52 protein-coding genes (1 of these 52 cut by a window edge) are annotated in these 57671 nt (G+C 46.4%); all 52 read right to left on the reverse strand.

The window, feature by feature from the left end; translation table 11 throughout:
• On the reverse strand, positions 1–1110 hold a 1110-nt coding region (locus tag gpAD87_RS14780; RefSeq protein WP_064640951.1), incomplete at its 3' end, for a nicotinate phosphoribosyltransferase.
• A 205-nt stretch (positions 1111–1315) separates the two neighbouring features.
• Positions 1316–1885 carry a cysteine hydrolase family protein gene (locus gpAD87_RS14785; protein WP_064639032.1) on the reverse strand — a complete coding sequence of 190 codons (570 nt, stop codon included), beginning with the start codon at positions 1883–1885 and terminating at the stop codon, positions 1316–1318.
• Positions 1886–1949: 64 nt separating this feature from the next.
• Positions 1950–2753, reverse strand: a complete 804-nt coding sequence (locus gpAD87_RS14790; protein ID WP_064639033.1) for an NUDIX hydrolase — start codon at positions 2751–2753, stop codon at positions 1950–1952.
• 58 nt (positions 2754–2811) lie between these two features.
• Positions 2812–3237: a PaaI family thioesterase gene (locus gpAD87_RS14795; RefSeq protein WP_063566353.1), complete on the reverse strand. Its 426-nt coding sequence runs from the start codon at positions 3235–3237 to the stop codon at positions 2812–2814.
• A gap of 245 nt (positions 3238–3482) precedes the next feature.
• On the reverse strand, positions 3483–3896 hold the full coding sequence (locus tag gpAD87_RS14800) for a RicAFT regulatory complex protein RicA family protein (protein WP_373561674.1): 414 nt from the start codon (positions 3894–3896) through the stop codon (positions 3483–3485).
• A 304-nt stretch (positions 3897–4200) separates the two neighbouring features.
• The gene (miaB, locus tag gpAD87_RS14805; protein WP_064639035.1) at positions 4201–5757 is read right to left on the reverse strand and encodes a tRNA (N6-isopentenyl adenosine(37)-C2)-methylthiotransferase MiaB; all 1557 of its coding nucleotides are present in this window, start codon (positions 5755–5757) and stop codon (positions 4201–4203) included.
• 308 nt (positions 5758–6065) lie between these two features.
• Complete coding sequence (pduL, locus tag gpAD87_RS14810) at positions 6066–6638, reverse strand: phosphate propanoyltransferase (protein ID WP_053783855.1); 573 nt, start codon at positions 6636–6638, stop codon at positions 6066–6068.
• 213 nt (positions 6639–6851) lie between these two features.
• The gene (locus tag gpAD87_RS14815) at positions 6852–7838 is read right to left on the reverse strand and encodes a dipeptidase (RefSeq protein WP_064639036.1); all 987 of its coding nucleotides are present in this window, start codon (positions 7836–7838) and stop codon (positions 6852–6854) included.
• A gap of 92 nt (positions 7839–7930) precedes the next feature.
• A complete protein-coding gene (locus gpAD87_RS14820) occupies positions 7931–8191 on the reverse strand; it encodes a stage V sporulation protein S (protein WP_019005392.1) in 261 nt (86 codons plus the stop codon).
• Positions 8192–8308: 117 nt separating this feature from the next.
• Positions 8309–9103 carry a TIGR00282 family metallophosphoesterase gene (locus tag gpAD87_RS14825; RefSeq protein WP_024630289.1) on the reverse strand — a complete coding sequence of 265 codons (795 nt, stop codon included), beginning with the start codon at positions 9101–9103 and terminating at the stop codon, positions 8309–8311.
• A gap of 160 nt (positions 9104–9263) precedes the next feature.
• The gene (gene rny, locus gpAD87_RS14830; protein ID WP_062326115.1) at positions 9264–10805 is read right to left on the reverse strand and encodes a ribonuclease Y; all 1542 of its coding nucleotides are present in this window, start codon (positions 10803–10805) and stop codon (positions 9264–9266) included.
• Positions 10806–11115: 310 nt separating this feature from the next.
• Positions 11116–11853, reverse strand: coding sequence for a regulatory protein RecX (locus gpAD87_RS14835; RefSeq protein ID WP_064639037.1), 738 nt, complete (start codon positions 11851–11853; stop codon positions 11116–11118).
• 363 nt (positions 11854–12216) lie between these two features.
• Entirely contained in the window at positions 12217–13281 is a 1065-nt protein-coding gene (gene recA / locus gpAD87_RS14840; RefSeq protein WP_053783851.1) for a recombinase RecA, read from the reverse strand.
• Positions 13282–13520: 239 nt separating this feature from the next.
• Positions 13521–14777, reverse strand: a complete 1257-nt coding sequence (locus tag gpAD87_RS14845; protein WP_064639038.1) for a competence/damage-inducible protein A — start codon at positions 14775–14777, stop codon at positions 13521–13523.
• A gap of 107 nt (positions 14778–14884) precedes the next feature.
• Positions 14885–15472 carry a CDP-diacylglycerol--glycerol-3-phosphate 3-phosphatidyltransferase gene (gene pgsA, locus gpAD87_RS14850; protein WP_063566359.1) on the reverse strand — a complete coding sequence of 196 codons (588 nt, stop codon included), beginning with the start codon at positions 15470–15472 and terminating at the stop codon, positions 14885–14887.
• A gap of 322 nt (positions 15473–15794) precedes the next feature.
• On the reverse strand, positions 15795–16286 hold the full coding sequence (locus gpAD87_RS14855) for a YajQ family cyclic di-GMP-binding protein (protein WP_017689115.1): 492 nt from the start codon (positions 16284–16286) through the stop codon (positions 15795–15797).
• Between the two features lie 153 nt (positions 16287–16439).
• Complete coding sequence (locus gpAD87_RS31825) at positions 16440–16640, reverse strand: hypothetical protein (protein WP_143764708.1); 201 nt, start codon at positions 16638–16640, stop codon at positions 16440–16442.
• 37 nt (positions 16641–16677) lie between these two features.
• Complete coding sequence (locus gpAD87_RS14860; protein WP_064639039.1) at positions 16678–17718, reverse strand: helix-turn-helix domain-containing protein; 1041 nt, start codon at positions 17716–17718, stop codon at positions 16678–16680.
• A gap of 66 nt (positions 17719–17784) precedes the next feature.
• Positions 17785–18552, reverse strand: coding sequence for a DUF3388 domain-containing protein (locus gpAD87_RS14865; RefSeq protein ID WP_024630282.1), 768 nt, complete (start codon positions 18550–18552; stop codon positions 17785–17787).
• 197 nt (positions 18553–18749) lie between these two features.
• Positions 18750–19013 carry a DUF3243 domain-containing protein gene (locus gpAD87_RS14870; RefSeq protein WP_063566361.1) on the reverse strand — a complete coding sequence of 88 codons (264 nt, stop codon included), beginning with the start codon at positions 19011–19013 and terminating at the stop codon, positions 18750–18752.
• A 176-nt stretch (positions 19014–19189) separates the two neighbouring features.
• Positions 19190–19960 (reverse strand): elongation factor P 5-aminopentanone reductase, encoded by a 771-nt coding sequence (gene ymfI, locus gpAD87_RS14875; protein ID WP_063566362.1) that lies wholly within the window; start codon positions 19958–19960, stop codon positions 19190–19192.
• Position 19961: 1 nt separating this feature from the next.
• The gene (gene yfmH, locus gpAD87_RS14880; protein WP_064639040.1) at positions 19962–21242 is read right to left on the reverse strand and encodes an EF-P 5-aminopentanol modification-associated protein YfmH; all 1281 of its coding nucleotides are present in this window, start codon (positions 21240–21242) and stop codon (positions 19962–19964) included.
• Between the two features lie 3 nt (positions 21243–21245).
• Positions 21246–22526: an EF-P 5-aminopentanol modification-associated protein YfmF gene (gene yfmF, locus gpAD87_RS14885; protein ID WP_063566364.1), complete on the reverse strand. Its 1281-nt coding sequence runs from the start codon at positions 22524–22526 to the stop codon at positions 21246–21248.
• A 126-nt stretch (positions 22527–22652) separates the two neighbouring features.
• Positions 22653–23483 (reverse strand): spore cortex-lytic enzyme, encoded by an 831-nt coding sequence (gene sleB, locus gpAD87_RS14890; RefSeq protein WP_063566365.1) that lies wholly within the window; start codon positions 23481–23483, stop codon positions 22653–22655.
• 187 nt (positions 23484–23670) lie between these two features.
• Complete coding sequence (locus gpAD87_RS14895) at positions 23671–26406, reverse strand: FtsK/SpoIIIE family DNA translocase (RefSeq protein WP_064639041.1); 2736 nt, start codon at positions 26404–26406, stop codon at positions 23671–23673.
• A 90-nt stretch (positions 26407–26496) separates the two neighbouring features.
• Complete coding sequence (locus gpAD87_RS14900) at positions 26497–26727, reverse strand: YlzJ-like family protein (protein WP_063566367.1); 231 nt, start codon at positions 26725–26727, stop codon at positions 26497–26499.
• Positions 26724–27497 (reverse strand): ClpP family protease, encoded by a 774-nt coding sequence (locus gpAD87_RS14905; protein WP_442950722.1) that lies wholly within the window; start codon positions 27495–27497, stop codon positions 26724–26726. Before gpAD87_RS14905 ends, gpAD87_RS14900 begins: the two co-directional genes overlap by 4 nt.
• 215 nt (positions 27498–27712) lie before the next feature.
• A complete protein-coding gene (locus gpAD87_RS14910) occupies positions 27713–29392 on the reverse strand; it encodes a ribonuclease J (protein ID WP_063566368.1) in 1680 nt (559 codons plus the stop codon).
• Between the two features lie 150 nt (positions 29393–29542).
• Positions 29543–29680 carry a hypothetical protein gene (locus gpAD87_RS32585; RefSeq protein WP_179132112.1) on the reverse strand — a complete coding sequence of 46 codons (138 nt, stop codon included), beginning with the start codon at positions 29678–29680 and terminating at the stop codon, positions 29543–29545.
• Positions 29681–29869: 189 nt separating this feature from the next.
• Positions 29870–30745 carry a 4-hydroxy-tetrahydrodipicolinate synthase gene (dapA, locus tag gpAD87_RS14915; RefSeq protein WP_072732416.1) on the reverse strand — a complete coding sequence of 292 codons (876 nt, stop codon included), beginning with the start codon at positions 30743–30745 and terminating at the stop codon, positions 29870–29872.
• 47 nt (positions 30746–30792) lie between these two features.
• Entirely contained in the window at positions 30793–32010 is a 1218-nt protein-coding gene (gene dapG, locus gpAD87_RS14920; protein WP_063566369.1) for an aspartate kinase, read from the reverse strand.
• 421 nt (positions 32011–32431) lie between these two features.
• Complete coding sequence (locus gpAD87_RS14925; protein ID WP_024630269.1) at positions 32432–33028, reverse strand: dipicolinate synthase subunit B; 597 nt, start codon at positions 33026–33028, stop codon at positions 32432–32434.
• Positions 33025–33924, reverse strand: a complete 900-nt coding sequence (dpsA, locus tag gpAD87_RS14930; RefSeq protein ID WP_064639042.1) for a dipicolinate synthase subunit DpsA — start codon at positions 33922–33924, stop codon at positions 33025–33027. Before dpsA ends, gpAD87_RS14925 begins: the two co-directional genes overlap by 4 nt.
• A 226-nt stretch (positions 33925–34150) precedes the next feature.
• Positions 34151–34597: a dUTP diphosphatase gene (gene dut, locus gpAD87_RS14935; RefSeq protein WP_170867769.1), complete on the reverse strand. Its 447-nt coding sequence runs from the start codon at positions 34595–34597 to the stop codon at positions 34151–34153.
• On the reverse strand, positions 34557–35840 hold the full coding sequence (locus gpAD87_RS14940; protein WP_064639043.1) for a M16 family metallopeptidase: 1284 nt from the start codon (positions 35838–35840) through the stop codon (positions 34557–34559). Before gpAD87_RS14940 ends, dut begins: the two co-directional genes overlap by 41 nt.
• 98 nt (positions 35841–35938) lie before the next feature.
• Positions 35939–36934, reverse strand: a complete 996-nt coding sequence (locus gpAD87_RS14945) for a polysaccharide deacetylase family protein (RefSeq protein ID WP_064639044.1) — start codon at positions 36932–36934, stop codon at positions 35939–35941.
• Positions 36935–37156: 222 nt separating this feature from the next.
• Positions 37157–39259, reverse strand: coding sequence for a polyribonucleotide nucleotidyltransferase (gene pnp / locus gpAD87_RS14950; RefSeq protein ID WP_063566373.1), 2103 nt, complete (start codon positions 39257–39259; stop codon positions 37157–37159).
• A 252-nt stretch (positions 39260–39511) separates the two neighbouring features.
• On the reverse strand, positions 39512–39781 hold the full coding sequence (gene rpsO, locus gpAD87_RS14955) for a 30S ribosomal protein S15 (protein ID WP_056700672.1): 270 nt from the start codon (positions 39779–39781) through the stop codon (positions 39512–39514).
• A gap of 159 nt (positions 39782–39940) precedes the next feature.
• On the reverse strand, positions 39941–40879 hold the full coding sequence (locus gpAD87_RS14960; RefSeq protein ID WP_064640955.1) for a bifunctional riboflavin kinase/FAD synthetase: 939 nt from the start codon (positions 40877–40879) through the stop codon (positions 39941–39943).
• Between the two features lie 66 nt (positions 40880–40945).
• A complete protein-coding gene (gene truB, locus gpAD87_RS14965) occupies positions 40946–41869 on the reverse strand; it encodes a tRNA pseudouridine(55) synthase TruB (RefSeq protein ID WP_064639045.1) in 924 nt (307 codons plus the stop codon).
• Positions 41863–42840 (reverse strand): DHH family phosphoesterase, encoded by a 978-nt coding sequence (locus gpAD87_RS14970; RefSeq protein ID WP_064639046.1) that lies wholly within the window; start codon positions 42838–42840, stop codon positions 41863–41865. The genes truB and gpAD87_RS14970 overlap by 7 nt, the downstream gene beginning before the upstream one ends.
• A gap of 19 nt (positions 42841–42859) precedes the next feature.
• A complete protein-coding gene (gene rbfA, locus gpAD87_RS14975; protein ID WP_063566376.1) occupies positions 42860–43219 on the reverse strand; it encodes a 30S ribosome-binding factor RbfA in 360 nt (119 codons plus the stop codon).
• Positions 43220–43244: 25 nt separating this feature from the next.
• Positions 43245–45830, reverse strand: coding sequence for a translation initiation factor IF-2 (gene infB, locus gpAD87_RS14980; RefSeq protein WP_064639047.1), 2586 nt, complete (start codon positions 45828–45830; stop codon positions 43245–43247).
• Positions 45823–46152: a YlxQ family RNA-binding protein gene (locus gpAD87_RS14985; RefSeq protein WP_029880929.1), complete on the reverse strand. Its 330-nt coding sequence runs from the start codon at positions 46150–46152 to the stop codon at positions 45823–45825. The genes infB and gpAD87_RS14985 overlap by 8 nt, the downstream gene beginning before the upstream one ends.
• A complete protein-coding gene (gene rnpM / locus gpAD87_RS14990; protein ID WP_053783828.1) occupies positions 46142–46450 on the reverse strand; it encodes an RNase P modulator RnpM in 309 nt (102 codons plus the stop codon). Before rnpM ends, gpAD87_RS14985 begins: the two co-directional genes overlap by 11 nt.
• A gap of 27 nt (positions 46451–46477) precedes the next feature.
• A complete protein-coding gene (nusA, locus tag gpAD87_RS14995; protein WP_063566378.1) occupies positions 46478–47575 on the reverse strand; it encodes a transcription termination factor NusA in 1098 nt (365 codons plus the stop codon).
• A 123-nt stretch (positions 47576–47698) separates the two neighbouring features.
• Positions 47699–48160: a ribosome maturation factor RimP gene (gene rimP / locus gpAD87_RS15000; protein ID WP_062326086.1), complete on the reverse strand. Its 462-nt coding sequence runs from the start codon at positions 48158–48160 to the stop codon at positions 47699–47701.
• A gap of 259 nt (positions 48161–48419) precedes the next feature.
• Complete coding sequence (locus tag gpAD87_RS15005; protein ID WP_064639048.1) at positions 48420–52739, reverse strand: PolC-type DNA polymerase III; 4320 nt, start codon at positions 52737–52739, stop codon at positions 48420–48422.
• Between the two features lie 354 nt (positions 52740–53093).
• Positions 53094–54548, reverse strand: a complete 1455-nt coding sequence (gene proS / locus gpAD87_RS15010; RefSeq protein WP_064639049.1) for a proline--tRNA ligase — start codon at positions 54546–54548, stop codon at positions 53094–53096.
• Between the two features lie 62 nt (positions 54549–54610).
• Positions 54611–55882: an RIP metalloprotease RseP gene (gene rseP / locus gpAD87_RS15015; protein WP_063566381.1), complete on the reverse strand. Its 1272-nt coding sequence runs from the start codon at positions 55880–55882 to the stop codon at positions 54611–54613.
• A gap of 113 nt (positions 55883–55995) precedes the next feature.
• Entirely contained in the window at positions 55996–57135 is a 1140-nt protein-coding gene (locus gpAD87_RS15020; RefSeq protein WP_064639050.1) for a 1-deoxy-D-xylulose-5-phosphate reductoisomerase, read from the reverse strand.
• A gap of 67 nt (positions 57136–57202) precedes the next feature.
• On the reverse strand, positions 57203–57671 hold the 3' portion of the coding sequence (locus gpAD87_RS15025; RefSeq protein WP_063566383.1) for a phosphatidate cytidylyltransferase. It continues 326 nt past the right edge of the window; 469 of the gene's 795 nt are visible here — the last part of the coding sequence; the start codon falls outside the window, past its right edge — the gene reads right to left on this strand; the stop codon is at positions 57203–57205.

Genomic DNA, 57671 nt, shown 5'->3' on the forward strand with positions numbered 1-57671 from the left:
TTTCGGATCAATGATCCGGAAGACTTCTTTTTTACCTGGTGTGGAGACTTTTTCGGGATTGGCCGAAATTTTGATCGTAGGCAGCATGGCACCATCCACTTCACGCTCCACCAATTTGTACACGCCACCCAAAGAGGGTTGGTCGGAAGCGGTAATTAGCTGTGTGCCCACTCCCCATGTATCGATGCGAGCTCCTTGCGCCTTAAGGTTGAAAATTGTATTTTCATCCAAATCGTTGGAAGCTACAATCTTGACGTAATCCAGTCCGGCATCGTCCAGCATTTGCCGAGCTTGAATGGATAGATACGCAAGGTCCCCGCTATCCAGACGAATGGCGTTCATCTTTTTGCCCTGGCTCTCCAGCTTCTTGGCAGTCTTGATTGCATGAGGAACACCACTGTTCAATGTATCAAACGTATCCACCAGCAGTGTCACTTGATCTGGCAGCACTTTGGCATAGACGTCAAACGCCTCCTGCTCACTCATAAAACTCTGCACCCAGGAATGAGCATGTGTCCCTGCTGTCGGAATTCCAAAGCGCTCTCCAGCCAGCATATTAGACGTTGCATGGAATCCTGCCACATACGAGGCACGCGCCCCCCAAATGGCCGCATCCGCTTCCTGTGCACGTCGTGTTCCGAATTCGAGCAATGTGTCCTGACTTGCCACCTGTTTGATCCGGGAAGCCTTCGTTGCAATTAACGTCTGATAATTCATGAAGTTAAGTATCGCCGTCTCCACCAGTTGTGTCTCCATAATGGAGCCTTCTACCCGAATGAGCGGTTCATCAGGGAAAACGAGCGCCCCTTCCTTCATGGAATGAATCGTCCCCTGAAATGAAAACTGGAGCAACTCTTCCAGAAAGACTGGATCGTAATTTTCCTCTTGTTTGGATAAATATTTGATGTCCTCCATCGTAAACCGAAGCTGGCTGATATAATTCACAATACGTTCCAATCCGGCAAATACGGCATATCCGTTGCCAAAAGGAAGCTTGCGGAAATAGGCTTCAAACACCGCTTTCCGTTTGTGAGTTCCATTCACCCAGTGGGCGTACATCATATTGATTTGATATTTATCCGTATGTAAAGCCAGGCTAGTCGTCTGCATTTGTCTCATCCTCTCTGACTTCCGCTTGTGTCGGCAGGTCTAGCCTACAGACACGGGTCAACATGTGGAGACTCATTGCTCATGATTCATGATTCTGGTTACGTACCATTGCATAAGTCTCCGGTTTATTCCTATTCACCATATTCCCCAGCAACATAACACTTGTTCAACCAACAGAACATGATGGATATGATCACAGGTTCATTTACAGGTTCAAGCCTGCGAGAACGGTATCGCTCGCTTTGACCACCTGGGCCCCAAGACTGGAACGAAAATGTCCAAGCGCCCAATCATGTCCCGCTTGATTGAAGCTCGCGACGGCGTCTTCATATACCGTTATGTGAAAACCTTTATTATAAGCATCCACTGCCGTATGCAGTACGCAAATATCCGTACATACACCGATCAGTGCAATGTCTGTTATTCCACGTTCACGCAGGCGCAGCTCCAGATCTGTACCGCAGAATGCGCTGTATCTTGTTTTATCCATCCAACGAATCTGAGATTCCCGTTCTTCCATAACCTGGGCTAGACGACCATATAGCTGTCTTCCCTCCGTACCTCTAATGTTATGGGGCGGAAAAAGGGCCGTTTCCGGATGGTAAGGATCATTCTCTTCATGCAAGTCCACGGCCATAACAACCTCATGCTTGTTATTGCAATAAGCCTCCGTAATTGCTGCAATCGTCTCCTCAATCTCCACAGCAGGCTGGCCTACAGGCAACGAACCTGTCACAAAATCACGTGTAAAATCGATTACAATCAGTGCTTTCATCGTCCACACTCCCTTTTTGAGAATAGGTTGATCCTGATTCAATCCATCATGATTCGCTTGCGAATTAAGTATAGATGGAAAGACGAGGTACAAGCTCCGTAAAACGGTATAGCTGGGCCGGACGCTGTGAATATTGATTGGAGCTTAGCAGGTTGCCCTCCTCATCCCGAACCTCTTCCACAATGCCTTTGCGGCTGCGCGTTGAAGTGATCTTCCGAATGAAATTCGGTTCTTCAAAGTCAGGTACAACACTCTGAATCACTTGGTATAACTCGCTTAGTGTAAAATCACGAGGCAGGAACTGTCGTGCAATCGTCGTTTCCAGCATTTGCTGTTGAATACGCCGGTACGCATCTTCTATAATCGTCCGGTGATCAAAGGCAAGCTCGAGCTCTTCCAAAGCTTCCTGAATCGTAAATAATCCAACATCCTCAGCATCATCTGCCGCCTGACGGTGTTCCAACATCCATTCCTCTACCAGTGCAAAAAACGCATGTGAGATAATCCATCCTCTGGGGTCACGCCCAGGCTGACTATATACGTTCAAATACTCCAGATGTCCGCCGTCCACACCTGTCTCTTCCATCAACTCGCGCTTTGCAGCACCATAGATGGATTCATTTTCCTGACAAAATCCACCGGGCAACGCCCATCTTCCCGCAAAAGGCCAACCTTTGCGTTTGATCAGCATGACCTTCAACTCCCGGATGGGGAGTGTCTTGGTTACCGTCTTGCGTTCCCGCTTGGTCAAGGTAAACATGACGATATCCGCAGGAACGCCATCGGGTGTACGATATTTCTTGGAACTATAGGCACGTGCTGCCTGTTCATCGCTTTCAGCATTGAATTGTTCGTAGTTTTCGCTCATGGGCACCACCGACTATTCTCATTTTGATATTTTCATTATGACATAATAATATCTTTTGTCAACCTTGGGATTCCGTATTTTGCGCTTTTACTCGCGCTATACGGAATGTAGCTGTTGCCATGCACCCCAACGTACCAGATGCATCCCGGACCTCAGATTGTGCCGTCACACTACGCCCCGCTTGATGAAGGATCGTTGATGTCACGATTAATTCCCCTTGTTTCATAGGTGCCAAGAAATGAACATTCAGATTGGTGGTCACACAACTGTCTACTGCCATTGCCGCTGTAGCTACCATGCCCATCGCCTGATCCATCAGGGACGTCAGCACTCCACCATGAATAATCCCCATGGAGTTGGTGTGATGTTCGCCCGCTGTCAGCGCGATCTGTACTTCTTCTCCGTCACCTTTAATAAACCGACAACCGAGAAAGCCCCAAAATCTTCCGTTTCCTTCTGCAACCATTTTGTCCAAAATACCCATATTGATTTCCCCTTTAGTGCACTTTAAGTATAAAGCCCATGATGTATGTTGTTGATGATTTTACCAGCATTGGTTCTTTTCGTAGTTGATCTAAAGTGCTTCGTTATTATATTAAGCCTGCTCTTACGGAACAGGTCTTATCCAGTGAAGTTGTCTTGATCAGGCCACCACACAAAATAACCCCACCACGTGGAGTCAGAGATGATCAAAAAAGGCGCGGACTGCGTCCGCACCCTTCCGTTCACTTACCCGCAGCTGGTCGGAGGTGAATCCGTACCTGCCTCCACGTTCACTTTCTCAGAGACGGTATCCCGGATTACAGAAATAACAAGCTGAAGCAAATAATTGATATCGCTTTGACTTTGCTGGAATTCTGTAACGAGTGGAATGCCGTCTAACTCTGCCTGCAGATCCTCAATTTCCTGTTCAATTTTGCTGACCATGTCTGCATTTTTGAAGCTTTCAAAAGCAACGATTTCCTTTTGTTTCTTCTTGATCGTTGCAATCAATTGCTGGATGCGTTCATGATCACGAATTTTGGACTCAGCCTGTTGGAACTGTTTAACTTCTTCGCTCGTTCCAAGCATATCAGCCAATTCTTTGGCTTTTCCCATAATGTCGTCGCGTATAACCAGATTGCGCGTATCGTAGGTAGGCATTCCATAAGGGTTGTACTGCACTTCTTCCTGCGCCACTCGAAATCGCTCCATTCTATGAGATGATATAAGATGAAATACTCGATGTTGCACTAAGCTTAGTTAACTGCTTGAGTGACCGCTGCGGTTACGGATCGTTCTTTCGATCGCTGTTGTCTCCAAATTTTTCTGATTGTAATAGTCTGTGGATAAAATTTGGAGACAAAGGCGAACGCTTCGCTTCTACAGAATCGATTCCGTCACCTTCGCTACGCTGGGCCGTAACCCGCCAAGTGCAAAAAGACATTCATCTTATTAGGTTTGTGTATTACTGATTGGCGGCTACTGGCTCTGAGAGCAGGTTGCCCCGAATATAGAAAGTCATTGGATCGGTGATTTCTACATGTACAAAAGTACCGATCAATTCTTTAGGTCCTTCAAAGTGCACCAGCTTGTTGCTGCGTGTACGTCCTGCCAGAACATTCGAATTCCGTTTGCTCTCACCTTCGACCAGCACTTCAACAACCTTGCCGCGCTGCTTCTCATTGCTGCTATGGCTGTATGCGTTGATCGTCTCGTTCAAGCGTTTCAAACGTTCCTTCTTCACGTCCATCGGCACGTTATCCTCCATCACTGCAGCAGGTGTACCTTCACGTGGAGAGTAGATGAATGTATAGGCAAAATCGTAGCCAACTTCCTTGACTAGTGACAGCGTATCTTCGAACTGCTCTTCCGTCTCCCCCGGAAAACCAACAATAATATCAGTGGTTAACACGACATCTGGAATTGCAGTTTTAATTTTGTCAGCAAGCTTCAGGTAGTGTTCCCGACTGTACTTGCGGCTCATACGTTTCAGCACTTCCGTGCTGCCAGACTGCACAGGCAGATGGATATGTTCCACCAGGTTCCCGCCCTTCGCAAGCACCTCAATCAGATGATCATCGAAGTCACGTGGATGACTGGTTGTAAACCGAACCCGTGGAATATCGATTTTGCGGATATCATCCATCAGGTCACCGAAGCTGTACTTCAGATCCGTGAAGTCTTTGCCATAAGCATTGACGTTCTGGCCGAGCAGCGTGATTTCCTTGAAGCCTTGTCTTGCCAGTTCACGAACTTCGGCAATAACATCTTCTGGACGTCGACTGCGCTCTTTCCCCCGTGTGAACGGGACGATGCAATATGTACAGAACTTGTCGCAACCATACATAATGTTCACCCAGCCACGCATGCCCTCACGTTTTTTCGGCAGGTTCTCAATGATGTCGCCTTCCTTGGACCATACCTCAACAACCATTTCTTTACTGAACAGTGCTTCCTGAATCAGATGTGGCAGCCGATGCACATTGTGTGTACCAAAAATCATATCCACAAAACCATGCTTCTGCATGATCCGGTTCACGACGCCTTCTTCCTGCGACATACAACCACACACACCCAGTAACAAACCTGGACGTTCGGTTTTCAGGGTTTTCAGATGACCCAGCTCACCAAATACTTTATCTTCCGCATTTTCCCGAATCGCACATGTGTTTAACAGAATGACATCTGCCTCTTTGCGATCCTCGGTAGCCTGATAGCCCATCGATTCAAGCAATCCTTTGATGGTCTCCGAATCATGCTCGTTCATCTGGCATCCATACGTATATACGATATAGTGTTTGCCTTTCCCCACGTTTTTCAGTTCCTCGGGTACGGCTGTTTCGTAAAGCACCTGGACGTCTTCCTTGCCCCGTTGTTTCTCCTGACGATGATTAGGTTCGGATTTGATATTAATCTCCCGGCCCCGGATTCTTATCTTTTTGCTGAATTCATCTTGCGAAATTACTTTGGCATCGGAGAAATCAAAATATTGGGAGTAATCCTTTTTTGAGTCTTTAGCCATTTCCTTCGGTCACTCCTTACAGCCTCTATTAATAAAAAATCGTTATTTCATCTTGTTTCACGTGATTTGCACGCTTTATACATCAAAAGAGCATTACAGCAAATTATAACATGAATTGGGCTGTAGTTCCACATCCAAAGCCGCTGCCCCTTCGCCTATCTCGAAATCTGCGCAGGTCTGCTAAACAGCCCGAAAATACACAAAAACCTGAGCTATCCCCAGGTCGAATGTAGCGACGCTGTGGATATACTCAGGTTTATACGTTCATTCAAACCGCCAAGATCACGGCTGAAGATTGTTCCATGTGATTAGTCGATGATTTCAGCAGTATCGCCGTTACGAGCGCCAGCTGCATTAGCTTCATCCGTATCAATATGCATGTCCAGTGCAAAGGAATCCGATACACGAGCCAGTACATTTTCCAGTACCAGACCACGATCTCCACCCAGACGAACTTTCAGCAATTGTTTGTCCTCAATGCCCCATTTAGCAGCATCAGAAGTATGGAAGTGGATGTGACGAGCAGCAACGATAACACCTTTATCGATTGTAACTTCGCCAGCAGGTCCTTTAATCGTAATACCTGGAGTACCTTCGATGCTTCCGGATTCACGAACTGGTGCCTTTACACCAATAGCGAAAGAGTCTGTCATCGAGATTTCCAGTTGTGTTTCCGGACGAACAGGTCCAAGGATACGCACTTTATCAAACTGTCCTTTCGAACCAATAACCGCTACTGTTTCGTTAGCAGCATATTGTCCTGGTTGGGACAGAGGTTTAAACTCAGTCAATTCGTAGCCTTTACCAAACAAAATTTCAACGTGCTCTTGAGATACATGAATGTGACGGGCAGATACGCCCACAGGTACTGTTTTGCTCATTGTGAATTTCACTCCTTGTTTATCTATGGCCTGTAGCCAGGCTCTTAACAATCCTATGGTATTATACCCCTTTTTGAAGTGAAATGAAAACGAACTGCTGAAAATTCATGAAATACACTTATTTTGCAATCATTAATCCCCTGCATTTGTTAAATCCATCTGAACATGGACGGCTACTCCTTCCAGCTCGTTTTCTTCAGGGGACCAACGGTATCATGATTTACCATGTTCCATCTTCAAATTCTCCCTTGGCAAGTTTTCTCCTAAATAACTCATCGCATTGCCCCACATCCAACCGTGAACTAGTGATTCGTCGTAGTGCTTGAGCAGCGTATTCATCAGCTTTGGATACTGCCCGGTATGTTCAAGGTCATGGATATATGTAGCAATTCCGTCAAAATCAGACCCCATCATCAAATGATGCTCCCCACCCAAAGAACATATCTGCTCAATATGAGGCAATAGATCTTCAATACATACTTCGCCTTCCTGCTTCACAAACCACGGTACAAACGTCAGCCCAATACGCCCTTCCCGGGCAATAATGGCCCGTATCTGATCATCCTTCAGATTACGCACATGCGGGCATATGGCATAACTGTTGGAATGCGAAGCGATAAAAGGACGTTCACTAAGGTCAGCAAGCTCCCAGAAGCCTTTCTCAGTCAGATGTGAAACATCCAGCAGCATTCCGATTTGGTTACACAGTTGAACCAGCTCCCTGCCCTTCTCCGTAAGTCCCGCCCCACGTTTCTCCAATACACCATCAGCTGCCCAATTGGCATAGTTCCAGGTAAGCCCTACGATCCGTACACCCATTTGATAACACAACTCCAGGTAAAAGAGGTTGCTCTCCAGTCCATCGACACCCTCAAGTGTAAGCAGTCCCCATGGTCTGTCCGTCTGCCCGATCTGCGTAAGCTGTTCTCGCCATAACAATGTATGCGTGCCGTCAGTTCGTTCTTTGGTTATCTCCACTCGCTTGCGGTAGATGTCCAACTGCCCCATTACATGTTCAAACTTGCCTCTGCCAAGAACTTCAGGCAAATAGATTGCAAAGGCCTGCAAACCAATGTTACCTTCTCTCATGCGTTCCAGATTCACATCCAGCTGTGAAGCATTTTCAAATGAATGGCTAGGGTTCATCAGCATTTTACTCAAAGCATCACAATGAAAATCGGCTACTCGCCAGTTGTGCATCACAATCTCTCCTTCTAAACGGTTATGTTATGGAATAAAACGCAAAAAAACCTGTCTACTTCGTAAACAGGTTCAATGCATAAACGCATGTATTATCTGGGCTCCACAATCAGCTTAATGGCCGTTCGGTCCTCGCCGTCGATCACAATGTCTGTAAAAGCTGGAATACAAATCAAGTCAACTCCGCTTGGTGCTACAAATCCCCGGGCTATCGCTACCGCTTTAATGGCTTGGTTCAGTGCTCCCGCTCCAATTGCCTGCAGTTCAGCATTTCCACGTTCACGAAGAACACCTGCAAGAGCGCCGGCTACGGAATTGGGATTGGACTTTGCTGAAACTTTTAATACTTCCATGGTAAGTACCTCCCTGGGAATGTTGAATGTTTGTTTCCACTTACTAGATGTTATTCGCGGGAGGCAAAAAAATTCCTTCTTTTTAGACGGGTTTCCCTTCAAATTGGGACAATACCCCTATTCCATGCGCCACTCGTCCTCCATCAGACGAATTTTTTCAATGCGTGTTGCAGCACCTGTGGCTTCATCAATCTCCACAAATACACCGTGGAAATGCCATTTGCCATCATCCACAACAAATCGTACCGGAAGCTGGGTGTAGAACTTGCGAAGCACCGCTTCACGCTCCATGCCTAATATGCCGTCACGCGGCCCTACCATACCCGCATCGGTTAAATAAGCTGTTCCTCCTGGCAAAATACGATCATCGTTGCTCTGCACATGTGTATGTGTACCTACGACCAGCGACGCACGTCCATCCAGATGCCAGCCCATAGCAATCTTCTCAGACGTTGCTTCAGCATGCATATCGACCAAAATGCATTTATGGTCTTGACGCAGTTCATCCACAATTTCATCGGCAACGCGGAATGGACAATCCAGAGCAGGCAGGAATGTCCGGCCTTGCAGGTTGACAATCGCCAGCTCCTTGCCCTCTCCTTTGACTACCGTGTACCCTCTGCCTGGTGTTCCCGGCGGGAAGTTCGCAGGACGAATCATACGTGGCTCATCATCTATAAAATCAAATATGTCCTTATTGTCCCAGGTATGGTTACCAAGGGTGATACCATGCACACCCCAGTTAAAAAATTCATTCGCAATTGCGCCGGTAATGCCCCGGCCTGCCGCTGCATTTTCACCATTTACTATGACTACATGTGGCTTATACTTCGTTTTGAGGTAGGGGAGGTTTTCCTTCAATGCCTTACGCCCCACATTCCCCACAATATCACCAATAAACAAAACTTTCATGTTACTGCCTCCTTAATCCCTACCAAGCGCAGCCTTCTTCAAAGCATCCGAAACTTCGCAGGATCTCTATCTCTTGCTCACCATTTTTTTATTAAATGCCTTTTAACAAGCTATCAAAAGGAAAAGTGGCCCACTACTGCGGCCACTTTTCCGTAATGCTCTATTTTGCGTATTCAACCGCACGGGTTTCCCGGATGACGGTGACTTTGATGTGACCCGGATAATCGAGTTCATTCTCGATCATCTTCGTGATGTCACGCGCGAGGCGGAAGGCTTCAGCATCGTCGATTTTCTCAGGCTGTACCATAACGCGAACTTCGCGTCCGGCCTGGATGGCATACGATTTCTCGACACCTTCGAACGATTCCGAAATCTCTTCCAGCTTCTCCAGTCGTTTGATATACGTTTCCAGCGTTTCGCGGCGTGCGCCTGGTCTTGCTGCGGAGAGCGCATCTGCTGCGCCAACCAACATGGCAATAACCGAAGTCGCTTCGCAATCCCCGTGATGGGACGCGATACTGTTGATTACAACCGGATGTTCTTTGTATTTCTTCGCTAGTTCCACGCCGATTTCGACGTGTGATCCTTCCACTTCGTGATCCAGCGCTTTACCGATGTCATGCAATAGACCTGCACGTCTTGCTAAGGTTACGTCTTCTCCGAGTTCGCCAGCCATCAATCCAGCCAGATAAGCGACTTCCATCGAATGTTTCAAGACGTTTTGACCGTAGCTTGTACGGAACTTCAACCGGCCCAGAATTTTAATCAAGTCCGGATGCAGACCATGCACGCCCACTTCAAAGGTAGCTTGCTCACCGTATTCACGGATACGCTCATCCACTTCTTTGCGGGATTTCTCCACCATCTCTTCAATCCGTGCCGGGTGAATACGTCCATCAGCCACTAGTTTTTCGAGGGCAGTACGGGCGATTTCACGGCGAATCGGGTCAAAGCCCGACAGAATAACAGCTTCTGGCGTATCATCGATAATGAGGTCAATCCCTGTAAGGGTTTCAAGCGCACGGATGTTACGTCCTTCACGACCGATAATCCGGCCTTTCATTTCTTCATTTGGCAAAGTAACAACGGATACCGTTGTCTCCGCTACGTGATCAGCCGCACAACGTTGGATGGCGAGTGTAATAATCTCGCGGGACTTTTTGTCCGCTTCTTCCTTCGCTTGCTGTTCAATGTCCTTGATCATTTGAGCCGTCTCATGACGAACTTCCTGTTCTACGTTGGACAGTATGATACTGCGTGCGTCTTCCATAGTGAGGTTGGATATGCGCTCCAGCTCCGTCACCTGGTTTTTGTAGATCATCTCGATCTGCTGCTGTGTCTCATCAATTCGTTTCTCTTTGTTAGCCACTTGCTCTTCTTTACGTTCGAGTGATTCCAATTTTTTATCCAGCGACTCTTCTTTTTGCAACAATCGTCTTTCTTGTCGTTGAATTTCGTTCCGACGTTCACGAGTGTCTTTTTCAGCTTCGGCGCGAATGCGATGGATTTCGTCCTTCGCTTCCAGCACCGTTTCTTTCTTCAGTGCCTCTGCCTCTTTCTTCGCGTTCTCCACGATTTGCACGGCAGCTTGTTCCGCACTGGAGATTTTAGCCTCTGCAAGAGATTTGCGAATAAAATACCCTACTCCGAACCCAATAACGAGCGCGGCCACAACGAGAACGATCGTGATTACGATGTCCATACTGTTCACCTCCTCGTTGGTTCCTCCAAGGCACTCCTTGGGTCAATTTGTTGTTTTCAAGCCTTACATATTTTTGGGAATAACGAATACTCACGGCGATCCCCCGCCGATTTTCATTTCAAGTGTACATGTCTCCACGTACTATTCACCGTCTCTGGCGAACCCATAATCATGAATGGTATAAATCTTAAAAAACAGAAACCGCTTTTTTGGAAGGAAAAAGGGTTGTCCATTTCTTACAGACTCATGTCCATTTTAGTATTTGACGAAAGAAATTGTCAAGAGAATGCAGTATAGTGAGTCCAGTCTGCTAATCCCATAACAACGCTTCGTCTTCTTCGGGGTCTTTAACCTCGTCTTCTTCAATTAAACAATTCACGACCCGACGCACCATATCCATGGAAAAACCTCGTCGCATCAAGAAGGGAAGCGTTTTACGTTTCTTCTCCTGGATGTCTCCTTTGACCTGATTCCATTTTTTGCGTCCGGCGGTTAGAGCCGTCTCAAATTCCGCATCTGTACTTACACCTTCCAGCGCTTCAGCAATCAGATCATTGGCAATGCCCTTCTGACGCAGCTCTTGCCTTATCCACAGTTTTCCCTTCCGCTGGCCCTCCATACGCTGACGAGTCCATTCCTTCGCAAACAGTTCGTCATCGACCAAATTCTCCCGCTCAAGCCGATCCAGGGCCTCTTCAATCAACGGTGCAGCAAACTCTTTCTGACGAAGCTTCTGACTTAATTCGTGGCGTGTCCGAGGTTTATGCTCCAGATATCGCAAAGACTGCACATACGTCCGCTGTCGCTCGTCAGCTACGATGATATCTTCCAAGTCTTTTTTCAGAAACGTATTTCCCCGGGTCATCCGATATTTAATCATTACATCTTCAAGCACCGTAATTGAATATAAACCAAAGGTAATTCGGTAACGAGCTTCCCTGCTCTTCGTTCGTTCAACTCGTGTAATGATAAGTTCTTCGTTATCCGGGAATTGGGAGATTCCCTCCAGCTCGGCTTCTTCATATAAATCATCTTCATGTTGATCCATTTCGGTCTCCCCTTCCATGTCATTTTGTGTGTCTGAACTGCACGGCCTAACTGACAAGTACATAGCAAAATAAAAGACTTCCTCGAATATGATTAGCACATCTCCGACGGAGATAACACAGCTACACTGAATACGTTTAGCGTAACTTCACAGAGACATCAGACGCTAATACAAAAGGCCGGAAACAATATCCGGCCTCTCCCTAATAGTAAACGTGCCAACAGCCTCTGCCCATTCGGACAGAGGCTGTTGGACAGCGCGAGCGCACACACCATACCCCAAGCTAGATCGAGCAAGCTCAATCAGACAAGCTTTGGGAGTTCAGAGGGCAAGGCCCTCTAGGGCCCTTCCTACAAGGGAGGGTTACTCGTTAATTTCAAATAGTTCTTGTTCTTCTGCTGCTTCTTTTTGTTGCTCTTCGCTAGTTGGCGCAGGAACTGCAGTAGTCAAGTTACTGGCTACACGAATTTTTTGTTCAATGATTTCAGCAATATCTTTATGCTCTTTCATGAACTGCTTCGCGTTCTCACGGCCTTGTCCTAAACGCTCGCCTTCGTATGAGTACCATGCACCACTTTTATTGACGATGTCCAGCTCAGTACCAATGTCAATGATACTGCCTTCTCTCGAAATACCCTCACCGTACATGATATCCACTTCCGCTTGTTTAAACGGAGGTGCTACTTTGTTTTTCACCACTTTAATACGCGTACGGTTACCAATCATGTCATTTCCTGATTTGATACTCTCAATACGGCGTACATCCAGACGTACCGTGGAATAAAATTTCAGGGCACGACCACCAGGTGTTGTTTCTGGGTTACCAAACATAACCCCGACTTTTTCACGAAGTTGGTTGATAAAGATCGCGATCGTTTTGGATTTACTGATTGCACCAGACAGTTTACGCAGTGCCTGAGACATCAGACGCGCTTGCAAACCGACATGGGAATCACCCATTTCGCCTTCGATTTCTGCTTTCGGTACCAATGCAGCCACAGAGTCAATAACGACAATGTCCACAGCACCACTACGTACAAGAGCTTCTGCAATTTCAAGCCCTTGCTCACCCGTATCTGGCTGAGACAGAAGCAATTCGTCAATGTTAACACCCAGTTTGCTGGCGTATTGTGGGTCAAGAGCATGCTCGGCATCGATAAATGCAGCTTGTCCACCCACTCTTTGTACTTCAGCGATAGCATGCAATGCTACGGTTGTTTTACCAGAAGATTCAGGTCCATATATTTCAACAATACGGCCTTTAGGCAAGCCGCCTGTTCCTAATGCAATATCCAAAGCCAAGGAACCGCTGGGTATAATTTCCACATTCATGTGAGTCGACTCACCCAGTTTCATGATGGATCCTTTACCAAATTGCTTCTCTATTTGACGGAGCGCCATATCAAGCGCGGCACGACGGTCTGACAATAAGCTCACACCCTTTACTGTTTATAAGATAATGATACCTTGTTTTAACACGTTTGCCAAGCTTTTTTTCGAACATACATTCGTTTTTTTTGTAAAGGCCGAGGCGCCTCTTCCTCAAGGAAACTTTCCATTAAACAGAAAAAAGAACCGTAAACAAGGCTGTAAAGCCTGATTTTACGGTTCTTCCGTCTTCCTTTATTATACTTGCTTGCCTTGGCAAATGCAATCCGAGCTCTTAACTAGTCCATCTCCACAAGCTTGCGCCACAAACGGTAAAGAATCGCTTTCGCTGAACGAATCCGAACCGTCTCCCGATTGCCATTAATGCGCAGTTCATGAATTTCTGTCTCTTTACCACGCTCTGCCAGAGCGATGAAGACAAGCCCTGGCGGTTTGCGTTCGGAATAACCAGGTCCCGCTACACCTGTCACTGACAGACCGAAGTCGGCATCCCCAATCATGCGAATCTGCTCTGCCAGCACTTTGGCCACTTCCGGACTCACTGCGCCCGGTGCATCTTCACCTTCCAGATAGGAATGCGGCACATGGAGCAGCTTCTCTTTAATTTCATTAGAGTAACATACAATTCCGCCCTTAAGCATCGACGCACTGCCAGGAACTGATGTCAGACTTTGCATGACGAGCCCTCCTGTGCAGCTCTCAGCCGCGCTAAGAGTCAGACCCATATCAGACATCATCGTTACAATTGTGTACTCTATAGGCACATCCTCGTTCGCGTAGAGATGCTCTGGCAATCGTTCCCGAATCTGAACTTCCATTGCATCCAGCTTCAGCTTTGCCTCACTCTCACTTGGAGCCTTTGTAGATACACGTACCGTAACTTCTCCCTCACTTGCATATGGAGCAATGGTAGGATCTGTCTGTGTATCAATCAGATCAAGGAGACGGTCTTCCAATGCCGATTCGCCAATTCCTGCAAACTTCAGCATTTTCGAGTAGATCGGCATTTCTTCTGTCAGTACATGTTGGAACAACCAAGGCTTAACTTCCTGTTCAAACATAGGAATTAGCTCTTTCGGAGGTCCAGGCATCACTACATAATGCTTGCCATTGTCAGAAATCGCATTTCCTGCGGCAAGGCCTGTTTCGTTCGCCAGCGGTGTCCCGCCTTCTATAACGATCGCCTGACGACGATTGTTTTCGGTCATGTCTACATTACGATCTCGGAAGAAGCTCTCGATTTTGTCCATGGCCATTCGATCTATATGCAGCTTGCGGTTCAAGACCGCCGCGATCGCATCCTTGGTCAGGTCATCCTGTGTAGGACCTATACCCCCAGAAAATAAAATGACGTCTGCACGACCCTGAGCGATGCGAATAGCGTCACTAAGTCGATTTAGATTATCACCAACCACCGTTTGGAAATATACATCAATCCCGATTGCAGCCAATTCACGGGATAGATATCGAGCATTGGTATTCACAATTTGTCCAAGCAACAATTCTGTGCCAACTGCAATGATTTCTGCCTTCATTCAGCATCCTCCTGTACACGTGGTGAGTGATCAAAGGGCAATAGGATAATTTCCTATTGCCCTTCGTACAAATGATTTCTTCATACTTACCCATTTAACCTCAAACGTTACGCTTTCGATAAATGAAGCAAATTTTTGTTTTTGATAAAGTAATCAATGCCTGACCAAATCGTAATAATCGCTGCAGCCCAAACGGCAATAACGTCCATGTGAATACCCGTGAATGAGAACGGGAAATTATTCAACAACAGCAGTACAATCGCCACAATTTGCACGACGGTCTTCAGTTTGCCCCAGGCACTTGCCGCGACAACCGAACCATCCAATAACGCAATCTGACGCAAGCCGGTAACCGCAAACTCACGACTAATAATGACCACAGCAATCCAGGAATCCAACTTACCCATTTCCACAAGAGAAATTAGCACCGCAGTAACCAACAACTTGTCAGCCAGCGGATCAAGCAATTTCCCCAGGTTGGTGACCATATTATTTTTCCGCGCCAGATAGCCGTCAATTCCATCCGTGCTTGCTGCAATGATAAAAATGACAGCAGCAATCAACTGATTATACGGGAGCGATAAGCTTCCCAATTGCAACGGCTCTGGATAGAACGGAAAATCTACGAGCAGGAACACCATCAAAAAAGGGATTAAGCAAATTCGTGCAAGCGTAATCCGGTTGGGTAAATTCACAAGACGCCCTCCCTCTTATCCTCCATTACTCCAAACATTCATCTTAATCCCGTATTCATCATCCGGAACATGAAATTTACAGTTTCACTGTCAATCAGCACTAAAGTGCTCTCACTATGTAAAAACGCAAAAAATAAAGTCAACCGTTCAAACGCAAAACCGTTTTAAACGTTCCGGTGACTTTCAGAAGATGTACTGCTTTTCACAAAGTCAGCAAACGATGATGACTGGGCTTTGATGCTTAACTGCCAGCAATGCACACTTAGTATAATATACGCCAATTGCAGTGTCAAAAAACATACCTAGCTACAATGAGGAGATCTTACTTAAAGTTTGTATATTGCAGATCTAGAGGTAGATTGGCACCGTTCAACAACTGCATAACTGCTTGCAAATCATTCTTACTTTTACCTGTTACCCGGAGCTGATCTCCCTGAATCTGACTCTTCACTTTCATCTTGGAGTCACGAATCAGAATATTAATTTTTTTAGCGATATCCTGATCAATCCCCTGCTTGAAATTCAAACGCTGGCGGACTGTACCTGAAGAAGCTGGTTCTACTTTTGCATAATCAATGTTTTTTAAAGGTAAACCCCGCTTAGCCATCTTGGATTGCAGTACATCGATAACAGCCTTGAGTTTGGTCTCATCATCAGATACGATCGTTAACGCATCCTTATCCAGTTTCAGACTGCTCTTGCTGCCCTTGAAGTCATAACGCGTGCCAATTTCTTTTTCCGTTTGTGTAACGGCATTTGTCAATTCCTGCAAGTCCATTTTGGACACGATATCAAATGAATTTTCTGAACTCAAACCAGTCACCCTTTCAGTTAATCATATGTTCTGTAACATTATAGAGGATACGCCAAGCAAAAGTCTAATTTTATGAGGTTTTTCAAAATAAAAAAGCATTTTTGGCTGCCACTTGAGGTGGTTGCCAAAAATGCTTACCGTGCGGCTGCCATTCTAATAACGGCTGCGATTAGGCTGTCTGAACATGTCAAGCACACCCAGAAGTACATGTGCAAGTCCAAAACCCAAAATACCGTAACCCCAGGCAGTTGGGGTCAAGTAATAACCCAGGAGGCTGACAATGATCCCCAAACCTGTTACGATCCAGCTGACTGTCACAGCCATCCACCTCACTTCACCAAAAGTTGACTGCAAGTTAAGACAAGGTTAGTGTCTCCCGCAGAAACTTTGGTTATTCGCCGTTAGTGCCGGTGCTTCCTTCGGTAGTGCTTCCTGTTTCATTCGTCGTAGTGCCTTCAGTACCTGCGGAGGACGTATCCTCACCAAGTCTTAACCGAATGCGGTTTGTCGCTTTCCCGTCTGTCACAACCTGCCCTGCAACCTCAATTGTGGTCGCTGCAGCGTAACCGGACTTAATGTACATTCCTGCACTGTCCAATTCAAAAGTATAACTGTCTCCTTCAGCGGTGTTGCCGTACTCTAACTTTTCTCCACTAGAGTTCTCGCCCTTGTATACTTCCAGCCAACTATGCCCCGTTGCTTTAATTGTAACGGTCACAGGCTGCCCTGCACTGCCGTTTACTTTGAAGTTCGTAATATTGCCTGATTTTCCGTCTTCAGCAACAGTTACAGAAGCTGGCGGATTATCCGTTGGGTTCTCTTCATTTTCACCCGTCGTTTGCCCATCCGTCTGTCCGTCAGTCTGCCCCTCTGCTGTTCCGCCACCGTTACCGCCTGCTTCGCCTTCATTCGTTTCTCCGCTACCTGATTCATTCGCTGGAGGATTAGAAGCTTGGCCATTATCTGTAGGCTCATCCGGTTTATCTTGAGGTTGCTGCTGGCTGTCTGTGATCTTCGTCTGATCCAGCCCTTGTGTATCCGAATCATCCCTGTTCATCACTACATACACGTACAACAACACAAGAATTAATACCGGAAAAGTCCACATCAGCGCAACAGACATCCAGCGGTTACTGCGCTCTACCGGGCGGCTTGAACGCTTTTGAATAACCGGCTCCATGGTTGCTTCCGTTTCTTCTGCAGGTACATCTTTCTTATGTCCCTCCAGCAGCTCATCAGGATTTAGTCCCACCGTTTCCGCATAGGTTTTGATAAATGCACGCACATAGAAGCTACCAGGCAGCACTTTGTAGTCTCCTGCCTCTATTGCCTCCAAATACCTCTTGCGAATTTTAGTCATTTCCTGTACATCGTCAAGACTCATCCCTTTTTGCAGCCGGGCCTCTCTTAACTGCTGACCCAGTTCAGACATGCCATCTCCTCCTTATGTTTATCTCTATGGTTGTTGCTTATCTATTTCATGATCCCGTACGGAGCGTTACAGTTCGTCGGTGTAGCTGGCCGTAAACGTATCATAAATAATTTCTTCATTCGGATTGTTGCGCAGTTCAATAATAATGTCAAAATCATTAAAATCATATTCAGACTCCTGCACAAAAATATCCGGATGTTCAATAACCTTGGTGCTTGGCATCGTCATGATGTCCTGTAACAGATTATAATGCCGTTCGCTTGAACGAATCGTACTGACAATTCCGTCAATGATAAACACATTGTTTGGATTCAATTCGTCCTCGGACATCTGGCTTCTTATGGTCTGACGAAGAAGTGTGGAGGAAACAAACGTCCAGCGCTTCATCGCACATACGCTGCCCGCAATAATGGATTCCGTTTTGCCTACACGCGGCATTCCACGTAAACCAATGACTTGATTGCCTTCCCTCTTAAATACTTCACCCAAAAAGTCCACAAGTAACCCAAGTTCGTCCCGCGTAAAACGAAATGTTTTGCGATCATCCGAATCACGATCAATATAACGACCATGACGCACAGCCAGAATATCTACCAGTTTCGGTTGACGCAAAGCAGACACAGTTATGCTGTTCACTTTGCCAAGCATTTCACCCAGCAGACGGATCTTCTCGTCATCGTCCGATTCCAGCAGCATCCCCCGGGTTTTGCCTTCAACACCGTTGATGGTCAATATATTTACTTCAAGCATCCCCAGCATAGAGGCAATGTCCCCTAAAAGGCCGGGTCTGTTCTTATGTATTTTATACTCCATATACCATTGTTTAGATTCCATTTAAACACCCCGTAAAGCATTATTCCACATTATTCGACAGTAACAGAACGCGTCCATTGGACGACAATCTGAGATATCTTCTAAAAATGGGTCACGTTAATGATATATAAAAAGAAAATGAATTACAAGAACAGGTCTGTAATCAATGTGTAATCATTAGAGAAAAGCCCCCTTGCGGGAGCTCTCCATCTGTAATCTTATGCGTTTTGTTTGGCCAATTTGACCATCAGGCACGCAATCGTACGACGTTCATCCTCGTCGCCGACTTCCCATAGTTCTTTCAATGCCCGGTTGGAAGGGTTCGCCGGATCTACTTTCTCATCCAGGAAGTCACCGATTTCATACGCAAGTTTGTTGATGGTTTCTTCATTCATTCCCATCTTCTCTGCTTGCTGTACGCGGTCACCCAAAAACTTCTTCCAAGTGTCAAAACTCGTGAGCACCGTTTTTTCTGTTGACATGATAAATCCTCCTTTGCTTGACGCATGAGATTTAAAATCAACAGTTGTAATATGTGCTTCCCGGACATTTTATATACGAGCATTTTTGAATTAATCGAAGATCATCTACAAATCATTAATTTCCATCAAGGCAATACCACGAAGTTAAAACAAAATTGAATTCGCGCACCCATATATTACGTGAGCCAGCCACCATTTGGACTTATAATCTGCCCATTAATATATCCGGACTCGGGAAGTGCAAGGAAGTAGACCAGTGAGGAGATTTCATCTGGCTGGGCGAGTCTTCCTGCCGGAATTTCCTCTTCCAGCATTTTTAGTTCATCCTGATCCAGATGGTTCAACATGGATGTTTGAACCGCACCTGGAGCTACAGCATTCACCGTTACGCCAGATGGAGCCAACTCTTTGGCGAGAGCTTTGGTGAATGCATTTACACCACCTTTGGTTGTAGAATACAACACCTCACAAGAGGCACCCGACAGTCCCCAGATAGACGACACGTTAATGATTCGACCGTATCTTTGGGAGATCATGTGAGGCATCATTTCCTGTGTACACAAGAACGTGCCTTTCAGGTTGATCGCCATCACTTCATCCCAGATTTCTTCCGTAACATCAGCCAGCATTCCATAATGAGATATCCCTGCATTGTTCACCAGAATATCCGGCATCAGCCCATGTGATTCCAGCTTCTCACGCATACGTTCAATTTGCTCCCGACTGCGAAGATCAGCAGACACCGTCATGACTTTACCACTGCCTTGTTCCATGCACCTTCTCGCAGCTTCATTAGCTGCTTCATGCGATTTCATGTAGTGAATCACTACATTCATGCCCACCTTGGCAAAACGCTCTGCGATGGCCGCTCCAATGCCTCCGCTCGCGCCCGTTACAAGTACCGTCATTTCTCCAATTGGCTTCAATTGTCCTGTTCCCCTCTCCATATTAAGGACTCACGACAAGCGATATCGCCAGTTGATCCCAACGAATATGCTCTTTCAATCTGCGGTTTACCTCTTCCAGTGTAAGCGATTCATACAACGGGAGCATGTTGAAAAAATCACCACCACGGAATTGCTGCCGCGTGAATTCATTTGCAATGTTTTCTGGTGAATTGAGCATACGCAAATATCCACCTATTTTCTTTTTGCGTGCGCGCTCAAAATCGGTTGCATCAAAGCCTTTTTCCACAATAACATCGACTTCTTCACGGATACGCGCAAGCAGTTGATCCGGGTCTTTGGTGTCCCCGCCAATAGCAGAAAAAGCGTATTGCGGCGAACTGTTATATTCATGTCCAAAGCTGTCCGAAATCAGGTCTTCATCATACAATTTTTGAAATAGCGAGGTACTGGAACCAAATAACAGATCCATCATTAGTTTGGTTGTCATATCCCGGCGCAACAGGTCTTCTCCAGTTAGTCCCACATCGGTTTCCTTAAAGCCAAACAAACATTTGGGCAGGGAAACGGCCAACTTGGATTCACGTCTGGCTTCCCCCACTTTCTCAGGTTCCGGTTCAAATATCCGCTCGATTTTCCCTTGAGGTTTATAATTTTTCTTTGCCTGGTTCGAACGAACCATATCGATCACTTCCTGCGGGTCTACTCCACCCACGACAAACAGAAGCATGTTGCTTGGATGATAAAAAGAGTTGTAACACGTGTACAACGTTTCTTTGGTTATGGTGCCAATGGATTCAACGGTTCCGGCGATATCAATATGCACGGGATGTTTCTGATACATCGCCTCGATCAGGCCAAAATAAACGCGCCAATCTGGATTATCCGCATACATATTAATTTCCTGTGCGATGATCCCTTTTTCCTTTTCTACATTCTGATCGGTGAAGTAAGGATTTTGCACAAAATCAACTAATGTTTGTATATTTTCATTGACATGTTCCGTCGCCGAAAACAAATAAACGGTCTGATCGAAACTGGTAAAAGCATTGGCAGAAGCTCCATGAGAAGCAAATGTGGCAAAAATATCACCTGTCGGTTCTTCAAACATTTTGTGTTCCAAAAAATGAGCAATACCGTCCGGAACCTTTACTTCTTCCTGTCCTTCAACCTTAAAATGATTGTCGACCGAACCGTATTTGGTTGCAAACGTGGCATAAGTTTTTTGGAAACCTGGTTTAGGCAAAATATAAACATGCAGCCCGTTATCCATCACTTCGTAATACAGCGTTTCCTGCAAACGATCGTATGTTATGCTCTCCACCGACTATTCCCCCTTCTCATCACGCAAGAAATAAATCGTATCCAGACGGAATTTCTCTGCCGCCTCACGAACATTTTCTTTGCTGATCTGTTCTACCTGGGCCAGCAGTTCCTCGGCGGTCCGCTCTTTGCCGGATAACTGTCGATTGAAATCATAAGCAATTAGCTCAAATGCAGAATCCTGCATTTCCTTGAGCAGATTACGGATCATCGCTTTGGTCTGAGACATCTCCAGGTCAGTAATATTCCCGTTCTTCATTTCATCCAGCTGCTGCTTGATAATCATGACGGCTTTTTCGTAATTGGGGATTTCAATCCCTGATTGGATCGTTGCAATACCCTTATGTCCGTCATAACGCGATGAGGCATAGTACGCCAGACTTTCTTTTTCACGAACATTAACAAACAGCTTGGAATGAGGATATCCTCCGAGAATGCCGTTATACATCAATGCTGCCGCATACTGAGGGTCACCATATGTGATAGACGTGCGAAGCCCCATATTGAGCTTACCCTGATTAACATTAAGCCGTTCTACAACGGTTTCCACTTCTTTATCTCCACGAATAGCTTCCTGTGTATGATAGTCGGAAGAGGTGGCACGTTCTACATTGAAATAACGCTGTACCAGATTCTCTACCTCTTCCAGTGTGGTGTCGCCCACCACATACAAGTCCATACTTGCCTGCTGTAACCATTCCTGATACGAAGCTGTCAATGTATCTGGATCAATGCCCGGCAAATCCTTTCGCTCACCAAGCGGGTGCAAGCGGTAAGGTTCGTTTTTACACATCTCCTCAATACTACGTTCCGCAGCATAACGCATTTTGTCATTGACGATGGACTCCAGCATTTTGCGAACAGTCTCCCGCTCAGCTTGAACATAAGAGGTTCGGAAATGTCCATCCTCCTGTGCAGGGCGTGTAAGCACCTCTCCCAAAAAAGCAAAAGAACGATCCAACAGCTGCTCGTCCCCACCAACAAAGGAATCATTAATGGTGTCCATACGGAACTGTACGATCTGGTAATCGCCACGTTTATAGACATCAAAACCAAAACCCGCTCCATACAAATGTTCCAATTGTTCACGAAATTGCGTTGTTTCCGGATAGGATTCGGTCCCACGCCGAAGTACGAAAGGTGTTAAGGCTACTTTGGTAACCGTATCTTCCTGCAGGGGAACCCCTGCGTAAAGTGAGATCGCAAATGTCTTAAAACGTTTCGTAGGAAGAACATGTATGCGGAATTCTTTCCGGTTTCCTCGTTCAAATCCTGATGTATTCAAATGTCAAAACCCCTTTACGGCGTCATTTATCGTGCAAGAAGTGAAGCTTAAACGTAACAACCATTTTAACCCATTCAAAAGGCAAGAAGCAACCGAAGTCACGCCTTCTGGTTGCTTCCAAGATCATCACATACAGAATATATGCTGCCCGATTGTTTTCACCTGAGGACGTGTCCATATCCATTTGGATGTAGCTGTCTTCGGATTAAAATAATAGAGGCATCCACCGGATGGGTCCCAACCATTCATCGCCTGTTCAACTGCTTTTTTAGCTTGTGCATTCGGTTCAAGATAAATCTGTCCGTCTGCAACGGCAGTAAACGCACCCGGCTGGAAAATTACTCCTGACGGTGTGTTCGGGAAACTCGGTGATTTCACGCGATTCAGGATAACTGCCGCTACTGCAACTTGACCTTCAAATGGCTCTCCGCGAGATTCACCATATACGGCGTTAGCCATAATTTTGATTTCGTTCTCCGACAACCCCATGGAATTGGCTGAGCCCATATTGTCCTGCTCTTTATCCGCAGTATTGTTATTTTTCCCACTATCTCCTGAAGTTTGATCCTTGTGCAACGGTGTTTCTGTTGGCGACCATTGTTTTGAAGCATTGTAAAGTTTCAGCTTGGTTTTGGCTCCAACGACACCATCTGCCTTCATGCCGAATTCCGATTGAAACCATTTTACCGATTTCAATGTAGTGCTGCCGAAATTACTGTCAATTTTACCATTGTAAAATCCCAAATATTTTAGCCGGCCTTGAAGCTCGTATACATCCTGACCGTAACTTCCATATTTCACAGCATTGGTGCTAAAGGTGGGTATCGACTTCTCTTCGACTTGCGGGGTACTTGGGTTTGGACTTTCGGTTGCTGTATTCCCAGGAAGCAAATAACGAATTCCCAATGCGGACATCAGCAAAATAGCAGTGAAAAGCCATATGTTCATTTTTCGCATCGACTGTGCTCTACCTTTCTCTTGTGGGATTAACAGAATCGCTAAGGTTATTATGACAAGCATACTTCGTTCCTATGCACCAAATCCTCCGATCATTGGACATCATGGCAAATCTTCAGTCAAATGGCATGCAAAAAGCCCTCAACCAATAAGGTTAAGGGCTTGGATCGTTTACACATGCTGTGTATTACGAGCTTATTTTATTCTGTTGATACTGTTCCAGTGAGATCAATACTTCCCTTGGTTTACTGCCCTCGTAAGGACCAATTACACCTCGGGCCTCCATGGAGTCAATCAAACGTGCTGCGCGCGTGTAACCCACTCGCATTCGGCGCTGCAGTAGAGAAACGGAAGCTTGCTTCGCCTCCAAAATAATCTGCACTGCTTGTTCATATAACTCATCCTGCACTTCATCTGCTGCCTGAACGGAATCGTCCACCTCTGGCACAATGGATTCGTCATACTGCGCTTCACCTTGACCACGCACGTAATTCACGATATTTTCAACTTCCTCATCACTCATGAAAGCGCCTTGTACACGAACCGGCTTCGAAGCTCCCATTGGCATGAACAGCATATCTCCCCGACCCAACAACTTCTCGGCCCCACCCATATCCAAAATGGTTCGAGAATCCACTTGAGAGGATACACCAAAGGCAATCCGGGACGGAATGTTGGCTTTGATTACACCAGTGATAACATCCACAGAAGGGCGCTGTGTGGCAATGATCAGATGGATACCCGCTGCACGCGCCATCTGAGCCAATCGAGCAATCGCATCTTCCACGTCACCGGCGGCAACCATCATGAGGTCAGCCAGCTCGTCCACGATAACAACGATGTAAGGCAAAACCGCCGCTGGGTTGTCTTTCATCAGATTGTTGTAACCTTCAACGTTACGTGTACCGGATTTGGAGAACAGCTCATACCTTTTCTCCATTTCAACAACGATCTTTTTGAGAGCAAGTGAAGCCCTTTTAGGATCCGTTACGACCGGTGCCATCAGATGCGGAATACCATTATATACGTTCAGCTCGACCATTTTGGGATCGACCATCAGAAATTTAACTTCATCTGGCTTCGCTTTGTACAGGATGCTGGTAATAATACCATTGATACATACGGATTTACCTGAACCCGTCGCACCAGCCACCAGCAAATGGGGCATACGAGCCAGATTACCGATGATCGTCTGTCCAGAGATATCTCGTCCAAATGCAATGGTCACTTTGGATTCGGCTTCCTGGAATGTGGCAGTCTCCATAACCTCCCGCATTGTGACTACGGATACCTCTCCATTAGGTACTTCAATACCGATAGCGGATTTACCAGGAATGGGTGCTTCCATTCGGATATCTTTTGCCGCCAGGGCTAAAGCAATATCGTCTGTCAGACTTACAATTCTGCTAACCTTCACACCAATATCCGGTTGGATCTCATACCGTGTAACAGCAGGTCCTCTGACTACTTCAAGTACTTTGGCACGAACACCGAAGCTTTCCAGCGTTGCTTCCAGCTTGCGTGCAGTCTGCATATAATCCTTCTGGTCGCCACCCTTGCCTCCATTGTTCGGCTTGGAAAGAAGTCTGAATGACGGAAGTTTATAAGGTTTCGGAGGAGGTGGTGGAGGCTTAACTGGCTGCACTTCCTGCCCCTCCGTGTCCGAAGCAACCGAACCTTGAGCCGCATTGCTCAACGTAGATCCAACTTCTGAACTACCCTCAACAGCATCCATCACATCTGTTCCAGCATCCGCTGCTCCGGGCCACTCATTGTTATCCACAAGTTCATCTGAGATCTTGATTGGGATCCCTTCTCCCTGCATGTTAGCCGTTAGATCATCTGGGAAAGGATACGCATCATCCAGATCATCATCTTTACCCGCATCCTCGGATCTGACATGTTCAAAGAAGTCACGTATGATTGGAGCCGAATTAGGTCTTGATTGCACAGGAACTGCTGCGGGAGCCATAACATCGGATGCGATGATTGGCTCGTCATGCCATGAATCTGCAGGCGTTTCCTGTTCGGCTCGGTAGACGATATGTTCCGTATCTAAAGAATCATCCTCGTCCACTCCACGCTCAGCCTTCGTCCGTTCCCGATCAGAACCCCATTTTCCAAAGAGTTGGAAAAATATTGGTGCTTTTCGTTTCGGTAGTTGCTGATCCTGCATATCATCGTCATCATCTTCCTCGTCATCCACTGGAACAGGCACCACTTTGCGGACATTCCCGCTTTTCTTGCCCGCAGAGCTTGAAGTGGCACGTGCTGCTGGTCTAGCCTCCAGCTTTTTGTACATCGTACTTCCTGCATCCCATATCTTGGTTCTGAAAATGCGAATCAGATCGACATAAGAAAGATTGGTAATCAGCATGAAACTGATAACGAACATCACGATCATAATCAATCGTGCTCCCAAACTGCCAAACAACCACAAGAACAAGGCAAACTGCGCCGCTCCTATATAACCGCCGCTAATGTCCTTATTGAGCATCGAATCACGTTCGCCTGGCGCAGCAGGCGTGAGCAACTCGGTTTGCATATCATTATGTATCTGTGTAAGTACAGCACCTGGCTCAAGGGCTCCAACCGGTATAAGCTTCTGGTGCATGGCAGAGACGGTACTCATCAGGGTTAAAGCAAACATCAGCAATACGAGCCCTGTCTTGCGCGTTGTCCAGCCGCTCGGCCATTTTCGATGAATCATCACCATTAAGCCATAATAAATCCCTATAAGCGGAATCGCAAAATAGAACTTGCCAAGCATCAATCCAAACATCTTGGAAAGCGATCGTCCTACGGTTGCTTCACCCGACAAAGCAATGACGGCAAGGGTAATAAGCACAATGCCGTAAATTTCATATTTTAAAACGCCGCTAAATGCTGCGGCCTTTTTTTTCCTCTTTTTTCTTCTGGCCAAAATCAGGTCACCCCCAGAAGAATATTATACCATACAAATATAATCCGTACATATGTTCTTTTTCTGCTCAATTTGTCTTATTTGGTCGCGTTATGTTGGTCCCGGGTTACCCGAAAGCGGAACGATAGATCCGGGCATATTAGCGGGATTCAGATAAGCTTCCAAGGGGCATTCAAGTAAACGTACAATGACAGCTTCATTTTCATTAACAGGTCTGACCTGCATCAATAACCCGTTCATCTTGATCTCGCGGGTGTCTTCTCCCTCATTCCACATCCCTGACCACAGCAGTTCAGGTGGCATCACTGTGTAAAGTGTCATTGGGTATAACCCCCTGCCTGCAGCGTCTGTCTTTTGTCTCCTATAAGCTGATTCAACTGCGCGATGGCCTGGCCGATCCCGCCTACGGCATCCATCAACCCATATTTAACCGCATCTGCGCTACCCACAGCTGTTCCGATATCGCGGTTGAGTTCACCTGTCTTAAACATCAGTTCCCTGAACATTTCTTCAGAGATATTGGAGTGCGACGTAACAAATCTTACGACACGTTCCTGCATCTTTTCCATGTACTCAAACGTCTGTGGCACGCCTATCACGAGTCCGTTCATACGGATCGGATGAATGGTCATTGTTGCACTACCCGCGATCAGGGAATAGGTTGAAGCAACCGCGATTGGAACCCCGATGCTGTGCCCTCCTCCAATGACGACAGTAACCGTAGGTTTGCTGAGTGAAGCAATCATTTCAGCAATAGCCAAGCCCGCCTCCACATCTCCTCCTACCGTGTTTAAAATGATCAAAATGCCTTCAATTCGCTGATTCTGCTCTGCTGCAACCAGCTGAGGAATGAGGTGTTCATACTTTGTTGTTTTGTTTTGCGGAGGTAAAATTAAATGCCCCTCCACCTGACCGATAATGGTCATACAGAAAATGTTCGATTCAGCTGCAGGTGACTGCGTCTGTCCAAATTGCTGAATAGCCTCCGTTACAGGTGACATCGCCTTTTCCTCTTGTGCAGGCACTTCCGGTGTCTCGGTGCCCGGTTGTTCCGATTTGGGTGTTTGCTTGTTTTTCATATATTCGCTCATTCGATTACTCCCCTTCTCCAGAAACATGTAATGTATTTCCTTAGTATGGGGAATGTTCCAGCTGACTTATACCCGATTACTCATCAATTTCTCCATAATCTGGTGTAAGGCCAAAAAAAAACAAAAAAAGCCCCTTCTCTACGAGGAACCGTCCAATATTACTCGTAGAGAAGGGGCGACTGTGTGCCTGAATTTATGTTTTTGTTTGATTTATTTTAAACTTCCATAATGATTGGCAAAATCATCGGTCTACGACGAGTTTGCTCATACAAGAAGCGTCCGAGTGCATCTTTAACATTCGTTTTGAGTGAAGCCCATTCGTTAACGTTCTCACTCATCAACTTCTGCAATGTGCTGCTGACGATGCGATTCGCTTCATCAAGCAGTCCTTCCGATTCGCGTACATAGACAAATCCACGGGAGATGATGTCCGGACCGGAAACAATTTTGCCATCCTGTTTGCTCAGTGTTACCACGACAACCAGAATGCCATCCTGTGATAGCAATTTACGGTCACGCAATACGATGTTACCTACATCGCCTACACCCAAGCCGTCGATCAACACGTTACCTGCAGTAACTTTACCTGCCTTGCGTGCTGCTCCACCTTGAATTTCAACAACTTCACCAATATCTGTAATGAAAATGTTGTCTGGTTCAATACCTACAGATTCAGCCAGTACCGCGTGGCGGCGCTGCATACGGAATTCACCGTGAATCGGCAGGAAATATTTCGGTTTCATCAGGTTAAGCATCAGTTTCAGCTCTTCCTGGCTACCGTGACCGGATACGTGAACGCCACTGTTTGCACCGCTGTAATGCACGTTGGCACCCAGACGGAACAGTTCGTCAATCGTACGGCCTACATATTTCTCATTACCTGGAACTGGAGTTGCAGCAATAATTACTGTATCACCAGGCAAAATATCTACTTTACGATGAGTGGAACGAGCCATCCGTGTCAATGCTGACATCGGCTCGCCTTGGCTACCTGTGCAGAGAATTACTACACGGTCTGCAGCCATTTTGCCTACTTCTTCCGGCTCAATAATCATGCCGTCTGGAATCTCAAGGTAACCCAGTTCAGAAGCAATACCCACCACATTTACCATACTGCGTCCAATAACTGCGACTTTACGTCCAGTTACTTCAGCTGCATTGATAACCTGTTGAATCCGGTGTACGTTGGAAGCAAATGTTGCTACAACGACACGTTGGCTTGCTTTGCGGAAGATATCTTCCAGAACGATACCCACATTTTTCTCAGAAGGTGTAAATCCAGGTTTCTCTGCGTTGGTACTATCGGACAAGAGGGCAAGTACGCCATTGGTTCCGATCTGTGCCATACGCTGGAGATCTGCATATTGACCATTGACTGGAGTGTGGTCAAATTTAAAGTCACCTGTATGAACAACAGCGCCTTCCGGTGTTTCGACACATACGCCGACGGAATCCGGAATACTATGGTTAGTAGCAAAGAACGTTGCTTTCAATACAGAGCCGAGTTGAATCTCGGAATCCGCATCAATCAGGATGCGTTTTGTTTCACCCAGCAAATTGGCTTCTTTCAGCTTGTTCTCCACAAGTCCGAGAGTAAGCTTTGTTCCGTATACCGGAACATTCAAATGTTTCAGAACATATGGCAGACCACCGATATGATCCTCATGTCCGTGAGTCAAAATAATCCCTCTTACTTTGTCACGGTTTTCAGTTAGATAAGAGATGTCAGGAATGACAATGTCGATTCCAAGCATATCTTCTTCCGGGAATTTAAGACCAGCATCTACGACTACAATGTCGTTCGCGTATTGGATGACGTACATATTTTTACCAATCTCGCCTACGCCGCCCAAAGCAAAAATCATCAGTTTATCGTTGTTATTTTTCTTAGACAAATGAATCTAAACCTCCTATGGTAGTTGGACGTCGTACCTTATTATTTTATTGTAAGTTAAGAAAAGCAGTCCATCACACCCATGCCCGTAAATAGGGATGAATGCAAAAGAGCACCTTTATTCACGATATTTGGAAGAAGTTCTTCGAAGTTATTCCCCTTCACCAACAAGATGGATTTTGAAATGATCCTTCTTAGCCGTTCCTTCCTTTTTCACCACAAAGCTACACCAAGAAACGATGTCGCTTTCAATTTCAAAAAAATACCGCACCCAGTCACTTGACATCATTATACATGATTAAAAACAAAAAAAACAAGTCACTCTCTCGTTAACCTCTAGGTTTACCTTCAGTTGTGAAAAGAAACCTAACAATCATCGTCAAAAAAAAGAACCTCCTCCTCTTAAATGAGGAGCGGTTCTTCTGCAATTTCTATGGGTTTATAAAAGTTAACAAATCAGTTCAATATCGTATTATTGCTAGTTGAACAAGGCACGAATAAAACCTTGCTCATCCTCTGTTGCGGCTATAAGCGGAAGGCGAACAGATCCGACGTTCAGACCGCGCAATGTCAGAGCGTATTTCACCGCTACAGGGTTCGGTAAAGGCTGCGGGCACTCGAATAGACCTTTGAACACCGGAAACAGCTTCTGATGTATCTGAGCCGCCTGTACAGGTGCACCACCGAAGTAGGAATCAATCATTTGTTTCATCTCAGCGCCTACCACATGGCTAGCAACACTAACGATCCCGTAAGCACCTACAGCAATGGCTGGCAAGCCAGAAGCATCGTCACCGGAATACACCCTGAAATGTCCCGGTGCACTCGCAGCAATCTGCGTGACTTGCTCCAACGATACACATTCCTTCGTAGCTACAATGTTAGGAATCTGGGCCAAACGAAGCGTTGTTGCAGCCGAAAGGCTTGCTGCTGTACGTCCAGGAACGTTATACAACATAATCGGCAGTTTCGTCGCGTTCGCGATCGCTTCAAAGTGTCTAAACATTCCCTCTTGACTTGGTTTGTTGTAATAAGGAACAACCAGCAAAACACCATCTACACCAGCACGTTCAGCGTCCTGTGTCAGATGGATTGAATGAGCGGTGTTATTGCTACCCGTTCCAGCAATGATTTTGCACCGTCCAGCCGCATGTTTTACTGCGAATTCGAATAGTTCTACTTTTTCTTTGTCGCTAAGCGTGGGAGATTCTCCAGTTGTTCCTGAAATAACAAGCGTCTCTGACTTTTGATCTTCAATCAAATAGTCTATCAGACGTGCAGTTTCCTCCCAATGGATCCCCCCTTGTTCGTTGAACGGAGTGACCATTGCTGTAATCAATCTTCCAAAGTCCAATTCGATTCCTCCTTCAAAACAGGTCCGGCTCCGCTGACTTCAAAGTACTACAAGTGAAGTTCGAATGAGGCGTGCAGCGCCCTCAGAGCTTGAACCATATCTTCTTTTTTCACAAGTACCCAAATCGTTGTATTGGAATCTGCAGATTGCAGGATCTGGATGTCCGCCAGTGTCAAGGATTCCACGATCCGTGCCATAATGCCTGGCACTCCGTTGATCCCTCCGCCGATGACGGAAACTTTGGCACATCCGGAAAGACTTTGCGGTTTAAGACCAATTTCCTGCAGTACCTGTATAGCTTTCTCGGAATCACTATCGAAAACGGTATAGACAACTCCCAGGGGGGTAACATTAATAAAATCTACGCTAATCGAATTTTCAGCCATCGTTTTGAACACTTTTAGCTGCAAACGATCTGCACCGCCCGGCACTTCCACCGTTATTTGCGTAACATTACTTACATAGGCAATCCCTGTTACATATCGGTCCACAATGCCTGTCTGCACATCCTGAAATCCTTCTGGATGCGTTACCAGCGTCCCTTCACTATCTGCAAAGGTAGACCGTACACGCACTGGAATCTGGGATTGCATTGCAATCTCGACTGCACGCGGATGAATTACCTTGGCTCCTTGATGGGCCATATTACATATCTCGGCATAACTCACAACAGTCAACGGACGAGCGTCCTCCACGATACGTGGATCTGCTGTCAGTATCCCATTTACATCTGTGTATATGTCCACCATCTCAGCGTGTAAAGCTGCACCAAGAGCTGTGGCTGACGTATCACTTCCTCCACGACCAAGGGTCGTAAAGTCACCATTCTCGGTCTGCCCCTGGAACCCTGTAACAATGACAACACGCCCACTCTGTAGCTGCTCCAGCACACGAACAGGACGGACATCCAAAATTCGGGCATTCCCGAAATTGTCGTCCGTCACAAAACCTGCTTGTGCACCGGTCAGCACTGTAGTTGGAATGCCTTCATGTTCGAGCAGACTGCTCAAAGTCGTCGCAGAAATAATTTCACCACAGCACAGCAGTAAATCCTTTTCGCGTGCGGAGAGTGCATTTCCGTTCTGTGCAGCCCAGTCCAGTAACGTATCAGTCGCATAAGGCTCACCGCGGCGACCCATCGCTGAGACAACAATGACCAGACTCAATCCTGCTTCAAGTTCACGTTTAACATGACGAAGCACATGCTCTCTCGCCTGAACGGTAGAGAGAGATGTACCTCCGAATTTCTGTACCATGATGCGCATCTTTATTCCTCCATTTGTGTACGCAAGAAGACTGGACACGGGTCAATCAACAAATGGATCACCCTAGGGAGCGTTCCGATGCGATAATTTCAGCATTTTATACGGCATTTCATGCCGCTCCTCATCAAAGATTAGTGAAACAATCCCATATGAAGGCCGCGGTTGTTATCGAGATCATGACGCACACGTTCCCCGTGCACTGATCCCGCTTGCCTAACCTTATCGTTGCAAGCAGGAATTCCCTTTTAATGAAAGGAACGTGGACACAGGTAGCTGTTTATACCAGCATAACGTCCCTCATGATTTTCTTTGTCTCTCGAACCATCTTCATTTCTTCAAGCGAATAACCGTTATCCCCGTAACTAAGTCTGTACAGTACCATGTCTATAACAAACTAATGTTACGGCGGACCCAAGAACTATCAAGCCTGTGCAGAGCGCTGCACAATCATTGGCTGTAACTGTTTGCCTTCAAGCGCACTCCAGCATGCCTCCGGAATGAGCTCCATTTTGGCCACTAACGAGTTCGGTTTTTTCACTGGATCATCCTGCCCAAATGGCACAAAATATAAATATTTGGCCACCAGCAGTTTGGCGATGTTCGCAGCATTCAACCCAAGGCCGTCATTGGTGGAAATGGCGAGTACCAGCGGACGCTGATTTCGCATCTGAGCTTTGGCTGCCATTAAAACCGGACTGTCCGTCATCGCGTTAGCCAGCTTGCTCGTCGTGTTGCCTGTGCATGGAGCAATTACGAGCACATCGAGCAACTTGGAAGGACCTAACGGCTCTGCCTCAACAATTGTAGAAATAATATCATTCCCCGTTATATCTTTCAACTGTTTTTGCCAATTTTGCGCGGTCCCGAAGCGTGTATCCGTAGTCAGAACCGAATTAGAAATAATCGGGACAACATTGGCACCTTCGGCCACAAAGCGGCTAATCACCGGCATAACCTCTTCAAACGTACAATGAGAACCTGTAATTGCGTAACCTACCGTTTTTCCCTGCCAGTTCATTGTTCAACCTCCCGTGCGTTTTGTTCTTCCAAAAGCAAACGGATTAACACGTCGGCAATAATGCCGCCAGCCGTTTTGGGAGCAACAATGCCGGGGAGGCCAGGCGCAAGTAGCGCTTTGATACCGCGTTTTTCGGCATACCGGAAATCACAGCCGCCAGGAGCGGATGCGAGGTCGATAATGACTGCTTTTTGCGGCATTTTGGACAGGATTTGTGCTGTGATTATCATAGTCGGTATCGTATTAAAAAGCAAGTCAACTTCCCCGGTTTGAGCGGCCAAATCCGTTGTCATGAAAGGCTTCCAGCCCATTATGGCTGCTCGAGCAGCATCCTCTTCGCGCCTGATTCCTACCCGTACATTTGCCCCAAGTCCCTGAAGCGTTTTGGCCATTGTGAAACCTGTTCGACCCAAGCCAAGCACAATGCATTCCGAGCCGTGGATCGTGAAGTCCGTCTCCCGAATCGCCATGGCAATGGCGCCTTCAGCTGTCGGAATGGAGTTGTAGAGCGCGATGTCATCACGATCAAGTACTTCAACAAGCCGTAGACCATTTTCCCGGCACAAATCACGTAAAAAAGGCTTCGCCATACCTGTGAACACAATACAATGCTCCGGCAATGCCGCAACATGTTCCTTTTTCAGAAAAATCGGTGTATCACTGAACGAAGTGCTCACTTTCCCCTGATCATCACACCCGACCACAGGAAGCACCAGCACATCTGCCGAAGCGAGTACATCGTCCTCCAATTCCTGGTGTTCGATACCCGGAATGGAACGCTCCAGCTTGTCGAAGCCCACCACACTTACCGTAGCATCCAGCTCTGCGCATTTTTGAATGACTTCAAGCTGCCGCGCATCTCCGCCCAGGACTATAATCCGGACACCGGTCAGCATCGGGACGTCACTCCTTTCACCACATGTATGCCTTATCGTATGCAGTGGCCCACAGGGGGGTGAAACATTAAAATTGAAGCATGCAAAGAAAAATTATCTCTATCGTTCAAAAAAAGAAAAAAGAGCCGCCCCCTCGGGGCGACTCTTCGAGAACATGCTCAGTAAATTAAACTGTGAAGCTCTTATTACAGAAGATGCTCTTATTTACAGCTTGGTTTCAAATCCTTTATTTCCCGGTATGACCGAATCCGCCTTCTCCACGTACAGTTTCCGACAGTTCAGCTACCTCTGTTAATTCAACTGCTGGAACAGTTTGAAAGACGATTTGGGCAATACGCTCCCCACGTACAATCGTGAATGGCTCCTGACCCAGATTGATCAGAAGGACCTTAACTTCACCGCGATAATCGGCATCAATGGTACCCGGTGTGTTCAGACACGTAATCCCATGTTTGAAAGCCAGACCGCTACGAGGGCGAACCTGTGCCTCCAATCCAGCTGGCATAGCCATCGCGAGTCCCGTAGGAATCAACGTACGCTGTCCCGGCTGCAATACAACCTCTTCTTGTAATGCCGCAACTACATCAAAGCCGGAAGCCAGCTCTGACATTTTTTGAGGCAACTTAATATCTTCATTGCCCGGTAACTTTTGAATTTGAACGTAATGCAACAAAATCATCCCTTCTTAATCCAGCGATCGTACGATCCGAAGCACCGACCATAGCGAGCGCAAATGGCTCGGCAAACATCAGGTCCAGCACAGCATCGACATCGTCCATCGTTACTTCTTCAATTTTGGCAATCATTTCGTCCAGCGTGTGGTGTCTGCCCAGCATCAGCTCGTTTTTGCCCAGACGGTTCATGCGGCTGCCCGTGCTTTCCAAACTGAGGATCAAACTGCCTTTCAGCTGTTCTTTTCCTTTGCGCAGCTCATCTTCTGACAATCCATTTACAGCCAGATCGTTCAGAACCTCTTTGGTCAGATCCAGAACTTCTTTCGTCTGTTTCGGCGCTGTACCTGCATAGATGGTGAAGAGTCCACTATCCGCATGGGAACTATGATACGAATAAACGGAATAAGCAAGGCCACGTTTCTCCCGAATTTCCTGGAACAGTCTGGAGCTCATACCTCCGCCAATCGCATTATTCAACACTACCATGGCGAACTGGAGTGGATCTCCGATCTTACATCCCGGGAACGAGATACAGATATGATTCTGTTCCGTTTTCTTTTTGTGAAAGAGTTGTCCGCTCTGGAATGCAGGCAGCGTGACTTGTTCAGATACACCGTTGACATCAAAAGCACCAAAATGCTTTTCCATCAATTCGATCACACTATCATCAATATTCCCTGCAATACTAATAACGGTATTCTCAATCGTATAGTGCTCCTTCATATATGCACGCAGATGGCTGGAGTCCATCGCCTTGAGACGCTCTTCAGTACCCAGAATTGGGTAAGCGAGCGGATGCTCACCATAGGCGGCCAAAGCCATAAGATCATGCACCATGTCATCCGGCGTATCCTCATACATCGATATTTCTTCCAGAATGACGTTTTTCTCCTTAAGCAGTTCACCATCATCCATTTTAGAGCGGAAGAACATATCGGATAACACATCGACAGCTATTGGCAGATGTTCATCCAATACTTTGGCGTAATAACAAGTGTATTCTTTCGAAGTGAACGCATTCACGTTACCACCAATGGCATCGAATTGCTCCGCAATCGCTTTGGCATCATAACGATCCGTTCCTTTGAACAGCATGTGCTCAATAAAGTGTGACACTCCGTTGCTTGCAGGCTGCTCATTGCGAGAACCTGTCTTGACCCATATTCCAAATGACACGGAACGACAGGTCGGAATCTGTTCCATGACAACTCTGAGGCCATTGCCCAGCTGAATTTTTTTCACGGTTGGCCCTCCTACATCTCTATAATTGCCTGGATTTCAACGCGAAATTGAAATCGACATTTGGTTCCAACTGTTTGATAGTAACAAAAAAACATCATTCACTCAACCGCTGATCCCTTCACGCGCTCGGATGACAACGTTTCGCTAACGGTTCCAAGCGTCAAACCCTTGGCCCGTATGGAATCAATCATTCCTTTTAAAGCTCCTGAAGAAGCAGCCGTGGGGTGCATCAGAATTAATGTACCGGCTTCTACGTTTTTGGTGATCTTGGCTACAATAGAAGCAGAACTTGGTTTGCGCCAATCCACCGTATCCAGTGTCCAAAGTACCGTTTGAAGTCCCATGCCGGAAGCAATGTCGACTGTTTGTTGATTAAAATCACCGGAAGGTGGAGCAAACCAGTGGTTCTCCACACCCAATTTTTCTTTGAGCAGGTCCTGGGTTTTACTGATTTCCAGCTTGGCTCGCTCCGTACTCAACCGACTCATATTCGGATGTGAGTATGCATGATTCGATAATTCATGTCCACGCTTTTGGATTTCCTTGGCCAGTTCCTCGTTTTTGCTCAACCAGCTTCCATCCAGAAAAAAAGTAGCTTTGACTTTTTCGGCGTCAAGCGTATCTAGCATCGGGATAATGAATTCATTGCCCCACGCTACATTAATCATGAAAGAGACCATTGGTTTCTCGGCATTCCCCCGGTAAATCGGGTGTGCACCCAAATCTTTAAGCTGGATTTCAGGTACAGTTTGCCGATAGACATACGCTATCTTAGTATTCAGCGTGCCACCAAGTGCTTTGCGATACGTGGCTTCCACATCAATTTCTATTCCGTTATACCCGGGTATCGCTTTCCAGACCCGATCCACTCTGGCATTAACCGGAGCGATTTTCGTTTCGGCCGCTTTATCCCGGATCGCCGACAACAGCTGATCTTCTCCGGTTGCCTCTTTGAACATATCAAATGCATTTTGCGTGCCTGGCCCATCACGGATTTCCGTAATGTATGTACGTACACTGCCCACTTGTCCGACCAGTATGACAGCTGCCATACCTACCAGAACAGCCGCCAGCTTTTTGGATTGGTTTCCCACAGCTCCATCCTCCCGCCGTCTTTGTCCCCATCATATGAGGACAAGTGCAAGAATATGAATAAAACAAGCTGTTCATGTAAAGTATCTTCAAAGCTGGATTCAGAGGCCTTATGAGTAGACAATCGATTTCATAAAGGTATTTAAACGTTAAAAAAAGAGGCAGAAATTCACATTCTGTCTCTTCATTCAATCTATCTTTTCAAAAAAATGATGGCACGCAGCCTATGATTGAGCTGGAGCTTCGGCAGTCAATACGGCTTTGCGGGACAAGTTGATACGGCCTTGTGGGTCAATTTCCGTTACTTTTACCGTAATGGAATCACCAATGGCAACAACATCTTCCACTTTAGCGACACGCTCTGTGGACAATTGTGAGATGTGTACCAGACCTTCTTTGTTCGGCAGCACTTCAACAAATGCACCAAACTTCTCAACACGTTTTACTTTACCTACATAAATCTCGCCGACCAGTACTTCACGTACGATGCCTTCGATAATCGATTTGGCTTTATCATTCATCTCTTGATTGGAAGAAGCGATAAAGACACGTCCATCTTGTTCAATATCAATTTTAACACCGGTTTCCTCGATGATTTTATTGATAATTTTACCACCTGCACCGATAACATCACGGATTTTGTCCGGATTGATATGCATGGTTGTAATTTTAGGTGCATATTGTGACAACTGCTCACGTGGAGTTTTCATCACTTCGGTCATTTTGCTCAAGATGTGCATACGACCTTCTTTGGCTTGAGCCAATGCTTCGGACAAAATTTGACGATCAATACCATCAATTTTGATATCCATTTGAATAGCTGTTACACCATCAGGTGTTCCTGCTACTTTGAAGTCCATGTCACCGAGGTGATCTTCCATACCTTGAATATCACTCAGGATGGATACATGGTCTCCGTCTTTGATAAGACCCATAGCTACACCCGCAACTGGAGCTTTGATTGGTACACCTGCATCCATCATAGCCAATGTGCTGGCACAGATACTTGCCTGGGAAGTTGAACCGTTGGATTCCAATACTTCGGATACCAGACGAATTGTGTATGGGAAGTCTGTTTCGGAAGGAATTACTTTGGAAAGAGCACGCTCACCCAGAGCACCATGTCCGATTTCGCGACGGCCTGGAGCACGCAATGGACGAGCTTCACCTACGCTGAACGGCGGGAAGTTGTAGTGATGCATGAAACGTTTCGTTTCTTCAAGACTGATTCCGTCCAAAATTTGAACATCACCCAATGCACCAAGTGTACAAATGCTGAGCGCCTGTGTTTGTCCACGAGTGAACAGACCTGAACCGTGAGTACGTGGCAGCAGGGAAGTATCACATTCAATTGGACGGATCTCAGCGAGTCCACGTCCATCCGGACGAACTTTATCATGTGTGATAAGGCGGCGCACTTCTTCTTTAACGATATCGTGCAGCACTTCTTTCACATCTTTGAGCAGTTCTGGAGTCTCAATATACTTCTCTTCGAAGTGAGCAACGGTTTCGTCATTCACAAGATCGATTGCATCCTGACGCGCATGTTTTTCAGCAATTTTAACAGCTTCAACCAGACGAGCACTGGCGAACTCACGTACACTGCTGTTAACTTCAGCATTAACGGCATGCAATTTCACAGCCATTTTTTCTTTACCAGCCACTTGTACGAGTTGTTCGATGACTGCAACAATGTTCTTGATCTCGTCATGTCCGAACATGATTGCTTCCAGCATTACTTCTTCCGGAACTTCGTTCGCTTCCGCTTCAACCATCATGATGGCATCTTTGGTTCCTGCAACAACAAGTTCAATCTCACTTACTTCAAGCTGTGCAATCGTTGGGTTGATGATGAACTCACCATTAATACGTCCAACTTTTACGCCACCAATCGGTCCGCTAAATGGAACATCCGAAATGCTCAGTGCAGCCGATGTACCGATCATGGCAGCAATTTGCGGTTCACAGTCCTGATCCACACTCATAACGATATTCAGAACTTGTACATCATTACGGAAACCTTCCGGGAACAAAGGACGAATCGGACGGTCTGTCAAACGGCTCGAAAGAATTGCTTTCTCACTTGGTCTGCCTTCACGTTTAATAAATCCACCTGGGATTTTACCTACGGCATACAATCTTTCTTCATAGTTTACCGTTAATGGGAAAAAGTCCAGATCTTTAGGCTCACTTGATGCTGTCACGGTACACAATACAACGGTATCCCCGTACGTTACCTTAACGGCAGCATTAGCCTGCTTGGCCAAACGCCCTGTTTCAAGCGTAAGCGTTCTTCCACCAAGCTGCATTTCAACACGCTGTTCCATGAAATCCCTCCTTTTATTCGTTCCTAACACAATGGATTCTGCATTTTCACAGTATTTCCTGCTTGTCCTGCATTCATTAACTCTACAGCAACATGCTCACTTGCAAAACAAAAGCTCCTTGCGGAGCCATCAGCTACAAATATATGGCAACATGTTCATCTACAAAACAACCCGGCTGTAAGCTCCGCTTGTCCTTTTAGACAAAGGAATGACGGATAACAGCCAGGTTGATTTTGAAAACATGTACGATAATTAACGACGCAATCCGAGTTTTTCGATCAGTGCGCTGTAACGTTTAACATCTTTGTTTTTCACGTAAGCCAAAAGCTTACGACGTTGACCTACCATTTTCAAAAGTCCACGACGTGAGTGGTGGTCTTTCTTGTGCGTACGCAAGTGGTCTGTCAAACTTCTGATGTTTTCCGTAAGGATAGCAACTTGCACCTCAGGTGATCCAGTATCGGACTCATGAGTTTTGTGCTCGTCGATCAGTTGTTGTTTACGTTCTTGAGTCAATGCCATCCTATTCACCTCCTTCATTAGAATCGCCATTAGCCTCGTCACCGCCGGTGAGAGCAAGTAACCAAGCCAAGGTTATGTGTTGTCTCAAACGACAACGTAGTACATTATATCATAGTTGCCCAGACAAAGTAAATGTAAACATGTATTTTGTCCTGAGCCTTACGATAATAGGCGGGCGGCGGTTAATGCATCTTCACGAATCTGACTGATCAAAGCATCAATCGAGTCAAATTTTCGCTCTGCACGAATGTAGTGAACGAGATCAACCTTTAATTCCTGGTCATATATCTGCCCATCAAAATCAAGCAAGTGCACCTCAAACGTAGGTTTCATCCCGTTTTCGTGAAAGGTAGGTTTCACACCAAGGTTCATGACGCCACGCAGTTCCTGCTCCCCATACTGCACACGAACAGCGTAAACACCTTTCGCTGGCGTAACATAATGATCCGTAAGTTCAAGGTTAGCGGTAGGGAAACCAATGGTCCGCCCACGCTTCTCTCCATGAATTACGATTCCCCTGATGCTGTAAGGTCGTCCGAGCCATTGACTGGCTTCGTCCATTTCTCCACGCTTCAACAGGCCACGAATGAGAGAACTGCTTACCTTCTCGCCACTTAACAGGAATGGAGGCACAGTCTCCACAGTCATTTCGCCTTCTCCCAATGTGCGAAGAAGCTGCTCATCCCCTGCTCCCTTGTGACCGAAGCGGAAGTCAAAACCAACTACCGCTGTTCGAGTCTGAAGCGGAAGCAGCAGATCATGTGCGAATTGCTGCGGCGTCAACCTTGAGAACTCCTCATTGAATTCGACCACGTAGAGCACGTCTACACCCATCCCTGCCAGGATGTCTTCTTTATCTCTCAAGGGAGTTAAATAACCCTCGTAATCCCCTTTGCGCATAACTTCCTTCGGATGAGGATGAAAGGTCATCACCGCTGCCTGCATGCCCGTTTCGCGTGCAATGCGGACAGCTGACAAAATGACACTTGCATGTCCGAGATGCAGCCCGTCAAATTGACCGATCGCGAGCACTTGGGGATGTGTGCCCTGAACAGCCGATTGTAACGTCTGCGGATAGGTTAGCATTACGGTTTTCACAATCATTCACCTGCATTTCACTTGATAGGCCAGGCTTGAGTACCACCACTCAAACCAGGAACCTCTTTATTCCGGCAAAAAGACTTTAACAGCTCTCACCGTTGCTTTCAATTCATCCCGCTCAAATATCCCCAGAAACGTCCCATCCTGATCATATAACCGCAGTAGACCAGGTTGCTCTGCAGGCGGTTCGAGCAAACGCGCCGATAATTTCTGGCCCTGAAGCGCTCCCTTGGTCTGATCCGCACCCACCGTATGAGCCGGAATGGAAGAGATGGCTTCATCAACCGGAATCAACACCTCGGCTAACGTTCCATCGATCATGCGTTGTTCCACTTCTTCAAAATGAAGGCAATGATCAGCAGAAATCCCAGCCGATATCGTACGCTCCAGGTGTAGCATGGTGGACGGATATCCCAATTTTTTGCCGATATCCACGCATAACGTTCGAATGTATGTCCCTTTGGAACATAAAGCACGGAACGATATATCCGTAGTGTCGCCTTGATTCTCAATTCCTGTCAATTCCAGCTCATAGATCGTAACTTCCCGACTCTTGCGCTCTACCGTTTTTCCTTCACGAGCTAACTCGTAAAGACGTTTCCCATCCACTTTGACTGCAGAATACATAGGTGGAACCTGTGAGATGGTGCCCAGGAATTGCTCCAGTACCTGCTGAACCTGCTCCTGTGTCACTTTAACAGCCGTCTCCGACCGCTCAATAACTTCACCTGTCATATCCTCCGTGTCAGTAGACAGACCCAGTCGTAGCGTTGCCAGGTATTCCTTGGGAAGCTCCTGCATGTACTCCACCACGCGTGTTGCCCGTCCTAGGCAAAGCGGTAGTACGCCAGTAACTTGCGGGTCCAATGTGCCTGTATGACCAATACGTTTCATTTTGAGAATGCGACGCATTTTGGCCACAACATCATGAGAAGTAAATCCCGCTGGTTTATACACCGGAAGTACACCTTCAAATGATTTTACCATTGAGCATTCACCTGCTTCAGCACTAGTTCCACGATATCTTTCAACTTGCCCTCTACGCGACATCCAGCTGCGAGTACATGTCCGCCTCCACCAAAGTTCTGTGCAAGCGAGGCAACATCAACTTTACCAGCTGACCGGAGAGATACTTTCACCGCATTATCATTGATTACTTTAAAAAAGATGCCCACTTCCACACCTTGAATGTTACGTGGGTAATTGACTACCCCTTCAAGATCTTCATTAGCTGCACCACAAGCAATCATGTCTTCAGGTGTAATGACCACCCAGGCAATCTTGCCATCGTCAGTCATTTGCAGGCTTGAGAGTGCCTGGTTCAATATACGGACTTGTGGGAGCGTAACCTGCTCAAGCAAAATCTGTGCAAGATAAGGTCCATCCACACCATGTTCAAGCAATTTGGATGCAGTGGTCATCACATTAGGACTCGTATTCGCATAGCGGAATCCACCTGTATCTGTTAGCAATCCTGTATAGACTGCTGTAGCCACATCTTTATTCCACTTCACTGGGAAAAGATTGAGGAAATCAAACAGAATTTCAGCCGTTGCTGCTGCGTCTGGCTTAATGATGTTTACTGTTCCATACGCGTCATTGGTCGGATGATGATCAATATTTAAAATGACAGCATCTTCTTCGAAATAATGACGAGTCAGGCCTACCCTGGAAAAGTCTGCACAATCCACACAGATAATCGCTTTATATTTCCGCGCCGGTGGTTGTTCGGTCATGTTCACGATCTTGCCAGCTTCCCACAGAAAATTCATGCGTTGTGGAATTTCACCTTCATTAATCATCGTGAATGTCTTGCCCAGACATGACAGCAGCCAGCCCACCGTTACCGTCGAGCTGACTGCGTCACCGTCCGGCTGTACATGCGACACGACCAGGTAATCATCATGCTCCAGCAGAAATTGCTTTCCGTCCTGAAGCGCCTGTTCATAAGTGTGCATTGCCGTCTCCTTTATTCTGTTACTGGGATTCGTTCTTGTCGGTACCGATATCACCAAGCAGCTTCTCAATTCGGCTGCCATATGCAATAGATTCGTCAATCTTGAATATCAACTCGGGAACATGTCGAAAACGGATACGCTTGCCCAGTTCTGAACGCAAAAATCCATTTGCTTTTGCCAGCGCTTTAAGCGAGTTATCCTTTTGTTCCTGTTCACCGAAGACACTCAGATAAACTTTGGCTTGCGACAAGTCGCCTGTCACTTCGACTCCCGTTACGGTAATAAAGCCGATACGAGGATCTTTCAGTTCAGACTGGATAAGCAGACTTAATTCTTTCTTGATCTGCTCGCCCACTCTACCTGTACGAATCTTAGCCATTGTTGTTCACCTCATGCTTCCTTGCTTATCGTTGTACTGTCTCCATAATGAAGGCTTCGATAACGTCGCCTTCTTTGAGATCATTGTATTTATCCAGCGTGATACCGCACTCGTAACCTTGGGCTACTTCTTTGGCATCATCTTTATAACGTTTCAGGGAATCCAGCTTGCCTTCGTAAAGGACGATGCCATCACGAATCAGACGTGCTTCCGCGGAACGCGTAATTTTACCGGAGGTAACCATACATCCAGCAATGGTACCGACTTTACTAATGGAGAACGTGCTACGAACTTCAGCATGACCGATTACTTTTTCTTTGTAAATCGGATCAAGCATACCTTTCATCGCTTGTTCAATTTCTTCGATAACGCTGTAGATAACGCGATGCAGACGAATGTCTACTTGCTCTTGATCTGCAGTCGCTTTCGCCTGATTATCAGGACGAACGTTGAAACCAATCACGATGGCATTGGATGCTGCAGCCAAAATGATGTCAGACTCTGTGATTGCACCAGCGCCGCTATGAATGATTTTCACGCGTACACCTTCAACTTCGATCTTCGCAAGGGAACCTTTCAATGCTTCAACCGAACCTTGTACGTCACCTTTGATGATTACGTTCAGATCTTTGATTTCACCGTCTTTGATGTGCTGGAACAGATCATCCAATGTCACACGTGTATTTGTACCCAAATCGGATTCACGTTGTGTAATGGCACGTTTGTCGGCGATAGAACGCGCTTTACGCTCATCTTCAAACACCATAAACGGATCTCCCGCACCTGGAACTTCAGTCAGACCAGTAATTTCTACAGGTGTTGAAGGTCCAGCTTCTTTTAAACGGCGACCTTTGTCATTTACCATCGCACGTACGCGACCGAAGCAGTTACCTGCAACAAAAGCATCTCCGACTTTCAGTGTACCATGCTGTACGAGAATACGGGCAACTGGGCCACGTCCTTTATCCAGCTCGGCTTCGATCACTGTACCACGGGCACGTTTGTCCGGGTTTGCTTTGTACTCATTCACTTCTGCAACGAGCAGGATCATTTCAAGCAGACCTTCTAGACCGATTCTTTGTTTCGCCGAAACGTTAACAAAGATGGTGTCGCCGCCCCACTCTTCCGGAACGAGTTCATAGTTGGTCAATTCTTGTTTTACTTTATCCGCATCTGCACCCGGCTTGTCAATTTTGTTGACAGCTACGATAATTGGCAGCCCAGCAGCTTTGGCATGGTTAATCGCCTCAACGGTTTGTGGCATAACACCATCATCTGCAGCTACAACAATAATTGTAATATCCGTAACCTGTGCTCCACGTGCACGCATAGCAGTAAACGCTTCGTGACCTGGTGTATCTAGGAACGTAATTTTTTTGTTGTTAATTTCAACTTGATAAGCACCGATATGCTGCGTGATACCGCCTGCTTCTCCGCCCGTTACATTCGTTGAACGAATCGCATCAAGCAATGTTGTTTTACCATGGTCAACGTGACCCATGATCGTAACTACCGGAGGACGAGACTGCAAATCAGCAGGATCATCATTCTCTTCAAGTGTTTCGAAGCGGTCATCTTCAAGGACAATTTTTACTTCAACCTCAACACCGAACTCTCCAGCAAGCAGCAGGATTGTTTCGATATCAAGCTCTTGGTTAATCGTTGCCATTACACCCATCGCAATGAGTTTTTTGATAACTTCGGAAGCATCTTTATGGAGCAACTTCGCTGTTTCACCAACTGTCATGTCACCACGTACGATGATTTTCTTAGGTGTGTTATCAATTTTCTCACGTTGTTGGTACTGTTGTTGATTTCTGTTGCGATTGTTCTTACCGCCACGATTACCGCGGAAGTTGCCGCCACGGTTATCGTCATAACGACGTCCACCGCCACCGCTGTTCGAACGGTTGCCGCTATTATTGTTGTTATTGCCGGAATTACCTTGGCCGCCTCTGCGTTGGCCTTGTCCTGAGCTCTGTCCTTGGCCACCAGTACGGTTGCCGCCAGTGCCAGTGTTGCCACTGCTAGTCGGTCCTGCGCTTCTTGTTTGACCGCCACCGCTATTCGATGGACGTTGACCCGTACTTTGCGGACGGGATGCTGTACTGCTTTGTCCACCTTGAGCTGGTCTTGGACGATTACTTGATTGTCCTCCTTGGCTTGAGCCTTGGGAAGAGTTCGTTCTGTTGCGGCTGTCTTGGCCGCTAGGTCTTTGGGAGCCATTGTTATTGTTGGAATTTGGTCTATTGTTCATACCTACCTGCTTTTCCTGTTGTATTTTTGTTTGTACGGGACTACCGGATGGGTTACTGCTATTCGGCGTGTTCACTCCGCCGGCCGGCTTGTTGCTGTCCACTGTTTTGTCACTGCGCACTGACGAAGTAGCAACGGATTTTGCTTCGTTACTTTGTTTGGAAGCGGCAGTGGATTTTATATCTTTAAAAAATTGTTCCACCTTACCGACTGAACCATTCTCCATGACACTCATATGATTGTTTACGGGAATATCCAGCTTTTTAAGAATGGTTATAATTTCTTTACTACTCATATTGAGGGACTTCGCATATTCATAAACTCGCAATTTATCCTTGTTTTCCTGTTTACTCAATATACTCCACCTCCGACATTATACCGACTTGCTTGGAGATCATTTTTGCAAACCCTCGATCCGTTACTGCAAGAACAACCCGCGTTTCTTTACCGATACTTGAACCCAGACTATCCCGGTCAAATCCGATCACCAGTGGAACTTTATATGTCCCGCATTTGTCGCGAAATTTCTTTTGTGTATTGGCCGAGGCGTCACCCGCAACAATAACCATTTTAGCTTCGGAAGAACGGATCGCTTTAAGTACAATTTCTTCACCTGTCACAAGTTTGCCTGCACGCATGGAGAGTCCCAGATAAGACAATGTTTTATTATTCATCATGTTCACGCTCCTGTGCTGCTATGAATTCGTCCTCTACCGCAACGAAATCAGCTGCCAATTGCTCATAAATTTCCGGTGAGACTTTGCCCTTTAGCGCCCGATCCAAAGACCGGTTTTTGAGTGCAAGCTTAAAACAGGACTCTTTGCCGCATAAATAAGCACCACGTCCGGACTTTTTGCCAGTCAAATCGATCAGCACTTCATCCTCTGGCGTTTTAACGATACGGATCAGCTGCTTTTTGGGCATCATTTCCTGACACGCCACACATTTGCGCAGCGGTACTTTTTTAGTTTTCATACGTTAGCGCCCCCCCCGTGCTTTACTTTAGTCGACGGAGACGGAATCTTGGTGCATTTCCGAAGAAGAATCTTTCTCTCTGCCGAATTCCTGTTCCGCCTGGCTCTCGCTCTTAATGTCGATTTTCCAGCCGGTCAGTTTGGCTGCCAATCGGGCATTTTGGCCTTTAATCCCAATGGCGAGGGACAGCTGATAGTCAGGAACAATAACCCGAGCCATCTTTTCTTCCTCGAATACTTGAACTTCCAATACTTTGGAAGGACTAAGTGCATTAGCCACATATTCGTCTACCTGATCGGAGAAACGAACGATGTCAATTTTTTCACCGCGCAGCTCACCCACAATGGTCTGCACGCGGATTCCCTTAGGACCTACACATGATCCAACCGGATCAACTTCCTCATTGCGGGAATGAACAGCAATCTTGGAGCGGAAGCCCGCTTCACGTGCGACGGAGCGAATCTCAACCACACCATCGAAAATTTCAGGTACTTCCAGTTCAAAGAGACGTTTCAACAAGCCCGGATGTGTACGGGACAAAATGATTTGCGGCCCTTTGGTCGTATTCTCGACCTTGGTGATGTACGCTTTAATACGGTCACCATGAACAAACTTCTCGTTCGGCATCAATTCGGTCAGCGGCAATGCCGCTTCGATTTTGCCCAGATCGATGTAGATATTGCGCAAATCCTGACGCTGCACCACTCCCGTAACGATATCTTCTTCCTTATCAACGAAAGCGTTGTAGATCAGGCCGCGTTCGGCTTCACGAATCCGCTGGGTCACTACCTGTTTGGCAGTTTGTGCGGCGATACGTCCGAAATCACGCGGCGTAACTTCAATCTCCGCAATATCTTCCAGCTGGAAGTGTGGGTTGATCTCGCGTGCAGCAGGCAATGAAATTTCGGTACGTGAATCCAGGACTTCTTCCACGATCAATTTGCGGGCATACACCCGGATAACACCCGTATTGCGGTTCATGTCAACACGCACATTCTGGGCGGTGTTGAAATTACGCTTGTAGCTGGAGATAAGTGCTGCCTCGATCGCTTCAAACAGCACGTCCTTGCTGATCCCTTTTTCCCGCTCCAATTCATTCATTGCTTCAATAAAATCCATACTCATGAATGTTGATCCCCCTTTCAAACATGGCATCTCATACGTAAAACGGCGAAAGGCTCTAGACTCATGAGCACCTTGCCGTTATCGTGAGATGTGTCTTTTTTCATTAATAAGTGAACAAGGCACTTAAAACAGAATGGCCAGGCGCGCACTCGCAACCTTGTCATAAAGAATGGCATGCTGTTTCTTGCCTGCTTCGATCACAAGTTCCCCGTCATCAAAGGAAAGCAGCTTGCCTTCAAATTCCTTTATTCCATTTACCGGCTCGTAGGTTGTAACAAATACATTTTTACCTACGGATTTGGCAACGTCCTCTGGTTTTTTCAGTGGACGCTCCGCACCGGGAGAAGACACTTCAAGGAAATAGATGGTCGGAATCGGATCGTTCTCATCCAGCTTGGCGCTTAGCTTTTCGCTGATCAAGACACAATCATCGATGTCGATGCCACCCTCTTTGTCGACATACACCCGTAAAAACCAGTTGCTGCCTTCTTTGACGTATTCGATGTCAACCAGCTCGAAGCCTTGTTCGTTCAAGTAGGGTTGGATCATTTCTTCCACGGTAGATTTAATGTTCGTTGTGCTCAAAACCGATAACCTCCAACTTAGGTTACACCAGCAAATAATGACTGGCAATTTCTTCATTACCCAAGATTCTTGTATACCAAAGACTAAAGAGTGGGTTTCCCCACTCTTTAGAAATTCGTACTATCTCGTTCACTTCAAAAATTATAACATAGTCTGGTAATAGTGACAAGTAAGCGATCACTCAGCCATTTTAACTACTAATGAAGAAAAATTTACGTAATCACATCAAAGACCATAAATGGGTACTCAAAATGTCATTTTAGAACAAGGATAATTGATTGCTTTCCGGCAAACCGCGGAAGCATCCCATGCTCGTCAGCAATTCAACAATTGTTTTACTTGCTTTGGACTTCTGCTGGAAATCTTCAATCGAAAGGAATTCTCCATGCTCTCTTGCCGCAGCGATATTGCGTGCAGCATTATCCCCGATTCCTCCCAGTGCCGAAAACGGAGGAATAAGTGAATTTCCGTCGACGATAAACTTCGTCGCTTCCGAACGATACAGATCAATCGGCTTGAGCGAGAATCCGCGTGCTGCCATTTCCAATGCCATCTCAAGGACAGGCAGCATATTTTTTTCTTTTGGCGGTGCCTGGAAACCTAATTGTTCAATCTCTACGATCTTCCGATAGATAGGCTCATAGCCCTGACATACCAGTTCAATGTCAAACTCATCCGCACGAACTGTGAAGTATGTCGCGTAGTATTCAATTGGGTGATACAGCTTAAAGAAAGCTGTACGTACTGCAGAGATAACGTAAGCGGCCGCGTGGGCCTTTGGAAACATGTACTGGATTTTAAGACAGGAATCGATGTACCATTGCGGCACTTTGCAATTTTTCATCTCATCAATCCATTCTTGCGGCAAACCACGTCCCTTACGCACACTCTCCGTAATTTTAAAGGCAAGACTGGCGTCCATGCCCGCTTTATAGATCAGGAACAACATGATATCATCCCGGCAACCAATCACCGTTTTGATGTTACAAGTTCCATTTTTAATTAGATCTTGTGCGTTACCAAGCCATACCCCCGTACCATGAGACAATCCAGAGATCTGGAGTAGATCGGCAAAAGACGAAGGCTGGGATTCTATAAGCATCTGACGTACAAACTTCGTCCCCATCTCTGGTACACCAAAAGTGGCAACTGGTGAACGAATCTGCTCTGGCGTAACGCCGAGTGCCTCGGTAGAGTTGAACATGCTCATAACCTTAGGATCATTCATCGGAATGGTCGTTGGATCGATACCTGTCAAATCCTGCAGCATCCGCATCATGGTTGGATCATCGTGCCCCAGAATATCGAGTTTTAGCAAGTTCTCTTCAAAGGCGTGATAGTCAAAGTGTGTTGTTTTCCACTCCGCATTAACGTCATCCGCCGGGAATTGTACAGGCGTTACATCTTCCACTTCAATATAATCCGGTACAACAACAATACCACCGGGATGCTGTCCTGTACTACGTTTAACCCCGGTACAACCGGAGGCCAAACGGTTAAGTTCTGCTCCGCGCCATTTCTTATGATGTTCTTCCTCATATTTCTTGGCAAAACCAAATGCTGTTTTCTCAGCTACCGTACCAATTGTGCCCGCACGGAACACACTCTTTTCGCTGAAAAGCACCTTCGTATAGTTGTGGGCATGCGGTTGATAATCACCCGAGAAGTTCAAGTCAATATCGGGAACCTTGTCCCCTTTAAAGCCAAGGAAAGTCTCAAACGGAATATCCTGCCCTTCGCCTTTTAACCGGCCTCCACAATCAGGGCATTCTTTCTCAGGAAGGTCAAATCCACTCGGCACACTGCCGTCGAGGAACCACTCACTGTGCTTACACTCCGGATTCACACAAATATAGTGTGCTGGCAACGGATTAACCTCGGAAATACCCAGGAAAGTAGCAACTACAGAGGAACCAACTGATCCCCGGGAGCCGACAAGGTAGCCGTCCTGATTCGATTTTTTAACCAAACGTTCCGAGATCAGATAGTTGGCAGAAAAACCGTATTTGATGATTGGATTCAATTCTTTCTCCAGTCGTGCCACAATTACTTCCGGTAGTTCCTCACCATAAATCGACTTGGCGGTATTATAGCAGGTATTACGGATTTCATCGTCCGCACCTTCCAGAATCGGGGTGAACAGCTTGTCCGGGAACAACTTGATTTCCTCGAACCGATCCGCCAATTCAACCGTATTCGTCACGACAACTTCGTAGGCTTTATCTTGGCCCAGGTACTGGAACTCTTCCAGCATTTCATCCGTCGTTCTTAGGTGAGCATCCGGTTTACGTTGATCTTTGAGTGGGCTGAACCCTGTAATTCCGTGAATGGTGATATCCCGATATAGCTTATCGCGCGGCTCCAGATAATGCACGTTACCTGTGGCTATTACTGGTTTCCCCAATTTTTGACCAATGTCAACAACTTTACGAACAGCGAGCTTCAATTCCTCTGGTGTAGCCACCAGCCCTTTGTCCACCAAATGCATATACATTGTCAGAGGCTGGATTTCCAGAATGTCATAGAAATGCGCTATCTCTTCCGCCTCTTCAAGCGATTTGTTTAGCACAGCCTCGAAAAACTCACCTTTTTCACAACCGGATAAAATAATGAGACCTTCACGCAAATTGATCAGCTTCGACTTTGGAATACAAGGCACCCGTTTGAAATGCTCCGTATGGGAAAGTGATACCAGTTTATAAAGATTCTTTTTACCAACATCATTCAAAGCATAGATGCCGCAATGGAATGGACGCGTGTTAGAGAGATCAACTCCGACATAATCGTTAAGCCGATCAAGCATGGTCAGGCCTTTCATCTGGGCGGCATCATTAACCAATCCATTCAGTATACCTGCGAGCGCAATCGTATCATCAATCGCCCGGTGATGACTTTCCAGTGCTACTTTATATTTATCCGCCAGCGTATTCAGACGGTGGTTCTTCATTTTTGGATATAACAACCGTGCCAATTCCAACGTATCGAGGACAGGGTTCAGAAGCTCAGGCATACCAAGCTGTTTCAGCGAAGCCTGAATAAAGCCCATATCGAATCGCGCATTATGCGCAACCAATACGCCATCTCCGGCAAACTTCACAAAATCACGGATAACCGGTTCTAGCTCAGGTGCATCCTTCACCATTTCATCGTTAATGTTAGTCAACTGCTGAATGTTATATGGGATGCGCTCATGCGGATTTACAAACGTAGCAAAGCGGTCAATTTCTTTACCGTCCTCTACCTTCACAGCCGCAATTTCGATAATCTTGTTCTGGGTTACAGACAGACCTGTGGTCTCAATATCAAAGACGATATATGTCGCTGATTTGAGTTCCAATGGCTGTGGTGCCAGTACAACAGCAACTGAATCATTCACCACATTGGCCTCAAGGCCGTAGATCATTTTAATTCCGTTTTTCTTGGCCGCTTTGGATGCCTCCGGATACACCTGCACACCGCCATGATCACTTACGGCGATAGCCTTGTGTCCCCATTCCGCTGCAGTCTTTACGTATTTGTCGATCGAAGTTACGGCATCCATTGTACTCATTGTGGAGTGCAAATGGAACTCAACCCGTTTCTCAGCTGCATCATCCTTACGGGATGGTGGTGCCTTTACTTCTACCAAGTCTGAAGGAATCATGGCAAGTTCCGGAATTTGCATAAACCGGTCGTATTCTACACGGCCACGCACTTTCACCCATTTTCCATTGGCCAGTAGGCTCAGGATTTTGACATCCTCTTTTGTTTTGGCAAACATCTTCATTTGCATGGAATCTGTGAAATCCGTCAGATAAAAAGTAAACAAGGTATTCCCGTTCCGCAATTCCTTGCGATCCAGACCGAAGACCGTTCCCTGCAACGCAACCTTTTTCTCTTCATCTTGAATTTCCTGCATAGGTACAGGTGGTTCCTTGATCTCATATCCCATCTGTAAGCGAACATCGCCCTGTTCTTCCTCTTCAGGCATTTCGGAGTCCACTTCACTCATCATCTGTTCGATAACTTGAAGCTCTTCTTCCCGCTTCTTGAGCTGGAATTGTTCCATTGCCTCTTTGTTGCTTTCAACCTCACCAACCAGCAATTTGACCCGCAAGGGAAGTTGAAAATACTTATCGTAAAAAGTAGTTATAGCCTGATCGATCTGCTTCTTCTTCGCGAGCTCCATCGACATGGCATCGCTCATAGTCAATTGCAGCAGATCCGCTTCACATTCGAACTTGGTACGATTCATCCAACCATTAACAGATGGAATCTCCCGTGTAACCCACTCAAGGAACAAGTTCCAATACTCACGGACAATATCACCAATCTCGACCTGCTCACTATATTTGAAACCAAACGTAATCTTGGAAATATGATTCATTTTCTCCTGAATGTGCAGGCAAAATGTTCGATAGATTGGAGCAGGAACCAAGGTATCCTTTGCAATCACAATAGTCCAGTCGCGGTTGCTACGGCTTGTCTCCACCCGTTCAATCCATCCATCCAAAAAGTAGGGCTCTATCAGGCCAGCTGGAAGCTCCGTCTGTTTCATCAACAACTCAAATCGTTTTCTCTTCTCCTCGAATCCACTCATCGTGTTCCTCCTTGTACCCCCTTAAAACAGGAAAAGCCTCTGCATTCAAAAATGTCCCCGATCCGAACCCGCACCGACTCATTTTATCCGACAGAAGCTCTCCATTCCTTACTCTTACAGTCCGTATGTGCCGTTATATAAATTGAACAAAAAGATATTTACACTTACCACTCCGATAACAGAACAACCTTCCGATCGCTGTTATCCCAGAAAATCCGGGGATAAAGGCGCAGCGTATGCTTCCGATGTAGCTTTCTTTCAGAAAGCTTTTAGCTCCGCTTCTTCAGGTTATTTCTGTTCTCTACGTTCTCATGTAAATGTTTAGTTCAATCTATATAGTCAGGTTATCCTGACTTAATACGCTCTTGCAAACACTACCGTGTGTTTCGCTTGTTCACCACAAGCCAAGCACGTATGCTTTTCTTCCGCAGGCTGGAACGGAATGTTCCGGCTTGTTGCACCTGTTACTTCTCTTACTTTATCTTCGCAAGCTTCTGAACCGCACCATCCAGCCAGTGTGAACCCGCGTTTGTTCTCCATCAGTTCCTTCATCTCATCAAGCGTATCTACAGAGTAGAAGTTGTCCGACATAAACGTGCGAGCACGTTGCAGCATATCGGCTTGCACTTGAGTCAGCATAGCCTGGATTTCTTCCACCAGATTTGCTTGTTCAACGACTTTCTTCTCTCCCGTAATCCGGGAAACGAGAACACACACACCGTTCTCCATATCACGCGGGCCAATTTCGAGACGAATCGGAACACCACGCATCTCATATTCGTTGAATTTCCAGCCTGGACGAACATCACTGCGATCATCCATTTTCACACGAATTCCCGCTTGTTTCAGTTCAGCGAACAACTCGTCCGCACGGCCTACAACGGCATCACGTGTTTTTGGCGGTCCAATTGGAATCATGACCACTTGTGTTGGTGCAACTTTAGGAGGAAGAACCAGACCACGGTCATCCCCGTGAACCATGATTAACGCACCGATCAGACGTGTGCTTGTTCCCCATGAAGTGGTGTGAGCCAGTTCCAACACATTGTTGCGGCTAAGATACTGGATCTCAAATGCTTTTGCAAAATTCGTACCCATATAATGAGAAGTTCCGGCTTGTACCGCACGTCCATCCTTCATCATCGCTTCGATGGAGAAGGTGTCTACAGCACCTGCAAATTTCTCGGATTTTGTTTTCTGACCTGTAATGACGGGAATCGCCAGATATTCTTCCACAACTTCGCGGTAGATTTCAAGCATTTTCATCGTCTCTTCACGTGCTTCTTCTTCTGTCTCATGCGCCGTATGGCCCTCTTGCCACAAGAACTCGGTTGTGCGAAGGAAAGGCAGTGTTCTCTTCTCCCAGCGAACCACGTTCGCCCATTGGTTGATAAGCACCGGTAAGTCACGATACGACTTAATCCACTTGGAGTACATGTGACCAATGATGGTTTCCGAGGTTGGGCGGATCGCCAGACGCTCTTCCAGCTTTTCTCCGCCTGCTTCCGTTACCCAAGGCAATTCGGGATTGAAGCCTTCAACATGTTCTTTTTCTTTTTGGAAAAAGCTCTCGGGAATGAACATCGGGAAGTAGGCATTACGATGACCCGTTTCACGGAAACGACGGTCCATCTCATCCTTGATATGCTCCCAGATTTCGAAGCCGTCTGGTTTGAAAACAATACAACCGCGTACGGGTGAATAGTCCATGAGATCAGCTTTTTTAATAACATCAATGTACCAGCGTGAGAAATCCTCGCCCTGAGGTGTAATTTCAGTCACGAACTGTTTATCATTTTCCTTTGACATAAGACTCCAGCGTCCTCCCATAACGACTATCTCTGAATAGTCAGAGCGTAGTCAAACCATAATTATCCGTTAATTAATCGTAATATATCATTGTATGTTACTGCTAGCATCAGTACAAACAACATCGCGAAGCCGACAAAATGAACCATGCCTTCCCGATTGGGGTCAACAGGTCTGCCTCGCAGACCTTCAATTCCGAGGAATACAAGACGGCTTCCGTCTAGCGCAGGAATCGGCAACAGGTTGAAAATACCGAGGTACAGACTCAGAATAGCTGCCCATCTCGTCAACTGTTCAATACCCTGCTTCGCAATTTGGCCTGTTACTTCAAAAGTACGCACAGGACCACCAATATCATCCATGTTAAACTGATTGATCAAATGTTTGAAGCCTTCAAAGATTACTCTCGTTGTATCGACCATCGCTATCCCTGACACTTTAAAGGTTTCTACAAATCCAACAGATCGGGTTGGCAGTGTTGGCACAATTCCGACCTTACCGCCTTCTTGACCTTCTACTGCACGAGGTGTGATCGTTATATTAAACGTTTCATTCCCCCGACGCAGTGTCCATTCCATCGGTTTGTCTTTGGAATCGGCAATCATCGTCACCATTTTTTGCGAATCCGTACCAATAGCAGTACCATTGATCGTCTCAATGATATCTCCCTTTTGCAAATTCGCCTGGTAGGCAGCTCCACCTTCAAGCACTTCACCAATTTCCAGATTTTTCGGATTCTCAACTGGAACCCCAGCCATTTGTGCATAGACTGCAAATAAAACAAATGCCAGGATGAAATTCATGAGTGGTCCGGCAAAAATCGCCATTGCCCGCTGACCCACCGTTTTACTGCCAAATTGGCGATCTTTCGGTGCAATCTGGGTTTGTTTTCCACGACTAACCAACATCGCTTGCGGATGTATCCGGTACTGCTGAATTTCACCATCCACATCGAGTTGCAATTTCAATGCATTCTCCATATCAATAGAGATCACTTCACCACGAATTACATTTTTGCGATTATCCAATTGATCGAGGTAGATCATTTTGACTTGGTCATCAGCCGACCTTACTGCAATGGTCTGACCTTCTTGAATTTCTACCAGTTCCGGGTCTTCCCCAGCCATACGTGCATATCCGCCAAAAGGCAGCAAACGCAGTGTGAACTGGGTCTCGTTTCTTTTATATGAGAACAATTTGGGACCAAAACCGATCGCAAATTCCCGTACAAGAATACCGGCGCGTTTGGCAAAATAATAATGTCCCCATTCATGAACCGTCACGATGACAAAGAACATGAGCACCGTTAGAAATACCACTTGTATGGTTTCCAATCCCTATCCATCCTCCTTCACGGCACGAACCGCAGTCTGTCCCTTTAGATTATCATTATTCTCTGATGCCGCACAAGAGAATCACTTCTTCCATTTTATCTTGAAAAAAGAGATTACAGACTGAACGCAAGTTGACGGCTCTCCTGATCACATCTTGCGATTTCCTCCAGATCAGGCTCGTCCACATTGCGGTGTGCTTCCAGCACAGAAGCAATAATATCCTCTATTTTAAGGAACGAAATCTCTTTACGCAAGAAACGCGCTACGGCAACCTCGTTGGCTGCATTAAACGCCGTTGTTGCGGTTCCCCCCATTTTACCACACTCGTATGCCATTCTTAAACAAGGGAACCGTTCCATATCCATCTCACGGAAATGCAGCTTGCCCACTTGCGTTAGGGAGAGACGTTGTGAAGGCGATGGTAAGCGGTCTGGATAGGTCAGTGCATACTGAATGGGAACGCGCATGTCCGGATTGCCAAGCTGCGCAATAATGCTCGTATCATTAAACTCCACGTAGGAATGAATGATGCTCTCCGGGTGAAGCAATACATCAATCTGATCATAACTTAGTCCAAAAAGCCAATGCGCTTCAATAACTTCCAGACCTTTATTCACCATCGTTGCTGAGTCTATCGTGATCTTCGATCCCATGGACCAATTCGGATGTTTGAGTGCATCTTCTACAGTAACTTCCTTTAGCTGTTCACGAGTCAAATCACGGAATGATCCTCCAGAGGCCGTAAGTGTAATTCCCATCACACGTTCACGAGGTTCACCATTCAAGCATTGGAAGATAGCCGAGTGCTCACTATCCACAGGCAGAATCGGTACCCCTTTCGCAGCCGCTCTGGCAGTAACAATATGTCCTGCTGTAATTAGCGTCTCTTTGTTAGCCAGTCCGATCTGTTTGCCTGCATCAATAGCAGCCAGGGTCGACTCAAGCCCAACACTCCCCATTACAGCAGTAACAACCGTATCTGCATCCGTTCCGGCAGCAACTTCAACCAGTCCTTCTTTGCCATAAAAAAGCTGTGTTTCGACAGGTAAGTGCGGTGCCACGGTCTCTGCTAACTCTTTTGAGCCAACTGATACCTTTTTGGGTCGATAACGCTTTGCTTGCTCAATCAGCAGCTCTATATTGCTCCCAGCAGCCAGTCCCTCTACTTGAAAGCGTTCGGGATGCATATCGACTACATCCAGTGTCTGAGTTCCAATGGAACCAGTTGACCCGAGAATCGCAATTTTTTTCATGCTGCACCTCATCTTTATTTATCCAATGCCTATGACGAATAGTTCGTCATATGGCTTGTGCTCATTTTTAATAGGGCAGAAGCATTAGTATATGTACGAATGGAAAAACGACAATCCAGCTGTCGCATCGATCCAGAATACCGCCATGCCCCGGGAGCAAAGTGCCGGAATCTTTGATGTTATACACACGTTTGTAAGCAGATTGAATCAGATCTCCCATTTGTCCTACAACCGCGCATGCAATTCCAATCCATACCGCTCTTTGCCAAGACAACAAGCCGTCTGACACCAATGCAAAAACAACAGAAGTGACTACCGCGATCACAACACCACCCAGTGCACCTTCCACCGTTTTGTTAGGACTGATCGACGGCCAAAGTTTGTTCTTCCCGATAAGTTTCCCTACAAAATATGCACCTGCATCACTTGCCCATATGGAGCCCAGAAGCAGAAACGTCCAGAACAACCCATGATGCAAATGTCTCGATTCCGCGATGTAATAAAAACCGATCCCAATATACATTACTCCAAGAAAG

The organism is Paenibacillus sp. AD87 (assembly GCF_001659845.1).
Lineage (GTDB): Bacteria > Bacillota > Bacilli > Paenibacillales > Paenibacillaceae > Paenibacillus > Paenibacillus marchantiae.

Coding starts and splice junctions, on each gene's coding strand:
- gpAD87_RS14785 (WP_064639032.1), bottom strand. CDS start 1,885: ATGAAAGCACTGATTGTAATCGATTTTACACGTGATTTTGTGACAGGT.
- gpAD87_RS14790 (WP_064639033.1), bottom strand. CDS start 2,753: ATGAGCGAAAACTACGAACAATTCAATGCTGAAAGCGATGAACAGGCA.
- gpAD87_RS14795 (WP_063566353.1), bottom strand. CDS start 3,237: ATGGGTATTTTGGACAAAATGGTTGCAGAAGGAAACGGAAGATTTTGG.
- gpAD87_RS14800 (WP_373561674.1), bottom strand. CDS start 3,896: ATGCCTACCTACGATACGCGCAATCTGGTTATACGCGACGACATTATG.
- miaB (WP_064639035.1), bottom strand. CDS start 5,757: ATGGCTAAAGACTCAAAAAAGGATTACTCCCAATATTTTGATTTCTCC.
- pduL (WP_053783855.1), bottom strand. CDS start 6,638: ATGAGCAAAACAGTACCTGTGGGCGTATCTGCCCGTCACATTCATGTA.
- gpAD87_RS14815 (WP_064639036.1), bottom strand. CDS start 7,838: ATGCACAACTGGCGAGTAGCCGATTTTCATTGTGATGCTTTGAGTAAA.
- gpAD87_RS14820 (WP_019005392.1), bottom strand. CDS start 8,191: ATGGAAGTATTAAAAGTTTCAGCAAAGTCCAATCCCAATTCCGTAGCC.
- gpAD87_RS14825 (WP_024630289.1), bottom strand. CDS start 9,103: ATGAAAGTTTTGTTTATTGGTGATATTGTGGGGAATGTGGGGCGTAAG.
- rny (WP_062326115.1), bottom strand. CDS start 10,805: ATGGACATCGTAATCACGATCGTTCTCGTTGTGGCCGCGCTCGTTATT.
- gpAD87_RS14835 (WP_064639037.1), bottom strand. CDS start 11,853: ATGGATCAACATGAAGATGATTTATATGAAGAAGCCGAGCTGGAGGGA.
- gpAD87_RS14845 (WP_064639038.1), bottom strand. CDS start 14,777: ATGAAGGCAGAAATCATTGCAGTTGGCACAGAATTGTTGCTTGGACAA.
- gpAD87_RS14860 (WP_064639039.1), bottom strand. CDS start 17,718: ATGTCTGAACTGGGTCAGCAGTTAAGAGAGGCCCGGCTGCAAAAAGGG.
- gpAD87_RS14865 (WP_024630282.1), bottom strand. CDS start 18,552: ATGGAATCTAAACAATGGTATATGGAGTATAAAATACATAAGAACAGA.
- gpAD87_RS14870 (WP_063566361.1), bottom strand. CDS start 19,013: ATGTCAACAGAAAAAACGGTGCTCACGAGTTTTGACACTTGGAAGAAG.
- ymfI (WP_063566362.1), bottom strand. CDS start 19,960: ATGGAGAGGGGAACAGGACAATTGAAGCCAATTGGAGAAATGACGGTA.
- sleB (WP_063566365.1), bottom strand. CDS start 23,483: ATGCGAAAAATGAACATATGGCTTTTCACTGCTATTTTGCTGATGTCC.
- gpAD87_RS14900 (WP_063566367.1), bottom strand. CDS start 26,727: ATGACACTTTACACAGTGATGCCACCTGAACTGCTGTGGTCAGGGATG.
- gpAD87_RS14905 (WP_442950722.1), bottom strand. CDS start 27,497: ATGAGCGAATATATGAAAAACAAGCAAACACCCAAATCGGAACAACCG.
- gpAD87_RS32585 (WP_179132112.1), bottom strand. CDS start 29,680: ATGATGTCAAGTGACTGGGTGCGGTATTTTTTTGAAATTGAAAGCGAC.
- dapG (WP_063566369.1), bottom strand. CDS start 32,010: ATGCGCATCATGGTACAGAAATTCGGAGGTACATCTCTCTCTACCGTT.
- gpAD87_RS14925 (WP_024630269.1), bottom strand. CDS start 33,028: ATGAACTGGCAGGGAAAAACGGTAGGTTACGCAATTACAGGTTCTCAT.
- dpsA (WP_064639042.1), bottom strand. CDS start 33,924: ATGCTGACCGGTGTCCGGATTATAGTCCTGGGCGGAGATGCGCGGCAG.
- pnp (WP_063566373.1), bottom strand. CDS start 39,259: ATGGAACAGCGTGTTGAAATGCAGCTTGGTGGAAGAACGCTTACGCTT.
- rpsO (WP_056700672.1), bottom strand. CDS start 39,781: ATGGCATTGACTCAAGAACGTAAACAACAACTGATCGACGAGCACAAA.
- truB (WP_064639045.1), bottom strand. CDS start 41,869: ATGGTAAAATCATTTGAAGGTGTACTTCCGGTGTATAAACCAGCGGGA.
- gpAD87_RS14970 (WP_064639046.1), bottom strand. CDS start 42,840: ATGCACACTTATGAACAGGCGCTTCAGGACGGAAAGCAATTTCTGCTG.
- rbfA (WP_063566376.1), bottom strand. CDS start 43,219: ATGGCTAAGATTCGTACAGGTAGAGTGGGCGAGCAGATCAAGAAAGAA.
- gpAD87_RS14985 (WP_029880929.1), bottom strand. CDS start 46,152: ATGATGAATAATAAAACATTGTCTTATCTGGGACTCTCCATGCGTGCA.
- rnpM (WP_053783828.1), bottom strand. CDS start 46,450: ATGAAAACTAAAAAAGTACCGCTGCGCAAATGTGTGGCGTGTCAGGAA.
- nusA (WP_063566378.1), bottom strand. CDS start 47,575: ATGAGTATGGATTTTATTGAAGCAATGAATGAATTGGAGCGGGAAAAA.
- gpAD87_RS15005 (WP_064639048.1), bottom strand. CDS start 52,739: ATGAGTGGATTCGAGGAGAAGAGAAAACGATTTGAGTTGTTGATGAAA.
- proS (WP_064639049.1), bottom strand. CDS start 54,548: ATGTCAAAGGAAAATGATAAACAGTTCGTGACTGAAATTACACCTCAG.
- gpAD87_RS15020 (WP_064639050.1), bottom strand. CDS start 57,135: ATGAAAAAAATTGCGATTCTCGGGTCAACTGGTTCCATTGGAACTCAG.